This window comes from Streptomyces sp. NPDC001848, assembly GCF_042891915.1.
GTDB lineage: Bacteria > Actinomycetota > Actinomycetes > Streptomycetales > Streptomycetaceae > Streptomyces.
Genome location: NZ_JBIATP010000007.1, coordinates 355,247 through 411,364, shown reverse-complemented (window position 1 = coordinate 411,364; position 56,118 = coordinate 355,247). Strand labels below are relative to the sequence as shown.

The following is a 56,118-nucleotide window of genomic DNA, read 5'->3' as shown; positions in this document are numbered from 1 at the left end:
GCTCGAGCAGCGTCAGCAGTACGGCTGGGGGCAGCAGGCCATGCGGCTGGACCGGCTGCCGCCCACGTTCCGCGCCTTTGGCGTGCGGGTCGCGGTCATCGGCTCGGGCGTCAGCGCAGACCACCCCGATCTGCGGCAACGCGTGCGCTCCGGAGTCGATCTCGTGCACGGCACCGACAGCGGCTGGGCCCACGACACACTGGGCACCGGCACCCATGCGGCGGGCATCATCGCCGGCGCGGACACGGGCAAGGGGATCATCGGCATCGCCGTCGACGCCGAGATCGAGGTCTGCCAGGTGCTGCCCGACGGGCACTTCAGCGACCTGATCGCCGCTCTGGACCACTGCATCGAGCGCGAGGTCGACGTGGCGCATCTCGCGGTGGCCACGCCGTACCCTTCGGCGCTGGTCTCCCGCAAACTCGCCGACGCCTACGCGGCGGGCATCGCCTGCGTCGCTCCCGCGGGCGACACCGGCGGGCCGGTCGGCTTCCCGGGCTCGCTGCCCACCGTGTTCACCGTCGGTGCGCTCGGAGTCTTCGGCTCCTACCCGCAGGACACCTCACAATCGACCCATGTCGGCCCGCAGTTGACGCCAGAGGGACTGTTCGCCGCACCGTTCAGCTGCTACGGCCCCGGCTTGGACGCGGCTGCCCCCGGCGTGGCGGTCCTGTCGTGCGCCCCCCGCGGTGGATACACGGCTCTGGACGGCACCGGCACGGCCTCGGCCCATGTCGCCGGCCTGGCCGCCCTCGTTCTCGCCCATCATGAGGACTTCCATGGCCAGTTGCTGCCGCGCGGCCCCGGCCGGGTGCAGCACCTGTTCGAGATCATCGCCGGGAGCTGCCGCCAACTGGCCGCCCCCGGAACGCTGGAGGCCACCCGTGTCGGACGCGGCCTGCCCGACGCCCTGGTGGCCCTCGGCCTGGCCCCCGGAGTGCAGCTCGCTCCGGCCCTGTCGCCGTACGCCCCGTCCATGGCCGGGTGACAACACGCCGACGGATCGGCACCCGCTCACTCGGGGCGGGTGCCGATCCGTGTGCTCGACAGGGTGAACTACGGGGGCAGCGGGGATCTCCGTCCCGCCGAGGCCCCGGTACCCGGTGGGTCAGCCGCCGGTCGGCTCCTTGCCGGGGGCGGCGTGCCGGGGGCGGTACTTGCACGACACCTGGCCGACGAGCTCCCGGAAGCACACCAGGGCGGTGATCGGCGGAATGCCGACGATCACCATCGAGAGCACCGAGTGCGAGGAGTGGCTGATGCACAGGGCCACTGCCGTCGCGGAGGCGATCAGGATGACGCACCAGGACCGCCGGGCGGTGCGGTGCTGGAAGGCCGCCCGCAGGATGGACAGCGCCGCCACGAACCACGGTCCGTACACGGTCAGCGGCCACCACTGGGCGAGTGGTGCGGGCAGGACCGTGGCGGCGATCTCGCGCAGCTGGTTGTAGGAGTAGGCGGTGGACCAGCCCAGCATGGCCACCGCGCACGCGGCGATCGTGGCGACCAGGAGCGTGACGGGGCTGAGTCGCTGACCGCCGTCGAGGATGTGGGAGGCGGGCCGGGGGCGCCGCCGGTCGACCCGGTGGCGGTGCTGCCCGTCCAGCGAGGGGGGAGCGGGGTCCACGGCGGACACGGTGGAGAGCATCTGGGCCAGCTCTTCGTCGGGATCCCAGCCGTTCGGCGCGATGTCCGGGCCCGGGGCGCTCCAGACGGGATGCGTCTCGAGGGGATCGACATGATAAGAGTGCTGGCCCAGCACATCATGATCGGATCTCAGGGCGAACTGAATGTCGTAGAGGCTTGGCTCGCCTTGAAGCCTGTCCATTCTCGAAGCTCCTCCGAGCTCTGCTTCAGGATGCTCCGTCCAGAGCGCGCAGGTATTCGCTCTCCATGTCGCTGATCTTCTTGAGGAAATCTTCAAGAAGGTCCGAGCAGCCCTTGAGGCGCACGTCACCGCCCGCCGATTCGTGCCAGCCGGCGCCGCTTCCGATGGGGATCTGATCTTCCGGTTCGTTCCAAGTCACGATCACCTAACGAGCGCAACGGGGCGCCCAGGTATCCGGCATTTGGGGGAATAAATCGACGGAGAATCGTTTCGTCAGTCTGATGACAGTACCTGGCCGCAATAATTCCCGATATCCGTGCAACCTTATGTGTGTGAATAGGATTTCACGGTGCGTGAGGCGTGCGGGTGAGCCACTTCCGGGAACGCCCTCCGCCGGGTGACCGTCCGAAAGTTCACTCGCCCGCTCGCCGGTTCCGTCCCCGCCGCGGCCTGCTCAGCGTGGCAGCGTCGCCGGGCTCCCCCCGTTCGCCTCGTACCCCGCCACCGCGAGCGCCCGGTACACCGCGTAGTCCGCCGCCGGGTCGGAGGTCAGGGTCCAGGGCAGCGCCCCCACGTGGCCGTCGACGTGGACGAGCTGGGCCATCGCCTCCGCCCAGCGCTCGCTGCGGACCAGGAAGAACACCAGCAGATGGCGAACGTGCGCCAGCATCGGGTCGTCCGGTCGGGCCGAGTGCACCGCGTGCAGCGCGCCGTGGATGGCCTTCGTCACGACCTCGCTCCGGTAGAAGCTGCTGACCAGGTTCACCTCGGGGAGGTGCTCGAAGACCGCGAAGAGGGGCATGGCCGCGAGAAGCGAGCCCTGCGGGGCGCGGGCCGCGGCCGCCTCCGCGAAGGAGTACGCCAGCTCCCGCGAGCCGTGCCACTTCTCGCACCAGTAGTGCAGCGCCGCCAGGTGCGCACCCATGTGCGTAGGTGCCCGGTCCAGGATCTTCAGCCACAGCTGCTCGAACTCCGGCTGCGGGTAGGCGAGGCCGCGGGCCACGGAGAGTTCGACGATGTAGGGGACCGGGTCGCCGGGGGCCAGCAGCGCGGCTTCCCCGCACGCCGACCGGGCCTCCTCCATGATGATCCGGAACTCCTCCGTCCCCGGCGTCGACGTGCGCCAGGCCTGCTGCACCAGGAACTCCGCGTGCACGGCCGCGCCCCCGGCGTCCTTCGGATTCTCGGCCCGCCACACCCGCAGCCACTGCCCGCCCGGCGTCTCGCTCACCCCGCCGGGCCGCTGCTGCAGCTCCAGGGACGCTGCGCCCGCGAAGGCCTGCACGCGCTGCCAGCGTGTCTCGCCCTCCGCCTCCGTGCCGGCCAGGAGCTGAGCGGCCGCCTTGTAGTCCTGCGTGCGCTGCACCACGTCCAGGACGTCCAGCAGGTCCTGGTCGGGGCCGGGCATACGGACGTCCAGCTCCTCCTGGCGCAGGAACCCGTAGTTCGCCGGGTCCGCGGCGTCCGGGTCGCCCGGCGAGACCTGCTGGATGCCCGCGCGCCTGCGCATGCGGACGGGGAGCAGGACCACGCTGAACAGGGCCAGTGCCATCAGGACCCAGAGAATCACCATGGCCCAAGCGAACCAGACCGGTCCGACACTTGGCCATCCTGGTCGCCGCGCCTGTGGAAAACCCGCCGCCGCCCGGATCGGTGCCCGGCTGCGGCGGGCCTGTCCCCGCGCCGACCGGCTCGTGCCCGGCTGCGGCGGCCCTGTCCCCGCGCCGCCCGGATCGGTGCCCGGCTGCGGCGGGCCTGTCCCCGCGCCGACCGGCTCGTGCCCGGCTGCGGCGGGCCTGTCCCCGCGCCGACCGGATCGGTGCCCGGCTGCGGCGGGCCTGTCCCCGCGCCGCCCGGATCGGTGCCCGGCTGCGGCGGGCCTGTCCCCGCGCCGCCCGGATCGGTGCCCGGCTGCGGCGGCCCTGTCCCCGCGCCGCCCGGATCGGTGCCCGGCTGCGGCGGCCCTGTCCCCGCGCCGACCGGCCCTGTCCCCGGCTGAGGCGGCGCCATTCCCGGCTGATGCGGCGCCGCCCCCGGCTGCGGCCGCCCTGGTCCGGGGCGCCCGGCCCTGCGATCCGTCGTCCCGGTTCCGGGCGCACTACCCTCGGATCCCATGAGCGACAGGCACATCAGTCAGCACTTCGAGACCCTCGCGATCCACGCGGGGAACACCGCCGACCCCCTCACGGGCGCGGTCGTCCCGCCGATCTACCAGGTCTCCACCTACAAGCAGGACGGCGTCGGCGGGCTGCGCGGCGGCTACGAGTACAGCCGCAGCGCCAACCCCACCCGCACCGCCCTGGAGGAGAACCTCGCCGCCCTGGAGGGCGGCCGGCGAGGCCTCGCGTTCGCGTCCGGACTGGCGGCCGAGGACTGCCTGCTGCGTACGCTGCTCGTCCCCGGCGACCACGTGGTGATCCCGAACGACGCCTACGGCGGTACGTTCCGCCTGTTCGCCAAGGTCGTCTCGCGGTGGGGCGTGGAATGGTCGGTGGCCGACACCAGCGACCCGGCCGCCGTGCGGGCCGCCCTCACCCCGAGGACGAAGGCCGTGTGGGTGGAGACCCCCTCCAACCCGCTGCTCGGCATCACGGACATCGCCGCCGTCGCTCAGATCGCCCGTGACGCGGGCGCCCGGCTCGTCGTCGACAACACGTTCGCCACCCCCTATCTCCAGCAGCCGCTCGCGCTCGGCGCGGACGTCGTGGTGCACTCCCTGACCAAGTACATGGGCGGCCACTCCGACGTCGTGGGCGGGGCGCTGATCGTGAACGACCAGGAGCTGGGCGAGCAGCTGGCGTACCACCAGAACGCGATGGGCGCCGTCGCCGGGCCGTTCGACTCCTGGCTGGTGTTGCGCGGCACGAAGACGCTGGCCGTGCGCATGGACCGGCACAGCGAGAACGCCACCAAGGTCGCCGACATGCTCAGCCGGCACCCGCGCGTGACGCGCGTCCTGTACCCGGGCCTGCCGGAGCACCCCGGTCACGAGGTCGCCGCGAAGCAGATGAAGGCGTTCGGCGGCATGGTGTCCTTCCGGGTGGGGGGCGGCGAGGAGGCGGCCGTCGAGGTCTGCAACCGCGCGCAGGTGTTCACGCTCGGCGAGTCGCTGGGCGGTGTCGAGTCCCTGATCGAGCACCCGGGTCGCATGACGCACGCGTCCGCGGCCGGCTCGGCCCTCGAGGTCCCCGCCGACCTGGTCCGTCTCTCCGTGGGCATCGAGAACGTCGAGGACCTCCTGGAGGACCTGAAGCAGGCCCTCGGCTGAGGCACGGCCTCACCAGTCGCTGATCGGTGGGGTCGTCGTCGACGGCGGCTCCACCCACGGGTGCGCGACCCACGCCCAGACGGTGAAGGCGAGCGCCGCGGCCACCAGGGCCAGCCACAGCAGACGGAGGGCCACCGTGCGGCGGCGCAGCATGCGGCTGCCGCGCCGCACCACGTCCGCGTACAGCTCCGGCGGTACCGGGGGCGGTGTCCGCTCCAGCATCCGCCGCACGGTCGCCTCCCGTTCGGACACGTTCACCGGGCACCTCCTCCGGCGCACGGCCCCCCCGGGAGGGCGGTCCGGCGGTGCGCGGCGGGCCGGGGGCCGCGCCCGCCCGCGTACGGCGCGGTCACGACGGCGCCGGCTTCGGTGCGGGCACCGCAGGTGCCGTCCTGCGCGGGGGATGCAGCAGCGTTGCCATCGCCCGGGCACAGATCGCCCGTACCCGCTCGACGGGCAGGCCGAGCAGAGCCGCCGTCTGTTCCTCGGCGACCCCCTCGTACATTCTCAGGACGAGAACCAGCCGTTCCTGGGGCGACAGGTTCACCAGCAGGCTGCCCGGGGCCGCCCGGTGCCGGCCGAACGCCCCGTACCGGTGCCACGCCTCGCGCGCGAAGCGGATGGCCAGGTGCTGGCGGGCCCGGGCGTAGGGGTCCTCGCCGCGCAGTCGGTCCCAGGAGGCGTACGTCTGGGCGAGGGCCAGCGTCAGCAGGCGCCGCGCGCCCGGGTTGTCGTCGGGGGCCTCCGCGGTGAGCAGGGTCGCGGCGTGCAGCAGCCGCCCGGCGGCGCCCGCGACGAATGCCTCGAACTCGCGGGCCCGGCGCGCGCCGTGGGACGCATGCCGTTCTCGCACCGCGCCTCCCGCCTGACGGTGACCGTGAGGGGACGGGACCCGGCGCGTGCGTACGGCGTCAAGGGCGTGCGGCACACCGGACGGCGTACGGACGACAGGGACCCGCTCTCATGGGAACCGGCGGCGCCCCCGGGGTCAAGAGCCGGGAGGCACCCGTACGCGCGTGTGTCGGCGTCACGGCGTACGCGTGCGAGGCTCAGGACGCCGGCTGGGACTCCGGTCCGGCGACGCCCTGCGTGGCCTGCCGGGTGGACAGCGCCACATTGAAGCGGGTGAGGAGCGTGGTGAACGTCTCCCGCTCCTCCGGCGCCCAGTCGTGCGTCAGTTCGGCCATCAGCCGGCGTCTGGAGGAACGTACCTCCTCGAGCCGGGACAGCCCGCGCGGGGACAGCTGGAGCACCACCGCGCGTCCGTCCTCCGGATGCGAGGTGCGCTTGACGAGACCGGTGTCGACCAGTGGGGCGACCTGCCGGGTGACCGTCGAGGAGTCGATGCCCATGCTCGCGGCGAGCGCCTTGACGCCCATCGGGCCTTCCTTGTCGAGGCGGTTGAGCAGCAGGTACGCGGCACGGTCCATGGAGTTGCGCACCTGCCCGACCCCGCCGAGCCGCGTCTGCTCGGCACGGCGCGCGAACACCGCGACCTCGTGCTGCAGCGTGTCCAGAAGACCGGTGTCACCGACAGCGCTCATCTCGGTCATGTCCATCGACATCTCAGGTGTTGTGGGCATCGCCGGGGGCTCACTTCGTGCGTGGGGAGCTGGGTTGGGGGACAGGGTACGCGGCCGGGGCGCGGGGTGTACCAGGGCTGTGCAAACCCGTTTCGCGCCTTGGTCACACCCGCTGTGGACGGGCGTGAACTGCGAGACTGGTGGTCATGAACTACAGCACGGCCGACTCCCTGCCGACGGTGACGCCGGACGACGTCCGGGGCGCCCAGAAGATGCTCTCGGGTGTCGCACGTGTCACCGCCCTGGAGGGCAGCAGGCACCTGTCCCAGCTGGTCGGCGCCCCGGTGCACCTGAAGTGCGAGAACCTCCAGCGCACCGGGTCGTTCAAGCTGCGCGGCGCGTACGTCCGCATCGCGGGGCTGCTGCCCGAGGAGCGTGCCGCGGGCGTCGTCGCCGCGAGCGCGGGCAACCACGCGCAGGGCGTGGCCCTCGCCTCCGCGCTGCTCGGCGTGCACTCCACCGTGTTCATGCCGAAGGGCGCCCCGCTGCCGAAGATCAGCGCGACCCGCGAGTACGGCGCGGACGTGCGGCTGCACGGCCAGGTGGTGGACGAGACGCTGGCCGCCGCGCAGGAGTACGCGGCCGAGACGGGTGCGGTGTTCATCCACCCGTTCGACCACCCGGACATCATCGCGGGACAGGGCACGGTGGGCCTGGAGATCCTGGAGCAGTGCCCCGATGTGCGCACGATCGTCGTCGGCACCGGCGGTGGCGGGCTGGTCGCGGGCATCGCGACCGTGGTGAAGGCGCTGCGCCCGGACGTACGGGTGGTGGGGGTGCAGGCGGAGGGCGCGGCCGCGTATCCGCCTTCGCTGGCGGCGGGACGGCCGGTGGCGGTCGAGAGCGCGGCGACCATGGCCGACGGCATCCGGGTGGGGCGGCCCGGTGACGTGCCGTTCCGTATCGTCCGCGAACTGGTCGACGAGGTCCGTACCGTGTCCGAGGACGCGCTGTCCGCCGCGGTGCTGCTCTGCATGGAGCGGGCCAAGCTGGTCGTCGAGCCGGCCGGCGCGAGCCCCGTCGCGGCCCTGTTGAGCGATCCGGGCGCCTTCGCAGGCCCGGTGGTCGCGGTGCTGTCCGGCGGCAACGTCGACCCGGTGCTGCTGCAGCGCATCCTGCGGCACGGCATGGCCGCGCAGGGCCGCTACCTGGCCGTACGGCTGCGGCTGACCGACCGCCCGGGCGCCCTGGCCACGCTCCTCGGGGTGCTGTCGCTGGTGGACGCCAACGTCCTCGACGTGAGCCACGTGCGGACCGACCCCCGGCTCGGCCTCACGGAGGCGGAGGTCGAGCTGCACCTGGAGACGAAGGGCCCGGAGCACTGCGCGGAGGTCGGGCACGCGCTGCGGGAGGCGGGTTACACCGTCATCGGTTGAGGCCGGACGGGGTGCCGACAGCAGTCGGCGTAAATCCATTGAGAAACGCGATACATCGCGTTATGGTGTGTGTCTCGTCACCCGGTGCCGCGTACCCGTGTCTCGTCACGTTGTGACGGGCACTCGCCGGCATCGCGTTTTGCGCGTACTTTGCCACACCCCTGTCCCCGGCGGCTTGCCATTTTTTCCGACGACGACGTGGAGAACTCATATGCCAGGCGCCATCCATGCCGAAGGCCTGGTGAAGACCTTCGGCGACGTAAGGGCTCTGGACGGCGTCGACCTCGACGTCCCCCAGGGCACCGTGCTCGGCCTCCTCGGGCCGAACGGAGCGGGCAAGACCACCACGGTCCGCTGTCTGACGACCCTGCTGCGCCCGGACAGCGGCAGGGCGCTCGTCGCGGGCATCGACGTGCTGAAGGACCCGGACGCGGTGCGCCGCTCGGTCGGCCTGTCCGGGCAGTTCGCCGCCGTCGATGAGTACCTGACCGGCCGCGAGAACCTCCAGATGGTGGGCCGGCTCTATCAGATGCGTGGCAAGGCGGCCAAGGAGCGTGCGGCCGAGCTGCTGGAGCAGTTCCACCTCACGGACGCCGCCGACCGCCCCACCAAGACCTACTCCGGGGGTATGCGCCGCCGCCTCGACCTCGCCGCCGCGCTGGTGGTCCGGCCGCCCGTGATGTTCATGGACGAGCCGACGACCGGCCTCGACCCGCGCAACCGCCAGCAGCTGTGGGAGGTCATCAAACAACTCGTCTCCGACGGTACGACCCTGCTGCTGACCACCCAGTACCTCGAGGAGGCCGACCACCTGGCGCACGACATCGCCGTCGTCGACCACGGCCGCGTCATCGCCCGTGGCACCTCCGACCAGCTCAAGGCACGCACGGGCGGTGAGCGCGTGGAGGTCGTGGTGCACGAGCGCGAGCGCATCGCGACCGCAGCCGAGGTGCTGAGCCGCTTCGGCAAGGGCGACACCACCGTCGAGGACCACACCCGCAAGCTCACGGTCCCGGTCACCGGAGGCGCCAAGCTCCTCGCCGAGATCATCCGCGAGCTGGACAGCCGTGGCGTCGAGATGGACGACATAGGACTGCGCCGCCCGACCCTCGACGACGTCTTCCTGTCCCTGACGGGCCACGCCGCCGAGGAGAAGCCCGAGGAGAACGGCGCGGCCGAGGACCCCAAGGCCCGCAAGCGCACGAAGGAGACCGCCAAGTGAGTGCCGCAACCGACGCCGTGCCCGTCGCGGCGCCCGCCAACCCCGTCGTCCAGTCCGTCCGCGACTCACTGGTCGTCGCCCAGCGGAATCTGATTCGTATGGCCCGGATTCCCGAGATGCTGATCTTCGGGCTGATCCAGCCCATCATGTTCGTGGTGCTGTTCACCTACGTGTTCGGCGGCTCGATCCAGGTCGGCTCGTCCAGCACCACCCAGGCCTACCGCGAGTTCCTGATGGCCGGCATCTTCGCCCAGACCGTCACGTTCGCCACGGCGGGCGCGGGCGCGGGTATCGCCGACGACATGCACAAGGGACTCATCGACCGCTTCCGTTCCCTGCCGATGGCACGGGGTGCGGTGCTGACCGGCCGCACCATCGCCGATCTGGTGCAGACGGCGCTCACCCTCGTCGTCCTGGCGGTCGTCGCTCTGATCGTCGGCTGGCGCACACACGAGAACTTCGGCAAGGTGCTCGCCGGATTCGGCCTGCTCCTCCTGCTCGGTTACGCGTTCTCGTGGATCGGCGCGCTCATCGGCCTGTCCGTGCGCACTCCTGAAGCGGCGACCTCGGGCGGCCTGATCTGGCTGTTTCCGCTGACATTCATCTCGAACGCATTCGTGGACGCGAACAAGCTGCCGTCGTTCCTGCGGCACATCGCGGAGTGGAACCCGTTCAGCGCGACCGTGCAGGCGTGCCGCGAGCTGTTCGGCAACCTTCCCCCGGGCTTCCGGACGCCCGACGCCTGGCCCATGCAGCACCCCGTGTGGGCCTCGCTGATCTGGTCGGTCGTGATCATCCTGATCTTCCGCACGCTCGCGGTCCGTAAGTACCGACGGGCGGCCGGTTGATGGCGCCGCTGAACTTGCTCGCCGAGGCCGGCCAGGTTGCAGGTGAGCAAGGGTCGTTCTGTCGTCAATATGCGGACTTTGACAGGGAATTGAGCAACTGCGTCCCCTGCTACGGTGGACCGATGGCATCGGTCAAGCAGTTCCAAGTTACTTTCGATTGCGCAGAACCTGAGCGCGTCGCTCGTTTTTGGTGCGATGTCTTGGGGTACGTCGTACCGCCGCCACCGGAGGGTTTTGCCACTTGGGACGATTTCAATCGCTCGCTGCCGCCTGAGCGTCAGGGTTCAGCGTTTGTGTGCATGGATCCCTCGGGTGTGGGCCCGCGAATGTACTTCCAGCGCGTTCCCGAGGGCAAGGTCGTCAAGAATCGGCTGCATCTTGACGTTCGGGTCGGCACCGGGCTTGTTGGTGAAGAGCGCCTGGCCACGCTTGAGGCCGAGTGCGCACGACTGGTCGCACTCGGCGCGGCGCGCGTGCGACTACTGCCTGCCGATGACGAAAACGAGTCGTGCATCGTGATGCAGGACATTGAGGGCAACGAGTTCTGCCTCGACTGAGCATCCGGCGACGGAGCGGTCCCCGCCGGCGTCCGCTGTGTAGTCATCCGGAAGTCAAAGGAGTTCCCTGGGGCGGGGGACCGGCTGTACCTGCCGATCGCGGACTGAGCCAAATGCGCGGCGGTCCGCGCTGCCGAACGGCCTGAAGCCGGCCGGGAGCACGGACCGCCTGGTCGTTCCGGGCACAGAGTGGCCGGTGGCATGACAGGAACCGGCGACATGAGAAGGCACCGGGGCACGGCAAGGCGCCCGGGGCACGGCAAGGCGCCCGGGGCACGGCAAGGCGCCCGGGGCACGGCAAGGCATCCGGAGCACGACGAGGCCCCGGGGCGCGCCCGAAGCGCCCGGGGCCGCGAAGTGTCGGGGAGGCTCAGCCCTGGTAGGGCTCGGCCTTGAGGATCCTCACCATGGCCTTCTTGCCGTTCGGCAGCTCGTACTCGGCGTCCTCGCCGACCTTCTTGCCGTTCACGCCCGTGCCCAGCGGGGACTGCGGCGAGTAGGTCTCGATGTCGCCGCTCGCGTACTCGCGCGAGGCCAGCAGGAAGGTCAGGGTGTCGTCCTCGTCACCGTCGAAGGCGATCGTGACGACCATGCCCGGTGCCACCACGCCCTCGGCCGCCGGAGCCTCGCCGACCTTGGCGTTCTCCAGGAGCTGGGTCAGCTGGCGCACACGGAGCTCCTGCTTGCCCTGCTCCTCCTTGGCCGCGTGGTACCCGCCGTTCTCACGCAGGTCGCCCTCCTCGCGCGCGGCCGCGATCTTGGCGGCGATCTCCGTGCGCGCAGGACCAGAAAGGTACTCCAGCTCGGCCTTGAGCTGGTTGTACGCCTCCTGGGTCAGCCAGGTGACGTTCTCGCTGGTCTGGGTCACAGGTGCTCCTCGTCGGTACTGGGAATACAAAGCATCGCCCTACCCAGAAGCATGTTCCTCCACGGGTGGGCGAAACCACGAGCCTAACAATTCACCGGCGAAAGGGGGAGGACATAAGCCGTCGGAATTACGTCGATGCAGGTCAGACCCTGCGCGACACGAGTCACATCAGTCCGCGTGACAGCCCAGCAGCTCCGCCGTCGTCCCCGGCGCTGTGGTGCGCAGCGTGACGACCTTGTCGATGCGCGTGGCGTGTCCGCCGAACCGGAAGTCCGCCCGGCCGACCTCGGTGCCGTCCGCCGACTGGGACCGCAGGGTGCAGTAGCCGGTGGCGTCCGCGTCCTTGCGTACCTCGAGGTGAGCCTTGACCGCGTGCTGCGAGGTCTCGAAGGTGATGACCTGGCCGCTGATCTTGTTCTGACCGACGTAGTGGTACGCGAACCAGCCGACGAGCATGAGCAGCGCCGCTCCCAGCACACTGCCGACGATCTTGAGTGTGCGGTCGGCGCGCTCGTCCGAGGAGCGCCCGTAGCGGTCCTGGGGCAGTCGCGTGCTCACCGTACTCATGATCGTCCTCTCGGCCGGCCCGGGACGGATGTCCCGAAAAGGACGCCCGGGGACCGGACCCGGAATTTTTCACCCTCCGATTCGGTCACTATAGAAGCCGCCCATCGCGCCGCATCACACCGGGCGCCGACCTGCCGACTGACCGAGGATCGAGTCTTGACTGACCAACTGCGACTGATGGCCGTGCACGCCCACCCCGACGACGAGTCGAGCAAGGGCGCGGCCACCATGGCGAAGTACGTGTCCGAGGGGGTGGACGTGCTCGTGGTGACCTGCACGGGCGGGGAGCGCGGCTCCATCCTCAACCCGAAGCTTCAGGGCGACAAGTACATCGAGGAGCACATCCACGAGGTACGCAAGAAGGAGATGGACGAGGCTCGCGAGATCCTCGGCGTCAAGCAGGAGTGGCTCGGCTTCGTCGACTCCGGTCTCCCCGAGGGCGACCCGCTGCCCCCGCTGCCGGAGGGCTGCTTCGCCTTGGAGGACGTCGACAAGGCGGCCGGTGAGCTGGTCCGCAAGATCCGCGCGTTCCGTCCGCAGGTGATCACCACCTACGACGAGAACGGCGGCTACCCGCACCCCGACCACATCATGACCCACAAGATCTCGATGGTGGCGTTCGAGGGCGCGGCGGACACCGAGAAGTACCCGGAGGCGGAGTTCGGCCCCGCCTGGCAGCCGCTGAAGCTGTACTACAACCAGGGCTTCAACCGCCCCCGCACCGAGGCCCTGCACAAGGCGATGCTGGAGCGCGGGCTGGAGTCGCCGTACGGGGAGTGGCTCAAGCGGTGGGACGAGTTCAACCGCGCCGAGCGCACCCTGACCACCCACATCCCGTGCGCCGACTTCTTCGAGATCCGCGACAAGGCGCTAATCGCGCACCGCACGCAGATCGACCCCGACGGCGGCTGGTTCCGCGTGCCGATGGAGCTCCAGAAGGAGGTCTGGCCGACCGAGGAGTACGAGCTGGCGAAGTCGCTCGTGGACACCTCGCTCCCGGAGGACGACCTCTTTGCGGGCGTCCGCGAGTCCTGAGGGACAATGCCTGACATGAGCGCAAGCGTGAGCCTGGCCGTGACGCACCTGGTGCCGCTGGCCGAGGTCGACGAGAACAAGGTCACCCCCGGTGTCCTCGGCTTCATCGTCTTCGCGGTGATGGCACTGGCCGTGTGGGGACTGATGAAGTCCATGAACAAGCACATGGGCAAGGTGTCCTTCGAGGAGGACGCCGACGCCTCGGGCGAGAAGGCCGGGAAGAAGGGCTCCGGCCCGGCGACGGCCAAGGGCGCGCCCAAGGCCCAGCAGGGCTGAGGCCCGGCCCCTCCGTCACCGCCCGCAGGGGCAGCCTGTGCCCTGGCGCCGGGCGAGCGCTTCGCACGCGCGCGCCAGGAGCACGGCCGCTGCGGCGTGCCGCTGAGTCGGCCCTCCGGCCCTCTCACCGGCACTGCCCGGCACCGGGCAGCCGGCGCGACGCCGCCAGGAACACGCACGCCCCCGTCGGCGCCCCCTCCATCGCCGCGCAGTCCACCGCCTGGGCCAGGGCCGCGCCGGGCGCCGACGCGGTTATGTCGAAGCACGCGTCCAGAACCGTCACCGCCGTCGTCGCCGAAGCCGTGAGCCGCGCGTAGACGTGCCCACGGAAGCCGAGCCCTGCCGTGGCCGCGCAGCCCGCCGCCGGCAGGACCCACCCGCGCGAGCGGGCCCCGGAGGGGGCGCGCCCGGTCGGTCTGCGGTTCCACGCCGTGCCCGATGCCGTGGGAGAGTGGAACGGTGAACCGACTGGCCCATGAGACGTCCCCGTATCTGCTCCAGCACGCCGACAATCCCGTCGACTGGTGGCCCTGGTCGGAGGAGGCCTTCGACGAGGCCCGCCGGCGGAACGTGCCCGTCCTGCTGAGTGTCGGATACAGCAGCTGTCACTGGTGCCACGTCATGGCACACGAGTCGTTCGAGGACCAGCGGACCGCCGACTTCCTCAACGAGCACTTCGTCAGCGTCAAGGTCGACCGTGAAGAGCGCCCCGACGTCGACGCCGTCTACATGGAGGCCGTCCAGGCCGCGACCGGCCACGGCGGCTGGCCCATGACCGTCTTTCTCACCCCGGACGCCGAGCCCTTCTACTTCGGCACCTACTTCCCGCCCGCCCCCCGCCACGGCATGCCCTCCTTCCTGCAGGTCCTCGAAGGTGTCCGGCAGGCCTGGGTCGATCGCCGGAGCGAGGTGACCGAGGTCGCCGGGAAGATCGCGCGGGACCTCGCCCAGCGGGAGATCAGCTACGGCGACACTCGGGCGCCCGGCGAGGAGGAGCTCGCCCAGGCGCTCCTCGGACTCACCCGTGAGTACGACCCGCAGCGCGGCGGCTTCGGCGGGGGGCCCAAGTTCCCGCCGTCCATGGTGATCGAGTTCCTGCTGCGCCACCACGCCCGCACCGGCTCCGAGGGCGCCCTGCAGATGGCGCAGGACACCTGTGAGCGTATGGCCCGCGGCGGTATCTACGACCAGCTCGGCGGCGGCTTCGCCCGCTACTCCGTCGACCGGGACTGGGTGGTGCCGCACTTCGAGAAGATGCTCTACGACAACGCCCTGCTGTGCCGCGTCTACGCGCACCTGTGGCGGGCCACCGGCTCGGACCTCGCCCGCCGGGTCGCCCTGGAGACCGCCGACTTCATGGTGCGGGAACTGCGCACCGCCGAGGGCGGGTTCGCCTCCGCGCTGGACGCCGACAGCGACGACGGGACTGGCCGGCACGTCGAGGGCGCGTACTACGTGTGGACCCCGGAGCAGTTCCGCGAGGTGCTCGGGGACGACGACGCCGAACTCGCCGCCCGGTACTTCGGGGTGACCGAGGAGGGCACCTTCGAGCGCGGTTCCTCCGTTCTCCAACTCCCGCAGCAGGAGGGGCTGTTCGACGCCCAGCGGATCGAGTCGATCCGGCGGCGCCTCTTCGGGAGGCGGGCCGAGCGCCCCGCCCCGGGCCGTGACGACAAGGTGGTCGCCGCCTGGAACGGCCTCGCGATCGCCGCGCTCGCCGAGACCGGCGCGTACTTCGACCGCCCCGACCTCGTGGACGCCGCGCTCGGCGCCGCCGACCTGCTCGTACGGCTGCACCTGGACGAGCACGCCCGGCTGGCCCGTACATCGAAGGACGGCCGGGTGGGCGCGAACGCCGGCGTGCTGGAGGACTACGCGGACGTCGCCGAGGGCTTCCTGGCGCTCGCCTCCGTCACCGGTGAGGGTGTGTGGCTGGAGTTCGCCGGGTTCCTGCTCGACCACGTGCTCGCGCGGTTCACCGACGACAGCGGCACGCTTTACGACACCGCCGCGGACGCCGAGAAACTCATCCGCCGCCCCCAGGACCCCACCGACAACGCCACCCCGTCGGGCTGGACCGCCGCCGCGGGCGCGCTGTTGTCGTACGCCGCTCAGACCGGTTCGGAACCCCACCGTGCCGCTGCCGAGCGGGCGTTGGGTGTGGTCAAGGCGCTCGGGCCGCGGGTGCCGCGGTTCATCGGATGGGGGCTCGCGGTCGCCGAGGCGCTCCTCGACGGGCCGCGCGAGGTCGCGATCGTCGGTCCGGCGCTCGACGACCCCGCCACAAGGGCCCTGCACCGCACGGCGCTTCTGGGCACGGCACCCGGCGCCGTCGTGGCCCTCGGCACTCCGGAGAGTGATGAGCTGCCGCTCCTGGTTGACCGGATTCTGGTCGATGACGAACCGACCGCGTATGTCTGCCGTAACTTCACGTGCGACGTCCCGACCACCGACCCCGAACGGCTCCGCACGGCGCTGAGCGGCTGAAACGCCTCATGGAACGTTTGGTTCCGGATAGTCGGATTGAGCAGGTGTTCGGATAGATCCCCGTAAGGAACGGGCCGTTCCGAAACAAGCTATTTATCTGAAGAGCTCCCGGGCTTCACAGTTCCCTCCTAGTCTCTCCACGGTGACGCGACAGACGTAACTTGCTGTCGCGACAGGGGGTTTGGGGATCTGGGGGGATCTTTTTGCTGACGTCTGTCTTTATTGCCGTCGTCTCGCTGGCCTTGTTCTGGATGGCGGCCTTCACTCTGTGGTGGCAGATGCACGCGTGGCGTACGCCCGAGGTGCTTGCCTCCACCCGGTTCAGCAGTCCGGACGGCGCCGAGCACGTGTCGTTCTCGCTGCTGCTGCCCGCGAGACATGAACAGGCCGTGCTGGACCACACGATCCAGCGGCTGCTGGAGTCCACGCACACCGACTTCGAGATCATCGTCATCGTGGGACACGACGACCCGGAGACCACCGAGGTCGCCCGCAGGGCCGCGGCCCGGGACGCACGGGTCCGCGTCGTCGTCGACCACCACGAGAAGAAGAACAAGCCGAAGGCCATGAACACGGCGCTGCCACACTGCCGCGGCGACGTCGTCGGGGTCTTCGACGCCGAGGACCAGGTCCACCCGGCGCTGCTCGCCCATGTCGACCACGCGTTCCGCACCACCGGCGCGGACGTCGTCCAGGGCGGGGTGCAGCTGATCAACTTCCACTCCAGCTGGTACAGCCTGCGCAACTGCCTGGAGTACTTCTTCTGGTTCCGCTCCCGGCTGCACCTGCACGCGCAGAAGGGGTTCATCCCGCTCGGCGGCAACACCGTCTTCGTACGGACCGACGTGCTGAGGGAAGCCGACGGCTGGGACCCCAACTGCCTCGCCGAGGACTGCGACCTGGGCGTCAGGCTCTCCAGCGTCGGCAAGAAGGTCGTCGTCGCCTACGACTCCGACATGGTGACCCGGGAGGAGACCCCCGGCTCACTGATGTCGCTGCTCAAGCAGCGCACCCGCTGGAACCAGGGCTTCCTGCAGGTCTACCGCAAGAAGGACTGGAAGCAACTGCCCGGTTTCGGACAGCGGCTGCTCGCCCGCTACACCCTGATGACACCGTTCCTGCAGGCGTTCGCCGGCGTCATCATCCCGCTCAACGCGGGCGTGGCCCTCTTCCTGGACGTCCCGGTGGGCGTCGCCTTCCTCACCTTCCTGCCGCTCGTGACCGCCGCGGTCACCTTCGTCTTCGAGGTCGTGGGCCTGCACGACTTCGGCAAGCAGTACGGGCTGCGCGTGCGCTTCGTCCACTACGTGAAGCTCATCGTGGGCGGCCCCTTCTACCAGGTGCTCCTCGCCGGCGCCGCGATCCGTGCCGTCTGGCGCGAGCAGCGCGGCCGCAACGACTGGGAGCTGACCAGCCATGTCGGCGCCCACCTGACCACGGCGGGCGTGATCCGCGAGTCCCGAGAGGACGTTGCTGCGTGACCTCCACTCTGCCCGCGGTGACCGGCACGAAGGTCCCCGCGCAGGGCACACGTGTCCCCGTATCCGTCCCCGTGTCCCCTCCGGCGTTCCGTTTCCGCAGCTCCCGCCCCGATCTGATCCTCTGCGGAGTGCTCCTCGCGGCGATCCTCACGGTGCAGGGCTGGAACATCGCCGGCTACCCGACCCTCAGCGACGACGAGGGCACCTACCTCGCCCAGGCGTGGGCGGTGCAGAACGGCCACGGGCTCGCCCACTACACGTACTGGTACGACCACCCGCCCCTCGGCTGGATCCAGATAGCCCTGCTCACCTGGATCCCCGCCCACCTGGACGCCGGCCTGATGACGGTCGGCTCGATGAGGGGCGCGATGCTGCTGGTCAGCGCGGTGAGCGCGGTCCTGGTGTACGTCCTCGCCCGCCGCCTGAAGCTGCCGATGTGGGCCGCCGGCCTCGCCATGGCCCTCTTCGGGCTTTCCCCGCTGTCGGTGGTCCTGCAGCGGGAGATCTTCCTCGACAACATCGCGGTCATGTGGACGCTCCTCGCGTTCACCCTGGCCGCCTCCCCGAGCCGTCACCTCTGGCACCACTTCGGCGCGGGCCTCGCCGCCGCCGCAGGCGTCCTGACCAAGGAGACGATGCTCGTCGTCCTGCCCGCGGTCTTCCTCACCATGTGGCGCCACAGCCACCGCGACACCCGCAAGTTCGCGCTCACCGGCGCCATCACGGCATGCGCGCTGATCGGGCTGTCGTACCCCCTGTTCGCCCTGTTGAAGGGCGAGTTGCTGCCGGGTGCCGGTCATGTCTCCCTGTGGGACGGCATCCGCTACCAGATGAGCCGGGCGGGTTCCGGATTCATCCTCGACCCCGGCTCCGGCTCCTACGGAGTCCTGCACTCCTGGCTCTACTACGACCGCGTCCTGCCGCTCGGCGGCCTGGCCGGGGCGCTGCTCATCCTGCTCACCTGGCGCTGGTCGGTCACCGCGCGGGCGCTCGCCGGTCCCGCGCTCGCCGTCGCGATCCTCACCCTGGTCGCCATGCGGCCGAGCGGCTACCTGCCCGCGATGTACGTCATCCAGGCGCTGCCGTTCCTGGCGCTGGTCCTGGCGGGAGCCGCCGCGAGCATCGTCCACCTGGTGCTGCGCCGGTGGCGCGGCGGGACCGAGAAGCCGTACGTCACCTGGGCGCGGTACGCCGTGGCGGCGCTGCTCGTGGCCGCCGCCGGGGCGTACCTCGTGCCCCGCTGGTACGACGGGGACCGCACCGCCGTCACCGCGGACGCCAACGCCCCCTACCGGGCCGCCTCGCACTGGCTGAGCACCGAGGTGAGCGACCCGGAGGACACCCGGGTCCTCGTCGACGACGCCCTCTGGCTCGACCTCGTGCACGCCGGGTACCGGCCCGGACTCGGCGTCATCTGGTTCTACAAGGCCGACCTCGACCCGGCGGTGACCAAGACGATGCCGCACGGCTGGCGCGACCTCGACTACGTGGTCGCCTCCCCGACGGTGCGGCGCGACGCGGTCAACCTGCCGGGCGTCAAGGCAGCGATCCAGCACTCCACGCCCGTCGCCGGCTTCGGCACCGGGCCGGACCGGATCGAGATCCGCCGGATCGACCGGTCCGCGGGAGGCGACCGATGAGCCACGAATCCACGGTCCCCGGCGAACTCGGCGATCCGGCCGTACGGGCCGCCGAGCCGCCCGAGCCGGGCGCCGTCACCATCGTCGTCCCGACCTTCAACGAGTCCGGGAACATCCGTGAACTGCTGCACCGGATCACCGAGTCGGTGCCGTCCCGCCTGCCCTGCGAAGTCGTCTTCGTCGACGACTCCGCCGACGACACCCCCGAGGTGATCTTCCGCGAGGCGCAGGACTGCCCGTTCCCGGTCACCGTGCTGCACCGGGAGGAGCCGGTCGGCGGGCTCGGCGGGGCCGTCGTCGAGGGCATGAAGGCGGCCGGTTCCGACTGGATCGTCGTCATGGACGGCGATCTCCAGCACCCGCCGTCCCTGGTCCCGGAACTGGTCGCCACCGGTGAGCGTGCGAACGCCGGCCTCGTCGTCGCCTCCCGCTACATCAAGGGCGGCAGCCGCGCCGGACTCGCGGGCGGCTACCGGATCGCCGTCTCCCGGGGCGCGACCTGGCTGACCAAGACCCTCTTCCCGCGCCGGCTGCGCGGTATCAGCGACCCGATGAGCGGCTTCTTCGCGATCCGCCGCAGCGCGCTCACCGCGGAGGTCCTCCAGCCGCTCGGCTACAAGATCCTCCTCGAACTCGCGGTGCGCAGCAGGCCGCGTGAGGTCACCGAGGTGCCGTTCGTCTTCCAGGAACGGTTCGCGGGTCAGTCCAAGTCGACCGCGCAGGAGGGTATGCGCTTCCTGCGCCACCTGGTCGGGCTGCGCACAGCCTCGGCGCTCGCACGCATGGTCGCCTTCGGGCTGATCGGCGCCTCCGGCTTCGTACCGAACCTGGTCGGCCTGTGGGCCCTCACCAAGCTCGGCCTGCACTACGTACCGGCGGAGATCCTCGCCAACCAGCTGGGTGTCGCCTGGAACTTCCTGCTCATCGAGCAACTGCTGTTCCGCGAGCGGCGTCGGCACCGCCGCTGGTGGGACCGGGTGGGCAGGTTCGCGCTGCTCGCCAACGCCGACCTGGTGCTGCGCATCCCGCTGATCGCGCTGCTGGTGGACCGGTTCGGCATGGGCGCCCTGCCCGCCACCGCGCTCGCTCTGGTCCTGACCTTCGTCCTGCGCTTCGTGGGGACCGAAGCGCTGGTCTATCTGCCGCGCCGGGGCCGGGTGCGGCCCGGGGGCGGGAGCCGCACAGCAAGGGGAACGATGTGAAGACCTTCCGCAGACTCCGCATATCCCGCAGACCCCGCGTGTCCGGCAGACGCAGAACCGCCCTGCTCGCCGTGACCGGCCTGACCGCGGGACTGCTCCTGACCTCGCCGCAGCCCGCCTCCGCCGCCAACCTCGTCAAGAACCCCGGCTTCGAGACCGCCGGCACCGACGGGATGCCGTACTGCTGGGAGAAGTCCGGCTGGGGCGACAACGACTTCACCTTCACCACCACCAGCGACGCCCACTCGGGCACCCAGGCCATGAAGGTCGAGCTGACCCGCCGCGTGAGCGGCGACCGCAAGGCGCTCATCACCGAGTCCGCGAGCTGTGCTCCAGTGGTGACGCCCGGGAAGCAGTACGACCTGTCGCTCTGGTACAAGTCGACGACCCCCGACACCTCGGTCACCCTGTTCCGGCACGACACGACCGCCGGCTGGCAGTACTGGACCGACCTCAAGACGCTCGACATGAGCTCCGCCTGGGCGCAGGCGAGCGTGCGCACTCCGGCGGTCCCGGACGGCACCGACATGATCACCTGGGGTGTGTCGGTGTACGGCACCGGCTCCGTCACCACCGACGACTACACGATGGAGCAGGTCGCGGACCCACTGCCGCCCCCGCAGTGCACCGGCACGGCGGACCAGTGCGCCAACGGCAGTTGGACGGTCCTGCCCACCCAGAACCCGGTCCGCTCCATGCACTCCGTCGTGCTCAACAACGGCAAGGTCCTGCTGATCGCCGGCTCCGGCAACAGCGAGGAGAACTTCGCGGCGGGCTCGTTCACCAGCGCGGTCTACGACCCGTCGAACGGTTCGTACGAGGTGATCCCGACCCCGAAGGACATGTTCTGCGCCGGGCACATCCAGCTCCAGGACGGGCGCGTGCTGGTGCTCAGCGGCAACAAGGCGTATCCGGTGCCGGGCGGGCACGGCTACGAGGGCTTCAAGGACTCGTACATCTTCGACCCGAAGACGGAGACGTACTCCAAGACGAACGACCTCAACGACGGCCACTGGTACCCGTCGGCGACCGAGCTCGGCAACGGTGACGTGATCTCCTTCGGCGGGCTGCGCGAGGACTCCACGGGCTCGGTGACCACCGAGTACTGGTCGGACAAGGACCAGCAGTGGCTGCCGCTGTGGAAGGTCAACCAGACCTGGTCGTACTGGGGCCTGTACCCGTCGATGATCCTGATGCAGGACGGCCGCCTCTTCTACTCGGGCAGCCATGTCTTCGGCAACAACATCCCCGGCACCGGTTCCGCGATCTACGACTACAACGCCAACACGATCACGCAGATCCCGGGCCTGCAGAACAAGGACGAGCGCGACCAGTCGGCGAGCGTGCTGCTGCCCCCGGCACAGGACCAGAAGGTCCTCACCATCGGCGGCGGCAACATCGACTCCAACCCGGACGCCAACCGCCTCACCGACATCATCGACCTCAAGCAGCCCAACCCGTCCTACACCGCCGGGCCGCCGCTGCCGCAGGGCACGGTCGACCTCGGAGACGGCAAGGTCGCCGAGACCGGCAACCAGGGCAAGATGTACGTCTCGGCGGTCCTGATGCCCGACGGCAAGGTGCTGGAGACGGGCGGCGCCCTGCACAACCGGGCCAACCCGGTCTACGAGTCGTCGATCTTCGACCCGAACACCTCCACCTTCGACCCGGTGGCCGCCGACCCCGAGTCCCGCGGTTACCACTCCTCCGCGTTCCTGCTGCCGGACGGCCGCATCATGGCGACCGGCGACAACCCGGGAAACGGCACCTGGAACCACAACGTGTCGATCTACTCCCCGCCGTACCTGTTCAAGGGGCCCCGCCCGACGATCACCTCGGTGATCACCAACGAGTGGACGTACGGCACCACACAGCGCATCACCGTCGACCGGCCCATCGCCAAGGCGGAGCTGATCCGCCCCGCGGCGGTCACCCACTCCTCCGACCCCAACCAGCGGTTCGTGGACCTGCCGCTGTCCGTGGACGGCAACAACGTCGACCTGAACGTGACCAGCAACCCCGACCTGGCCCCGCCCGGCTGGTACATGCTCTTCGCGGTCGACGCGAACGGCGTTCCCTCTCTCGCGCAGTGGATCCATCTCCAGGGCCCGGCGGCCCTGTCCGCGGACACGGCCTCCGCGCACGTCCACTCCTTCGCCGACTCCCTGGAGGGCAGGACGACGAGTGCGGGTCCGAAGCGCACGTCGCAGAAGGTCAGCCCGACGATCTCCGGCTGCGACCGCCACTACGGCTCGGTCAACGTCTGCGTACCGACGGTCTTCCCGCCCCAGGTGAAGAAGACGACGGCCGCCCGCTGCGCCTGGCTGAAGGCGAACGACTACGGCCGCCTGAGGGTCAACGGCAAGGACGACCCACTGGGCCTCGACCCGAACGGGGACGGGATGGCGTGCTCCAAGGGTGACCTGAAGAGGCGTTAGCCGCGGCTCGACGCCTGCGCGAGGGCGCGCTCCACGATCGCCTCCAGCTGGTCGTGGTGCGCGCCCTTCCAGTAGGCGCGGCCGCAGTCGAGGCAGCGGGCGAAGACGTCGTACGTCCGCCGGGTGCCGTGTTGGAGCTGGTGCGCGACCTCGTCCTTGGTGGCCTCCCGCAGCAGGCCGTTGCAGGCCGTGCAGCGCGTCCAGGGCCGCAGCTCGGGCGCGAACCGGTCGAGCACGTCGCGGAGTTGGTCGTCCGGGCGGGTGCTGTAGACGAACGCGCCGGCCCACAGCTCGCGGCGGCGCAGCAGTCCCCGGTCGCGGCTGAGCATCACCCGGCGCTCGGCGGCCGACTGGGCGGCGAGCGCCGCGTCCCCGATGTCCGTGGACTCGTACGCCGCGTCCACGCCGAGCAGCCGCAGTCGGCGGGCCAGGGTGCCGAGGTGGACGTCGAGGAGGAAGCGGAGCGGGGCGCCGGGCACCCGCTGGGGGCGCTCGACGGGGCGCACCTCGATGGTCTCCCCGGCGGTCGGCACATGGGACGCAGCCACGGCGCGGCCGTCCACGACGAGCGCCCCGACCTCGGTCAGCGGCACACCCAGCGACTCGACGACATGACCGAGCGTGGACGCTCCGTCGGTGACGACCTCCGTGGGGCGCCCGCGCCGCGCATGCGGAACGAAGAGTCCCAGCTCGGGGGCGAACTCGATGTGGATCTCGGGTCCGTTCACGTGCTCAGGATGGCACGCGGCCTGCTCAGGAGCCCTCGGGTTTCCGCTCGAGTCCGTGCTCCAGGACGTCCAGCGCCCGGTCGACGAGGTCGGCGAGGTCCTCCCGGTGACCGTTCTCGGCCCAGTACAGCGAGGTCTCCATCAGGCCGCCGATGAGGGACATCGCGAAGACCCGCACCTCCAGTCCCTCCGGGTCCCGCCCGGTGCGCTCCGCGATGACCCGGCACAGCAGGCGGCCGGTGACCGACATGCTCTCCCTCATCCGGGAGCGCACCGCGGGCACCTCGACCATCAGTTTCGTGCGCAGCCGGGTCACCCGGGGCTCCTCGGCACCCTGCAGACCGATGGCCTTGCGCATCACGTAGCGCAGGGAGTCCAGCCACGACTCGTCCGCGGGGCGGACCAGCAGCTCCTGCTCCAGCAGCGGGTCGTACTCGTCCGTGAGGACGATGTCCTCCTTGGTCGGGAAGTACCGGAAGACGGTCGACGGCGACACCTCCGCACGGTCGGCGATCTGCTCGATCGTCGTGGCGTCGTACCCCTGCTCCTCGATCAGCACGTACGTGGCCGCGCGGATCGCCTCCCGGGTCTTGATCTTCTTGCGTTCACGGAGGCCCAGCCGGGGGCGGTCGGCGGGGGAGGCGGGGGAGCTGCGGGTACGTGCGGCGGTCATGACGGTCATTGTCGGGCACCCGCCCGGTGGCTACCAGTGACTGACAGCAGCCGTTTAATGGAAGAAACTGTAAAAAACGTATCACTGTCAGTATCGGCCGTCGGCGCGCAAAAATGGCCACGGCTCCCGGAGCCGTGGCCACGAAGGAGGAACAGGAGGGCGCCTAGGTGTGCTGATACGCGACGAGCGAGATGCACACGTAGTGCACCACGAACGCCGCCAGCGTGAAGGAGTGGAAGACCTCGTGGAAGCCGAACCAGCGCGGTGACGGGTTCGGTCGCTTGATGCCGTAGATCACGCCACCCGCGCTGTAGAGCAGTCCGCCCACGACGACGAGCACCAGCACCGCGATCCCGCCCGTCCGCATGAAGTCGGGCAGGAAGAACACGGCCGCCCAGCCCATCGCGATGTAGCAGGGCGTGTAGAGCCAGCGTGGGGCGCCGACCCAGAAGACCCGGAAGGCTATGCCTGCGATCGCAGCGCCCCAGATCCCCCACAGCAGCCACCGTCCCTTCGCCCCCGGCAGGAGCAGCAGGGTCAGCGGTGTGTACGTGCCCGCGATGATCAGGAAGATGTTCGCGTGGTCGAGCCTGCGCAGCACGCCGTCCATGCGCGGGCTCCAGTTGCCGCGGTGGTAGAGCGCGCTGACGCCGAAGAGCAGACAGGCGGTCAGGACGTAGATGCCGCAGGCGATGCGGCCTCTCGTGGAATCCGCGAGGGCCGTGAGAACGAGGCCCGCGATGAGTACGGCCGGGAACATCCCCAGGTGCAGCCAGCCGCGGAGCTTCGGCTTGACCGGGTGGGGCAGGGAGAGCGCCACGGGACCGCGGCCTGCTGCCGGCGAGTCCGTGGGCGCGTCGGGGACGGACGCAGTCATGCGCCGCATGGTACCTACGGAACCGTAAGTTGCGGATCAAACTGCGATCGATGCGACCGGTATCACCTCGCCTATCCGGTTTGTACCGGTACGGCCGCGCCGCAAAAAAACCTTCTGTCGAAGTCTACGTGCACGCAAAGAAACGCGGAGACGTGTGGCGATCCCCACTCCGCTCAGGTGTGACGTCCTCTGGACAGATGCGCAATCTCGTCGGATGATCAAATGAGTGCGGTCGGCACCGGATGAGCGGCTACGAAGCATCCGGGTCGCGGCCCCCACGGGGCAACCAACAAAAAATCCCTCATCTAGGAGCAATCGTGGCGCGCGACATCGCGGCTCCCTCAACCGTCCCCACCCAGCACAAGGACCTGATCTCGTGGGTCAACGAGATCGCCGAACTGACGCAGCCGGACAGCGTGGTCTGGTGTGACGGATCCGAGGCCGAATACGAGCGCTTGTGCGATGAGCTCGTCCGCAAGGGCACCTTCAAGAAGCTCGACCCGATCAAGCGCCCGAACTCCTACTACGCGGCCTCCGACCCGACGGACGTCGCCCGGGTCGAGGACCGGACGTTCATCTGCTCCGAGAAGGAGGAGGACGCGGGTCCGACGAACCACTGGAAGGCGCCCGCGGAGATGCGGGAGATCTTTCAGGGCGAGAACGGCCTGTTCCGCGGCTCCATGCGCGGCCGGACGATGTACGTCGTGCCCTTCTGCATGGGCCCGCTCGGCTCGCCGCTCTCCGCGATCGGCGTGGAGATCACCGACTCCGCCTACGTCGCTGTCTCGATGCGCACCATGACGCGCATGGGCCAGGCGGTCCTCGACGAGCTCGGCCCCGAGGGCTTCTTCGTCAAGGCCGTCCACTCCCTGGGCGCCCCGCTGGAACCCGGCCAGGAGGACGTGCCCTGGCCCTGCAACTCGACCAAGTACATCTCGCACTTCCCGGAGTCCCGGGAGATCTGGTCCTACGGCTCCGGCTACGGCGGCAACGCGCTGCTCGGCAAGAAGTGCTACGCGCTGCGTATCGCGTCGGTCATGGCGCGTGACGAGGGCTGGCTGGCCGAGCACATGCTGATCCTCAAGCTCACCCCGCCGCAGGGCGAGTCCAAGTACGTCGCCGCCGCCTTCCCGAGCGCCTGCGGCAAGACGAACCTCGCCATGCTGGAGCCGACGATCTCCGGCTGGACGGTCGAGACGATCGGCGACGACATCGCGTGGATGCGTTTCGGTGAGGACGGCCGCCTGTACGCCATCAACCCCGAGGCCGGCTTCTTCGGCGTCGCGCCCGGCACCGGAGAGCACACCAACGCCAACGCGATGAAGACGCTGTGGGGCAACGCGGTCTTCACCAACGTCGCCCTCACCGACGACAACGACATCTGGTGGGAGGGCATGACCGAGGAGTCGCCCGCCCACCTGACCGACTGGAAGGGCAACGACTGGACGCCGGAGTCCGAGACCCCGGCCGCCCACCCCAACGCCCGCTTCACGGTGCCGGCCTCCCAGTGCCCGATCATCGCGCCCGAGTGGGAGGACCCCAAGGGTGTACCGATCTCGGCGATCCTGTTCGGTGGCCGCCGCGCCACCGCGGTCCCGCTGGTGACGGAGTCGTTCGACTGGAACCACGGCGTGTTCCTCGGCGCCAACGTCGCCTCCGAGAAGACCGCCGCGGCCGAGGGCAAGGTCGGCGAGCTGCGCCGCGACCCCTTCGCGATGCTGCCCTTCTGCGGCTACAACATGGGCGACTACATGGCCCACTGGATCGACGTGGCCAAGGACAAGGACCAGTCCAAGCTGCCGAAGATCTACTACGTCAACTGGTTCCGCAAGAACGACGAGGGCAAGTTCGTCTGGCCGGGGTTCGGCGAGAACAGCCGCGTCCTGAAGTGGATCGTCGAGCGCCTGGAGGGCAAGGCGGAGGGCGTCGAGACACCGATCGGCATCCTTCCGGCCAAGGGGGCCCTGGACACGAACGGCCTCGAACTGTCCGAGTCCGACCTGGACTTCCTGCTCACGGTCGACAAGGAGGTCTGGCGCGAGGAGGCCGCCCTGGTCCCCGAGCACCTCAACACCTTCGGTGACCACACCCCGAAGGAGCTGTGGGACGAGTACCGCGCGTTGGTGCAGCGCCTGGGCTGACGGCCCCGTACCACTCCGCGGCCGGTCCGACTTGCCCTGACCTGCGACGTCGCCAAGACCGGCCGCGGTGACAGCACCGCGTTCCAACGGGCCGGGGCCCGCCCCGTACAACGGCGTACGGGGCGGGCCCCGGCCCGTCGTGTCCCCGCACGAACACGCCATGTGTCACGCCCTTCTGAACACCCACAGTCGCAGGAGCGCGAAACGCGCCGCTGTCGCGGCGGCGTTGGCCACGATCAGTGCGCCGACCTCGGCGATGTGCGGCGCGTCCGGCAGGGCACGATGCACCAGGGCGAGGGCGCCGCTGCTCAGAACGAGACCGGCGAAGAAGGCGGCCAGACCCTGGAGTTGGTGCCGGACGGCCCCGTCCGCTCCCTGCACCCCGAAGGTGAACCGGCGGTTGGCGGCGGTGTTGGCCACTGCCGTGACCAGCAGCGCGACCAGGTTGGCGGGCTGGGCGTCGAGCACCGGCCGAAGCGCCGCGTACAGGCCCAGATAGGCGGCGGTGGACAGCACGCCGATGACCGCGAACACCGGCAGCTGCCGACCGACCCCTGCCTCGGTCACGCCGACGGCGGACGTGTCGGCTTCTGCCACCACGGGGGGCGCGATGGCGTCCCGGACGGGCTCAATCGATCTGGGCATCGGTTACGGCACCCGGGTTTCGAAGACGTGTGTCTGGACGCGTTGAAACACCCGACATTGTACGGTACGTGAGAAATTAAGACGTTTTATTACGTCTGCCCGTTCCGGGAATGGACTGGGATCTTCTCATGATGGATGCGCTCCACGACCCGACCGCCCAGATCGAGTCATCGGTTGAGTTGTCGGTCGTGATCCCGATGTTCAACGAGGAAGAGGCGCTGCCGGCGCTCGTGGAGCGGCTGCGGCCAGTGCTGGACGGGACCGGGGAGGCATACGAGGTCATCGCGGTGGACGACGGCTCCACGGACCGGACGGCGGAAGACCTGGTGGTCCTGCGGGCGACCTGGCCGCAGTTGAAGGTGGTGAGACTGCGCCGCAACTGCGGGCACCAGGCCGCGCTGACCGCCGGCCTGCACTACGCCCGTGGCCGCTACGCCGCGAGCCTCGACGCCGATCTCCAGGATCCCCCGGAGAAGATCCCCGAAATGCTCGCCCTGGCCCGCACCCGGCACCTGGACGTCGTCTACGGCGTACGCGCCGACCGCTCCACGGACACCGGTTTCAAACGCCGCACCGCAGGCGCCTATTACCGGCTCGTGCGTCGCGTCATCGGCAGCCATGTCCCCACCCAGGCAGGCGACTTCCGCCTCCTGTCGCGCAACGCCCTCGACGCCTTGAAGGCCCTGCCCGACCAGCCGCAGGTGTACCGGCTGCTCATCCCCTGGCTCGGCTTTCCCAGCGGGGAGGTCGCCTACCACCGCGACCAACGCGTGGCCGGTCAGACCAAGTACCCGCTGCGCAAGATGGTCCTGCTGGCGGTCGACAGCATCATCGGCTTCTCTGTGGCACCCTTGCGGCTGGCCACCTGGCTGGGCATCCTCGCCTTCTTGGTCTGCCTCGGCATGGCTCCGTACACGCTGGCCGCGTACGCGTCGGGCGACACCACCCCCGGCTGGACCTCCCTGATCACCACCGTCCTCTTCATCGGCGCCGTCCAGCTCATCTGCCTGGGCCTGCTCGGTGAATACATCGGCCGCATCTACACCGCCGTCCAGCAACGCCCGACCTACTACGTCGCCGACGACACCGACACGGGACAGGCCTCCAGCAGGGACATCGCCTGGCCGGGCCCGCGGCGCGGAGAGGGAAGCCCACAGGACTTCCTCGACAGCCAGGGCATCCTGTAGGACGCAGACCCCCGTGACGGCCCGACGCGCTGTGCCGGTGCGCCGGGCCGTTATGGGGGCCAGGTTGTTCTGCCCGGCTACCGGCTCCCACGTCCGGAGCGGCTGCTACGTCCGGGCCGGCTCGGTCGTGTTCCTGGCGACGGCCGACTGGCTGGGCACGGCCGGTGCTTCCGGCCCGCGGCGCAGCTCCTGGGCGGTCGTCCTGAGCACGGCGATCAGCGCCAGCAGCATCAGGGCACTGTGCGCGGGCATTGACAGATACGGAGACACGCCCGGGGCAATGCACTTCAGGTAGCTGCCGAACGAGGCGAGTTGCACCAGCACGGGCACGTACCAAAGCTGACGAGGCAGTCGGAACGCGGCCATCACGCTGAGCACGTCCGCGACGTAGAAGTACCGTTCGTGCATCGAGGGCAGCAGGAACGGCACCACGATCGCGCAGGAGGTGGCCAGCAGTACGACCTGGGTCTCGGTGAGTTCCGGCACGCCGCGGCCGGCCGCCGGGACGCCGCGTCGGCCGTGCCGCAGGGACCACACAGCCAGCCCGATCAGGAGCGACAGGAGCGTCCCCGCGACCAGGACACCCGCTCTGCGTACGGCGTCGGTGTCGCCGGGCACCGACACGAACTGGTAGACGGACGGCCCGAACAGGGAGAGGTCGTGGTACGTGTCCGCCTGCTGCGCGTAGACGGTCAGCAGCTGCACCGGGTCGGCGCCGAATGCGAGGGCCGGGACGTCGAGTGCGAGGTACGCCGCGGGAACGGCGAGCAGGCTCCGCCACGGCACCCGCCCCACGAGCACCAGGAGGATCAGAAGAGGAAAGAGGAAAACGGCCTGGAACTTGAATGCCAGGGCGATACCGAAGAACGTGCACGCCCACCACGGCCGGTGGCGCAGTACGTGGTGGACCCCCCCGGCCAGGAAGGCCGCGTAGATGGCGTCGCACTGTCCCCACCATCCGCTGTTGGTGACGACGGTGGGCAGGAAGAGCACCACCGCGGCAGCACCGAGTGCCGGCCAGGAGCGGGCGGGCCGGAGCAGGGACACGATCCGGAAGGTGTAGTACGCCAACGCCAGGTCGAACAGGATCGAGATCCACTTGATGCCCACCAGCGCCGGCAGCGGCAGGTAGGTCAGCGCGGCCAGCAGGTAGAGGTAGGGGACGTTGTAGTTGGAGAAGCTCGGGTCGGCGAGGGCGCGGAACCCGCCGAAGGTCGAGAGGTGCCAGTACCAGGGCTCGAGGAATGTCAGGTAGTCCCCCGACTCGCCGGGCAGCAGCAGGATACGGACCGAGAGGGCGGCCACCACGGTGGCGTAGGCGGCCAGCGTCATCGCCGTCAGTTCGGCCCCGCGCCGACGTGGTCCCTCGGCGGCTGTGTCGGGCATTCCGGACTCCGTTCAGGTCGCGCTCGATCGCGCCGGACGGACGGCATCCGGCCCCGACGTCCCGATCCGGACGAGAGCACCGACGGCCGCCCCGGCAGCTCGCCGAGCAGTATGTCCGAAACATCCGACTCCTACGGCGAACGCCACGAGTGGGTGAAGGAGTTCGACTCGACGACGAATGGCGCCGGTGAATCGAGGTCCTCCCGGGTCGCGCAAAAAGCGGGATTCGTCGGCAATTCGCCTATGGTGCTGCCATGCGCGGAATTCTCCTGGCTGGGGGCACCGGTTCGCGACTGTGGCCGTTGACCCGCTCGGTTTCGAAGCAACTGCTGCCGGTCTTCGACAAACCCATGGTTTATTACCCGCTTTCCACCTTGGTGATGTCCGGTGTCCGGGAAATTCTGATCATCACCACACCCGAGGATCAGGACCAGTTCCGCCGACTGCTCGGCGACGGCAGTCAACTGGGCCTGCGACTGGAATACATGGCACAAGAACGCCCGGAGGGCATCGCTCAGGCTTTCGTCCTGAGCGCCGACTTCATCGGCGACGAGTCGGTCGCGCTGATCCTGGGCGACAACATCTTCCACGGGAGCGGTCTCGGCACCCGGCTGGCCCAGCACGATGATCCGAAGGGCGGCAGGGTGTTCGCCTACCAGGTCGCCAACCCCTCGGCCTACGGCGTGGTGGAGTTCGACGAGCTGGGCCGGGCGCTGTCCATCGAAGAGAAACCGGTCCGGCCGAAGTCCCGGTATGCCGTGCCGGGACTGTATTTCTACGACAACCACGTCGTGGACATCGCCCGCGGCCTGCAACCGAGCCCGCGTGGCGAGTTGGAGATCACCGACCTCAACCGCGTCTACCTGGATGTCGGGCAACTGCATGTCACGCGGCTCGACCGGGGCACCACCTGGCTGGACACGGGCACCTTCACCGCCATGGTTCAGGCATCAGAATTCGTCCGCGTGATCGAGGAGCGCCAGGGCCTCAAGGTGGGCTGTATCGAGGAGGCGGTCTGGCGGGCGGGCCTCATCGACGACGACCGGCTCCGCGAACTGGCTCAGCCGCTACTCAAGAGCGGGTACGGCCACTATCTACTGGGGCTGCTGGAAGAGCCGCGTCACCTCCTCCTGTCGCAGAGAGGCCCCGGACCGCGCCGCGAGGGTCTGCTGTCCACGAGGCCTGGGCTCGGCCGGCACTGAAGTCGCGGAGGACGGCGAGAAGACACGGACTTGGCAAAGCGGCAGCAAGAACTGCGTGGCGGAAGGGAACGGGCGCGTGAAACCACTGGGCATCGAAGGGGCCTGGGTGGACACACCAAGGGTGTTCACAGACAGCAGGGGCAGATTCCACGAATGGTTCAGGAAGGAAAGGTTCCAGGATGTCACCGGCCAGGGACTCCAACTGGAGCAGGCGAACTGCTCCCGCTCCGTGCGCGGCACCCTCCGCGGTATCCACTTCGCGTCGGTCCCGCCGGGCCAGGCCAAATACGTGACCTGTGTCAGCGGCGCCGTCCTCGACGTGGTGGTCGACATCCGCACGGGCTCCCCGACGTTCGGTGCATGGGAGGCGGTGCGGCTGGACGACACCACACACCGCTGTGTCTACCTCTCGGAAGGGCTGGGTCACGCCTTCATGGCGATGGAGGACAACTCCACCGTCATCTACCTGTGCTCGCAGGGCTACGCGCCGCAGCGTGAGTACGGGATCAACCCGCTCGATCCTGCGTTGGCCATCGACTGGCCCGAGGACCTCACACCGCACCTGTCCGACAAGGACGCCGCGGCTCCCACGCTGGAGGAAGCCGAGCGACAGGGATTGCTGCCCTCCTTCGAGCAGTGCGGTGCTTATCGCAGCAGGCTCTTGAGCAACGCGTGAGTGGGTCCAGGTCGGCGCCGCCCCGCCCTTCGAAGGCGGGGCTCCGCGCGCACGCCCGGACGATCAGGCTCCAGCCGGAGACGTCGCCCGAGTCGGCGTTCTTGCCGTGGTCAGCTTGGTCACCTCGTCCGTCAGGTGCTCGGCGATGTACTGCTCGAAGGCGGCCCGGTCGCGGGCGTACATGGCGGGGGCGTTGACGCGCCGATAACCGTCGTCCCATGCCGCGGTGCCGCCGACGGGGTGGAGGTGCTCGACGATCACCTGCGGAAGGTAGGTGATGCATCCGGCTGCCTGGCCAAGAGCCATCCAGTAGTTGTCCAGGTACAGGTGTGTGAGCACCGTGGGCGCGATGTGTCCCAGCCGCCGCACGATGTCGGTGGTGACGGCGAACTGGGTGCACAGGACGGCGCCCTGGATGAGGTCATTGCCGTAGACGACGCCGGGGAGTGCCCCGAGCGCGTCGAGGTAGGCGGCATCCCAGCCGTGCGTGCGCGGCCGGTTGTCGTCGCCCATGAAGCCGATCGCATCGGGCACGGCCGACTCCGGCGCGGCGAGCAGCAGGCGCGCCCCACGGTTGAGCGCGGAGATCATGGTGCCACACGGCTGCGTCACCAGCTGGACTCGGAAACCGGCACCGATGGCGTCGTCGACGGCGTCCTGGTACGCCCGGTACTCCGGGTCGTCCTCGTCGACGACGAACAGCAGCCAGGTGGCGGCGGTACAGGTGTCACGGAACGTGGCAGCCATCTGCGGAACGGTGTGCGAGCGGCCGCGGCTCGGGACGATGACGGTGAGGCTACGCATCGGCGGCCACCGTGGCTGGATTGCGGGAGTTCAGCAAGGCGTCGGCATGCGGCCGCGCCTGTTCGTGGGAAGGCGGGATATTCGTCACGAAAGGCTCTCGATTCAGAACAAGGACTCTTTGCTGATGTTCAGGCGGCGCCGGTAGTCACCCGAAAGCGGGGCAAGTGACCCCAGAGGTGCAGCGGGATCGTAGGCCGTTCGCGCGCGATCTGGGCGATGCTCGCTGCCCGGTGCCGAACGGAGGCGAAGGCGGCTGGCTGCCTCCCGCCCGTCGAAGGCCCAGCCGGGTAGGCCAGGACCGGGTGAGCCCTGCCACCTCGACGTCGGGAGTGCACCTTAGTCGGGCGAAACGGGCACAGTGGATTCATCGCGCTGTGGCGTGTTGTGGGTCCGGGACCAAGGTGCCGTGGACCTGCCAGGCCCGGCACGCGACTCCCGCCGGGAAACGGCTCCGTGTGGGGGTGCGGCCACACCGCTGATCGGTGATGACGCGTGCGCCGCGGCCCTTCATGACCCACGTTCGGCGCTCGGTGCCACGGCGGAATCGGCACCTGTCTTTGCCCTGGTGACGCGGGGTCGGGCGCCCTTTGGCGCCGCTTGGGTGATGTTCACCCAAGACACGGAGCAGATCGTAATTATTCGGTCGCGGTGAGTTAACGATTGGCTCGTCCGTAGCCGAGGGCGACGCGACGCGCAGGCGAATGCAGTTCGAGGGCGTGCGCTTGCGGTGTGGTCAATCCCAGTTCGAGGAAGGTTCTCTGGTGAGCCGTAGAACGATTCGAAGTTCACGCGTCAGGTCCGCCACGATGGTGTCGGCCGGCGCGCTGGCTGTGGCGCTCAATGTCGCTCCGAGCACGATGGCCATCGCCGATGCGATTCACAGGTCCGGCGGCGACGGCGCCGCGGCGCTGCCCGGCCCGAACGGCGCCGTGAGTGCCGGCCTCGGCGGTGACCGTGGATCCCGGGGCGAAAAGGGTGAAAAGGGTGAAAGGGGTCACCAGGGTGCCCAGGGCCCGCAGGGCCCGCCCGGCGCGCAGGCCAGGATCGAGACGTACGTCGTCACCGGCGCGGTTGTCACGAACGGGACGTCGACTGCCACCTGCGCCACCGGCGACGAGGTCACCGGCGGTGGATTCGTCCTCTTCGGAACCCCCGCCAGCATCGGCTCCAGCGTTCCCTTCATCATCGGCGAAAACCTCGAGGGTTGGCAGGCTTCCACGGGCCTCACCGGCACCGGCGCCGTTCAGGCCTACGCGGTCTGCACCCCCGACTCGGCGTAAACCCCTCGTGAGCGGCAACCTTGTATCGGAAGTCCGCTCGACTCGGGAACCAGTGACGGTGCCCGCGAGACGTCGGTCTCGTGGGCACCGTCCGCATTCCGTCCGGATTCGCCGTCCCATGAGCGGCAAAGCCGGTAAATGGTTGGGGGTAATGTGCGCCCAGCAACCCTCGGCGCTGAACGCCAGGTGGCCGAAAGAACTTGGAGAAGTATGCGCATTCTCGTGACCGGCGGCGCTGGATTCATCGGTTCGGAATATGTGCGACGGCGCTTGAAATCGGACCCGGCTGCGCGGATCACCGTCCTCGACAAACTCACCTACTCGGGTGTCGAGGCCAATGTGGCCCCGGTGGCGGACCATCGGGGCTACAGCTTCGTCCGGGGCGACATCTGTGACCCGGAGGTGGTCGACCAGGTGATGGCCGGGCAGGACGCCGTGGTGCATTTCGCGGCCGAGTCACACGTGGACCGGTCGATCGACGGAGCCGCCCCCTTCGTCCGCACCAATGTGATGGGCACGCAGGTGCTCCTGGACGCGGCCCTCCGCCATGGAGTCGGTCGATTCGTCCACGTGTCCACCGACGAGGTGTACGGCTCGATCAGCGAGGGGTCCTGGACGGAGACGTGGCCGCTGGCGCCGAACTCCCCGTACTCCGCGTCCAAGGCGGGCTCCGATCTGCTGGCGCTCGCCTATCACCGCACCCACGGCCTGGACGTCGTGGTCACCCGGTGCTCCAACAACTACGGGCCGTACCAGTTCCCCGAGAAGGTCATCCCGCTCTTCATCACCAACCTGCTCGAGGGGAAGACCGTTCCCCTGTACGGCGACGGACGCCACATCCGGGACTGGGTGCACGTCTCCGACCACTGCCGGGGCATCGACCTGGTCCTGGACGCCGGTGGGGCCGGCGAGGTCTATCACATCGGCGGCGGCACCGAACTGAGCAACCACAAGCTCACCGGCCTGCTGCTGGACGCGCTCGGCGCGGGCTGGGACCGGGTCGAATACATGGCCGACCGCAAAGGCCACGACCTGCGCTACTCCCTGGACGACAGCAAGATCCGTGAGCACCTCGGCTACGCCCCCCAGGTGTCCTTCACGGAGGGCCTGACGGCCACGGTCGCCTGGTACCGCGCACACCGCTCCTGGTGGGAGCCGCTCAAGCAGAGGGCCGCGCTGCGATGACCACCAGCTGGCTGGTGACCGGGGCACGCGGGCTCCTCGGCCGGGACGTACTGGCCGAGCTCGCCGCCGACCCGGACGCCGCGGTGACGGGCTTGAGCCGTGACCAGCTCGACATCACCGATCCGGCAGCCGTGCGAGCCGCTGTCGCCGGTCACCGAGTGGTCGTCAACTGCGCCGCCTGGACGGACGTCGACGGCGCCGAGCGGTCCGAAGAAGCGGCCACAGCGGTGAACGGCACAGGAGTCCGGCACCTCGCGCGCGCCTGCGCGGACAGCGGCGCACTGCTGCTGCACATCTCCACCGATTACGTGTTCCCGGGCGACGCCCGCCAGCCCTACCCCGAAGACGCCGTGACCGGCCCCGTCAACGCCTACGGGCGAAGCAAACTGGCGGGGGAGCGGGCGGTCCTGGAGCTGCTGCCGCACACCGGCTACATCGTGCGCACCGCCTGGCTCTACGGTGCGCACGGTCCCAACTTCGTGGCCACCATGCTCGAACTCGCCGCCCGGCGCGAGACGCTGGACGTGGTGGCGGACCAGTATGGTCAGCCGACCTGGTCCCGTGCCCTCGCCCGGCAACTGGCCGCCCTCGGTCGTGCCGCGCCGGCCGGACGGGCACCGGCAGGCGTGTACCACGGCACGGCAGCGGGCCACACGACGTGGTACGGCCTCGCGCGGGAGACCTTCCGGCTCAGCGGACTCGATCCGGAGCGGATCCGCCCGGTCAGCTCGGAGAAGTTCCCGCGTCCTGCCCCTCGTCCGGCGTTCGGCGTGCTCGGCCACGGCAAGTGGCAGCGTGCCGGCCTCAGATCCCTCCCACGGTGGGACGACCAGCTGACCTCGGCCCTTGCGACGCCCGCCTTCGCCGCTCTCGCCGCGGCGGCGCGAACGAGCGACGAGCGTCCCTGAACGCGGAAGGCGCCCCGTGAGACCAGCGGGTCCCACGGGGCGCCTTCCGTTCTCGGCTCAGACCAACAGTCGTCCGCCGCACCGCGCGGCGCCCTCCTTCATCGCGATGAGGTTGGCGACCACATACGAGATGTCGTTCTTGGCGTGCCACTCGGTCGGGAAGTAGGTGACCAGCCGCGACGACTGGAAGCGGGCCTCGATCTCCGGCACCGCGGCGCGGAACCGGTTGTCGGAGTAGTACGAGAACGAGTCCTCGTTGTAGAACGCGACGTGTGTGGGGTCCTCGTACGCACCGCGGCCGTCGGAGCTGGGCGTCATGGTGAGGAGCATGCCGCCGGGTGCCAGCAGCCGGTACAGCTCGTTCATCAACGGTACCTTCGCGGGCACGTGCTCGAGGAACTCCACCGCACGGATCAGACCGACGGAGCCGTCGGGCAGGTCCAGCTTCTCGGGGAGCGTCGCGACGATGTCGACGCCCTTCCCCGGCCGCTGGTCCACACCCAGGTAGCCGGGCGGCTTCCGGTCGGCCGCGCCGAGGTCCAGCGCGAGCAGTCCCCGCCGCATGGTCCAGGCGAGCGCGTTGGCCTCGATGTACCTGTCGTACAGGGCGACCGTCTCCCGCTGGATGCGTGCGTTGATCTCCGGGTCGTGTTGGGTGTTCGCCGAGTGGATCCTCTGCAGGTACAGGCACCTCGGGATGTGGTGGAAGTCGCCTACATGGAACAGGCGGCACATCAGGTCCTGGTCGTCCAGGATCGTGCGGGTGTCGTCGTACCCGCCGGCCTTCTCGTAGCTCTCCCTGCGGAAGGCCCGTACGTGGTTGGGCGCGTACCAGATGTAGGCGACGTTGTGCGGTGTCGGGGGCAGGCACTTGACCTGGAGCAGTTCGCGCCCGTCGACGTTCACCTCCGCGTACTGCCAGCCGTACGCCTCATCCCAGCGCGAGTCGTTACGCTTACCGTCCTCGGTGATCTGCGCGGTGTCGCTGTAGACGAAGACGGCCTCGGGATGCGTATCGAACGCCTCGCCGAGCTCCGCCAGGCATGCCTTGGCCAAGAGGTCGTCGTGGTCGAGCTCCACGAGGATCTCACCCCGGGCGAGTTCACAGGCCCTGCGCTTGGCCGCCCCCACGCCGTGGAGCTTGTCCGCGATCTCCACACGGACCCGTTCGTCCGGCCGCTCCGGCTGCCACCGGGCGCCGTTGTTGAGCAGAACGATCCACTCCCAGTCCGGGCAGGTCTGGGCCTGCAGCGACGCCAGGCACTCGTCGAGAAAACGAGGCTGGTGGCTGGGGGTGAAGACGGAGAACCTGGGTGTCGCGGGGGGCGTCATCGAGTGCTCCCTGCACGGCTCGACGTCGGGGAGGGACTCACGGCCGCACGGAACCGCTCCGGTACCTGAGCAAGAAGCCCGGGTTCCGCCGCGACGGCACGGCGGAACGCGTCCCTGGCCTCGTCGTCGTGGCCCTTCTTCGCCAAGAGGCGGCCGAGTTGCAGATGGACGCCGGCCGCCTTCGGGTCGGTGGCGGCGGCACGCCTCAGGAGTTCCACAGCCCGGTCGGGGTCGCTCGACTTCAGCAGAAGCGCCTCGCTGAAGAGAGCCGACGTGAACGAGGGATCGATCTCCAGCGCCTTGTCGTAGGCCACCCGGGCCTCGGCGCTCTGGCCGGTCTGCTGCGCGGTGAGGCCCAGGCCGTACCAGGCGGACTTGTTGTGAGGGTCCAGTTCCAGCAGTCGCCGGTAGCTATGGGCAGCTGCTTGGAAATCCTGGTGCGCCTGCTGCTGAAGAGCGCTCCGCAACATCTCGTTCGCCTGCTCGGTCCTCCGCGTCACCGAGGTGCCCTTGGATTCCGTCGACGCGCTCGGCTGGGACTGAATCGCCCAGATGGTCAATCCGGTAGCGGTCGCTGCCAACGCGGCGAGCCCTGCCCACAATCCTCTGCGTTTCACTTTGTCACATCTCGCGGAATAGTGATGGACGGATGGGGGTGGCTGATCTCAGGTGACCGCCACTGGAAAAGACTGTGGTGATGTCGGCGATCGGATCCCGAACCACCCTTATTTCCGCCGACGTTACGAGGACGACCGGACGGGGCTACCACTCGGCAGGCACTTTTGGCCTATGACCACCCGAATGTACGCAGGCCCGCATCGCCGTCGCTCGAATCGATGAGAGCCACTGTCCGGTCGAGCCTCTTTGTGTGGATGTGAGTGGCTGGATAGCTTCGTATATCGGTCATTGTTGCTGTGGAGTTGGGTGGTCTCCGTGAAGCAAACGGTCTGTCTGAACATGATCGTCAAGGATGAAGCGCCGGTGATCCGGCGTTGTCTTGAGTCCGTGCGTCCTTTGATCGACACATGGGTCATCGTGGACACGGGATCGACCGACGGTACGCAGGACGTCATCCGCGATGTGTTCAGCGATCTGCCGGGTGCCCTGTACGAGCGGCCCTGGAAGGGGTACGACGGGAGCCGCACCGAGGCGATCGAACTCGCCCGCGGAAACGCGGACTACCTCCTCTTCATCGACGCCGACGACGTGATGGAGACGGAGCCCGGCTTCCGTATGCCCGAGCTGACCCTCGACGCGTACCAGGTCGGAATTCGCATCGGGCACGCCATCCACTGGCGCCCCGTCATGGTCTCCACACGGCTGCCGTGGCGGTATGTCGGCGTCCTGCACGAGTACCTGGACTGCGGCTCGCGGTACTCCCTCGGGACACTGGAAGGCATCACCATGTTCAACCTGGACAACGGGGGACGCCTCAGGAACGAAGGAGTGCGGGCGAAATACCTGCGCGATGTGGAGACCCTCCAGCAAGGTCTGGCCAAGGAGCCCGACAACGCGCGGTACGTCTTCTATCTCGCCCAGAGCTTGCGCGCCGTCGGCGAGTTCGAGAAGGCCCTCGAAGCCTATGACCGCAGGGTGGCCATGGGTGGCTGGTACGAAGAGGTCTTCTGCTCCCGGCTCTATGCCGCCCGGCTCGCGGAGAAGTTCGAGCATCCCCAGGCCGAAGTGGTGCACCGCTACCTCGGTGCCTACGAGACCTGTCCTTCACGTGCCGAACCCCTTGGTGAACTCGCGCGCATGTACCGCCTCAACGGCGAGCGCTGGCCTTTGGCTTACATGTTTGCGCGGCATGCGGCACGGCTTCCCTATCCGAAGGGCAGGATGCTCGTCGAGTTGCCCTGGTACGAGTGGGCCGTTCTCGACGAACTGGCGGTGTCGGCATACTGGGTCGGGCAGTACGAGGAATCGAAGAGCTGCTGCGAGAGCCTGTTGAAGAGCGGCAAGTTGCCCGACGAGCACCGCGCGCGTGTGATCGAGAACCTCGAGCTGGCGCAACTCAAGCTGGGCTCCAGGCAACTCGCAGGAGTCTGACGCGGTGGCCCCCCGGCCCGCGCGGCGCGCGCTGTGATCAGCCCAGCGCGGCGACGTAGCGGGCCGGTGCGTCGGGAGCGGTGACATTCCGTGCGGCCAGAACGACCAGGCAGTGGTAGGCGAGATCGGTCGAGCCGTAGACATGATGGGCGATCAGTGCCAGCTGTTTGAGCTGCTCGTCGGTCATGGACTCGCAGTGCCCGAAGTCGCGCACGTAGACCACGTCGGCTTCGAGGAGCTGACGCCGGGGCCTGCGGAAGTCTCCTCCGAAGACCGCGGGGGCGATCGGCCAGAGCTTGACCGCTGCGAAGGCGTGCGGAATGAAGCCCTGTTGACGCAGTTCTCGGTCCACGTCACCGAAGACGGGCTGGTTCTCGTACAGCGGCACGAAGGAGACCTCTGTGTGGATCGCCACGGCCTGAGCCAGCTTTCGCCGGGCGCCCCGGAACACCATGAGTTCGGCCCCCTGGACGTCGATCTTCAGAAGGTCGAGGACATCGACCGATTCGACGTCGTCCAGTCGCCGGGTGCCGACCGGCACCTCCTCCCGGATCTCACCCCATTCGGTGAAGCCGTTGAAGAGCCTGAGCCTGTTCGCATCAGGGCGAAACAGGCTTGTCATACCCGAGGCGACAGCGACGCGGAGGGTGTGGGTACCACCGTCACCGAGGGCGTCAGGCAGGTAGGTCTCATGCGGACCCTTGCGTCGTTGCAGCTCACGCAGGGCATCAGGCTGAGGCTCGAACCCCGTCACCCTGCACAGGCCTGCCTGCAGCATGTCCCTGTACGGCGGGTCTCCGTCGATGGGGTTCGCCCCCACATCGACAATGTGGGTTTGACGGACGGGCTGCACCAGTGAAAGCACTGGTGAAGTGGCGATGGCCGATTCGGTGACACTCACAGGCGTTCTCCGAGCATGTCCAGCGGATGGTCGCACCGGAGCAGTTTCCGGCGGCGAGAGCCGATCAATGTTCCGGCGCGCCGACAAGCACGCAGACCGTCCGTTGTCGTCGTTCAGCTCGATGAGAGGGACTGTCCGGCCGAGCCTCTTTGTGTGGATGTGAGTGGCTGGATAGCTTCGTATATCGGTCATTGTTGTTGTGGAGTTGGGCGGTTTCCGTGAAGCAAACGGTCTGTCTGAACATGATCGTCAAGGATGAAGCGCCGGTGATCCGGCGTTGTCTTGAGTCCGTGCGTCCTTTGATCGACACATGGGTCATCGTGGACACGGGATCGACCGACGGTACGCAGGACGTCATCCGCGATGTGTTCAGCGATCTGCCGGGTGCCCTGTACGAGCGGTCCTGGAAGGGGTACGACGGGAGCCGCACCGAGGCGATCGAACTCGCCCGAGCGAGCGCGGACTACCTCCTCTTCATGGATGCCGACGACGTGTTGGAGGTGGAGCCCGGCTTCGTCCTGCCGGAGCTCGTTTTCGACGCCTACATGATCGCAATTCACCATGGGCCCGTCATCTTCAAGCGGCCGGCTCTTGCTTCCACTCGGCTGCCGTGGCGGTACACCGGCGTGCTGCACGAATATCTCCATCTGGACTTCCAGTTCACCTTGACGAATCTCGAAGGCGCCCACATCCGTACGGTGGACGACGGGGCGCGCCACAGGAAGGAAGGCGTGCGGAAGAAGTACCTGCGGGATGCGGAAACCCTCCAGCAAGCTCTGGTCAAGGAGCCGGACAACGAGCGATACGTCATGTACCTCGGCCAGAGCTGGGCCGCCGCCGATGAGTGGGAGAAGGCTCTCGAAGCGTATGACCGCCGGGCGGTCATGGGCGGCTGGGACGAGGAGGTCTATTGGGCCCGCTTCACCGCCGCGCGCATCGCGGAGAAGCTCGAGCGGCCGCTGGACGAGGTGATGGATCGCTACCTGCGCGCGTACGAAAGCCGCCCCTCGCGCGCCGAGGCCCTCGGTGAGCTCGCGCGCCATTGCCGTATGAAAGGTCGGCGTTGGCCGCTCGCTTACATGTTTGCGCGGCAGGCGTCGGAGATTCCGTATCCGACGGACGTCATGTACGTCGAGTCCGAGTGGTACGAATGGCGCGTGCTCGACGAACTGGCGGTGTCCGCCTTCGCGGTCGGAGAGTTCGAGGAGTCGAAGAGCTGCAGCAAGCGCCTCTTGGAGTGCGGCAAGCTGCCCGAGAGGCATCGCGCGCGTGTGATGCAGAATCTCGAACTGGCGCAACTCAAGCTGGGTTCGGGGGAACACGTAGGAGCCTGACCCGAAGACCGGCACTGTTGACCCGAACTGTTGTGGCACCCGGTCCGCGCGTCTCCGTAGTCCACGCGGACCGGGGCCGTACGAGGGAGCCGCATCGCTCGCGGCTCAGGTGGGTCAGCCCGCGGTGATCGGTTCGCGGGGCTCGGCCAGTGCGGCGCTGTGCGCGTCCATGCGTTCCGCCGACAGGATGGCCGCCGCCGTGTCCGCGCGGGAGGCCGCAACCACCAGGGCGCGGCCGGCAAGGGCGTGGGCGCGCCGGTGCAGCGCCGTGACATTCGCGTCCGACCCGCGCTCGGGTGCCGTCGCGCGTACCGGCGGCCCACCGCGGCGCAGTCGCGCCACCTGACCGGCGAGCCGCTCGGCGGCAGCATCCAGCTCCACGGAGGGCGCCAGGGCGCGCAGCGCGTCCGTCACCGCGAGTAGTGCCGCCAGATGGCCCGCGAGCTGGATGTCCAGCTCCTCCTCGCGCGAGCGGTGCGGGAAGTCGGCGCCTGTGGCGTCGGCCATCGCGTGGACCGACTTGGTGCGGATCGGTTCGTACATGGGACGGCCTCCTGTGCTCTGACAGGAAGCCATCTTAGCTTAGAACTCGTCTAAAGTTGGCTGGATCGCAGAACGGGGTCGATGTTCACGCACGGTGGGCGCACGTAAGCCTCACGGCTGGCTGTAGCCGTCCAGGAAGTTCCCGATGCGGGTGATCGCTGACGTCAGGTCCGCCACCGTCGGCAGGGTCACCACGCGGAAGTGGTCCGGCTCCGTCCAGTTGAAGCCCGTGCCCTGGACGACCATGATCTTCTCGCGTCGCAGCAGGTCCAGGACCATCTGCCGGTCGTCCTTGATCTTGAAGACCTTCGGGTCGAGGCGTGGGAAGAGGTACAGCGCGCCCTTCGGCTTCACGCAGGTCACGCCCGGGATCTGGGTCAGCAGGTCGTACGCTGCGTCCCGCTGTTCCTTCAGGCGCCCGCCCGGCAGTACCAGGTCGTTGATCGTCTGTCGGCCGCTGAGCGCCGCCACAACGCCGTGCTGGCCCGGCATGTTGGCGCACAGGCGCATGTTCGCCAGGATCGTCAGGCCCTCGATGTACGACTCCGCGTGCGCCCGGGGGCCCGAGATCGACATCCAGCCGACCCGGTATCCGGCCACCCGGTACGCCTTCGACATGCCGTTGAACGTGAGGGTCAGCAGGTCCGGGGCCACCGCGGCGGTGGGGATGTGCCGCGCGCCGTCGTAGAGGATCTTGTCGTAGATCTCGTCGGAGCAGACGAGGAGGTTGTGGCGGCGGGCGATGTCCGTCAGGCCGCGGATCACCGCCTCGTCGTACACCGCGCCCGTCGGGTTGTTCGGGTTGATGATGACGATCGCCTTGGTGCGGTCGGTGACCTTCCGCTCCACGTCCGCGAGGTCCGGCATCCAGTCCGACTGCTCGTCGCAGCGGTAGTGGACGGCCGTGCCGCCCGACAGGGACACCGCCGCGGTCCACAGGGGGTAGTCGGGTGCCGGTACGAGCACCTCGTCGCCGTCGTCCAGCAGGCCCTGCATGGCCATCACGATCAGCTCGGAGACGCCGTTGCCGATGAAGACGTGCTCGACGTCCGTCTCGATGCCGAGGGTCTGGTTGTGCATCACGACCGCCCGGCGCGCGGTCAGTAGGCCCTTGGCGTCCCCGTAGCCGTGTGCCGCCGAGACGTTGCGGAGGATGTCCTCAAGGATCTCGGGCGGGCAGTCGAAACCGAAGGCGGCCGGATTGCCGGTGTTGAGCTTGAGGATGCGGTGACCCGCTGCCTCCAGCCGCATCGCCTCCTCGAGAACCGGACCCCGGATCTCGTAGCAGACGTTGGCGAGCTTCGTGGACTGGATCACCTGCATGTCCGTGAGCTTACGGCCGCGTAATGCCGCACGCGGCGTGTTTTCCACCACGTGAGACGAGGGGGATCGGCTGGTTGTCGCCGCGACTGCACCAGGAATCCCTTCCACCTCTACAATGCGCCCACATGTCATGGCAGCATCAGTCCGGCGATGGCGCGTACGGCCCCAATGACGGGGCATACGGGGCGAACGCCGCGAACGGGGCGGTGGCCGGGTACTCCGGCGGTGAGTCGCATGCGGACGGCGGTGAGGACCGGAATCAGCCGAACGTGTATCACCCACATGCCGTAGCGGCGCCGGACTATGAGGGTTACGCCGATCCGGCGGCCGCCCATGGCTGGCAGAACGCCTACGACGACACACGCGAGCTGCCCGCGGCTGTCGACGGTGTCCCTGGTCCCGAAGTCCCCGGGGAGGCCCGCGCTTCGCGGCGCCGGGCCCGCCCCCGCTCGCGTTCCCGCCTGCCCCGCCGCGCTGCCGTGGCCGTGGGCGCCCTCGGTGCCGTGGGCGTCGCCGTCGCACTCGCCGGCGGTTTCGGTTCCGCTTCCTCCGGCGCACCCACGGACGCCGGGCAGTCGGCCCGCCCGAAGGCGGCACCGTCCGCGCCGCCCACAGAGGCGACCGGTGCCTCCTCCGCCGCCGTGACCGAGCCGTCCCGCGCCGCCGCACCCGTGGCCGCCGCCACCGAGGCGTCCGGCACTCCCGGCGCCGCACGGGCCGCCGCCCCGGTGCGGGCCACTTCCCGGGCGCCGATATCCGCCGTCCCCAGTGCCGGGGCGCCCTCCGCCTCTCCCAGCGACACCGCGGGCACCACCGTGCCCGGCAACTCGGGCGGCACCAAGCCCGGCCGCGGACGGGGCGCCACCAAGGGGCCGAAGTAGGGCAGTCGCGTGGAGTCCGCGGCCGAAAACCGTTCCTTGTACCCGCACGCCCCTCGGATCACAATGCGCATGACAAATTTCGAGGGCGGTCGGAAGACCTCCGCCGTCCACGTCAGCGCCACCTCATCGAGAGGGGACCCCCCACATGAGAAAGCCTCTCGCCGCCGCGCTCCTCGCTCTGGCGATGGCCGGAGCCGGCGCGGCGCCGGCGGTCGCGGCGTCCGCGACCGCCAGGACGGCGACGGTCAAGGCCGCCCCGGCGGCCACCGCCGCGGCCGCCGGAACGGCGACGAAGGACAGGACGGCCACGATCCAGGCCGTCGACTTCGCCGGCACCGTCTCGCTCAGCAACTGCTCCGGCTCCGTCATCCGCTTCCCGAACTCCGCGGACAGCGACCCGGCGCTCGTCCTGACCAACGGCCACTGCCTGGAGACCGGCTTCCCCGAACCAGGGGAGGTCATCACCGGCCAGTCCTCCAGCCGCTCCTTCGGTCTGCTGAACTCCTCCGGCAGCAGGATCGCCACGCTCCGCGCCAACCAGGTCGTCTACTCGACCATGACGGACACCGACGTCACGATCTACCGCCTCACCACCACGTACGCGCAGATCAAGAGCTCCTACGGCATCAGCGCGCTGACCGTGAGCGACACCCACCCCGTCGCCGCCACCGCCATCAAGGTCGTCTCCGGCTACTGGAAGCGCATCTACACCTGCTCCATCGACGGGTTCGTATACCGGCTGAAGGAGGGCGACTGGACCTGGAAGGACTCGGTCCGTTACACCTCCGCCTGCAACACGATCGGCGGCACCTCCGGGTCGCCCGTCATCGACAATGCCACCGGCAAGGTCGTCGCTGTCAACAACACCGGCAACGAGGACGGCGAGCGCTGCACGGAGAACAACCCGTGCGAGGTCGACGCGAGCGGCAACGTCACCGTCCGCCAGGGCATCAACTACGCCGAGGAGACCTACCAGATCCCGGCCTGCTTCGGCACCGGCAACAAGCTGAATCTGAACGCGAGCGGCTGCGTCCTGCCCAAGCCGTAGGAGGAACAGTGCGGCGGGCGGTCCACCGTCACAAGCGAGTTCTGCGGATCGCCCGCCCTGCACGCCGATACGTCCGCCGTCCGCCCTCGGTCGTGGTCGCAAGGAGTCAGTTCTGCGCGAACAACTCTTCTGCGTGGGTGATCGTGAGTGCCCGGTCGAACCAGGCGCCGAGCGTGTCGAGGGCGGTGCAGGTGGTGATGCGCTCGCGGGCGGCTTCGGGGATGTCGATGCCTCGGAGGTCGAGGATGCGGAGGATGTCCTCGGCCTTGCCCTCGGCCTTGCCCTCAGCCTTCCCTTCGGCCTTCCCCTGGGCCATGCCCTTCAGGCGGGTCTCCTCGATGAGGGTGCCGCTGCCGGGGAAGCGGCTGGTGCGGGTGGTCATCAGTTGCCTCAGAAGTGCGTCGGCCGAGGATTCAGCAAGGCGGCAGTCGGTCAGTTCTGCGCGAACAACTCTTCTGCGTGGGTGATCGTGAGTGCCCGGTCGAACCAGGCGCCGAGGGTCTCGAGGTCGGTGCAGGTGGTGATGCGCTCGCGGGCGGCTTCGGGGATGTCGATGCCTCGGAGGTCGAGGATGCGGAGGATGTCCTCGGCCTTGCCCTCGGCCATGCCCTTCAGGCGGGTCTCCTCGATGAGGGTGCCGCTGCCGGGGAAGCGGCTGGTGCGGGTGGTCATCAGTTGCCTCCAGAGTTCGCGGGTCTGGGCGTCGCCCAGGCCGATCTCGGTGTATTCAGCCCAGTCCGCTGCGGTCTCGCCTCCGGTGTTGGCGAGCGCCGTCGCCAGCGCGTCCAGTATCGCAGGGAGGGCGGGATCCTTGGCGTGGGTCAGCGCGGAGAAGACGGAGACGGGGAGGTCTCGTGCCGCCTCGTCCGGGTCGGTGATCGTGGGGAGGTTGCCGGGGCCGAGGACCAACGGGAAGACCGAGATGCTGGTGTGGGTCGGCGGGCCGATGCGGATGGGTTCTGCCGCCCAGGACGCGGTGGTCTTGTCCTGGCACACGACGAGCAGGATCGGCGGCACCTCGTACTTGGCGTACAGATGGGCCAGGTAGTACGTCCAGCTGTTCAGCTTGTCCGGGTCCCGTCTGCCCTGCGACTCCACGGCGAGCAGGTAGCTTCCGTCGTGGGCCGTGTCGAGGCGCAGCAGGGTGTCCACACGGCGTTCCAGCGGCTTGATCTCCGTGAGATCGGTGTCCAGGAGCTGGATCGCCGTGGGTTCGGGGAAGGGGATGCCGGCCTTCGGAAGGGCCCGCGCGAACAGGCCTGGGTCTTCCCTGAAGATCTGATGCAACGCCTCGTGTGCTGAGCTGGTCATGTGACGGAAGGTAGCGACGGCGATGCGTTCTGGTGGCCGGACGGGGGTGAGTTCAGTCGTTCGGGTGACTTGCCGCCGGTTTATGCCGGCGGCGGGTGCGGTGTGGACTGTGGGGGCGGGCCGCGTAGGGCGGACGTCAGGCTGCGAGCCGGCGTGCGCGCGGCGTTGGGTGGGCGGTGGTCATACCGGGTTCCTGCGGACCGCCCGCCCCGCCAGCACGTCCGTCCTGCGTCCGTCCTCGATCACGAAACGGCCGTCGATGAGGACGTACGGGATGCCCGTCGGCAGCGTGCGCGGGCGCTCGAAGGTGGAGCCTGCCGCGACCGTGACCGGGTCGAAGAGCACCAGGTCGGCGCGGTAGCCCTCGCGTACCAGGCCCCGGTCCGGCAGGCGGAGGCGGGCCGCCGGGCGGCCGGTCAGATGCGCCACGCACCCCTCCAGGGACAGCACCCCCAACTCCCGTACGTACCTGCCCAGGTAGTGCGGGAAGGTGCCGTACGCCCTCGGGTGCGGCTTGGCGCCCTGGAGGATGCCGTCCGAGCCACCGGTGTGGACGCGGTGCCGCATGATCGCCCGTACGTTCTCCTCGTGGCCCACGTGCTGGAGGATCGTCGAGCCGAGCCGGTCCTCGGTCAGCAGGCGGCGGGCGACCGTCCATGGGGTCTCGCCGCGTCGGTCCGCCGACTCCTTGATTGTCCTGCCGACGTACGCCGCGTGCGCCGGGTCGGTCACGCCCGAGATCTCGATGGTGTCCCACTCGACGGGCACGCCGTGGCAGCCGTCGGCGCCGAACACCTCCAGGTGGTGCCGGATCCGCTCGGCCGTGGTGGTGTCGGTGAGCCGCTTGAGGATCTCCTCGGGGCCGCCCTCGCTCGCCCAGCTCGGCAACAGCGCCGCCAGCGTCGTGGAGCCGGGGGTGTAGGGGTAGGTGTCGAGCGTGATGTCGGCGCCCGCCGCGAGGGCCTCGTCGAGCAGGGACAGCAGTTCGGGGGCGCGGCCCTTGTTCACGCCGAAGTTCATGGTGGCGTGGGCGAGGTGGAGGGGGCAGCCAGCTTCCCGGGCCAGGCTCACCATCTCCTCGTAGGCCTCCAGGGCGCCCGCCCCGTAACTGCGGTGGTGCGGGCAGTAGTAGCCGCCGTAGGAGGCCACCACCCGGCACAGTTCGGTGAGTTCGGCGTCCTTCGCGTACATGCCGGGCGTGTAGGTGAGCCCGGACGACATGCCGACCGCGCCCTGTTCCATGCCTTCGGCGACCAGGCGCCGCATCCGCTCCAGCTCCTCGGGCGTCGCCTCCCGGTCCTCCCAGCCGACGGCCAGCATCCGGACCGTGCCCTGGGGGATGAGGTACGCCGCGTTGACCGCGATGCCCTCGTCCAAGCGGTCCAGGTACTCGCCCACGGACCGCCAGGTGAAGTCGATGTCGTCGCCGTAGCCGTTCCAGCCGGTGATCGCGCGGCGCACCTCTTCCAGCGTGCGGTCGTCGACCGGGGCGTACGACAGCCCGTCCTGCCCGATGACCTCCAGCGTCACGCCCTGCGCGGCCTTGGCGCTGTGGTCCGGGTCGCGCAGCAGGGCGAGGTCGCTGTGCGCGTGCATGTCGATGAAGCCGGGGGAGAGGGCCAGGCCCTCGGCGTCCAGCTCCCGTACGGCCCGCGGGCGCTGGCAGCCCGCCGACGCGGCCTCCTTGACGATCGAGACGATCCTGCCGCCCTCGATCGCCACATCGGCACGGTAGGAGGGGCCACCGGTGCCGTCGACGACGTCGGCGTCCCGGATGACCAGGTCGGCGAGGTCGGTGAAATCCACGGGGTCCATACCGTCCAAGGGTTCTCCCGGAAAGCGTGCGATGTGGTCGGCCTAGAAGAACGTGCGGACGTAGTCGACGACCGTGCCGTCCGCCTCCGTCACCGGGATCAGCTGCCACTTGTCGAACGACGTGCACGGGTGCGACAGGCCGAGGCCGATCCAGTCCCCGACCTCGACGTCCGCCTCGGGCGTGGTGCGCAGCCAGACGTGCTGATCGGACAGGGCGGTCACCGATACGCCGGTGGCCGGCCGTTCCGCACCGTCCCGGCGCACCACCTGGGCGAAGGGCAGGTCCAGGTCGTAGGCCGCGTCCCGCTTGCCCGCGTTGGCGAAGGCCTGCTCGGCGGAGGGCCGGGACACCACCTGGGCCCACAGCCGGAACGCGGGTTCCAGCGCGCCCTCCTGCGGGATCCGGGTGAACGGGGTGATCCTGCGGTAGTGGCCGTCGTCGTGCGAGACGTAGGCGCCCGAGCGGAGCAACTTCAGGACGGTCGAGGAGAGTTCGGGGATCTCCGCGAAGACCTCCGCTACCGCGTCGAACCAGGCGCTGCCACCCGCGCTCACCACGATCTCGTCGCATCCGGAGAAGTGCCCGGCCATGTCGAGCTCGAAGGCCAGCGCGACCAGCCGGCGCAGCCACGCGCGCACCCGGTCGGGGTCCGGCTGCGGCACCTCGCCCTCGTACCCGGCGACCCCCACGAGCCGCAGCGTCGTGGTGGCGGTCACCGCGTCCGCGACCGCCGCGCACTCCGCCTCCGTCCGCACACCGGTGCGGGCCCCCTCGCCGGCGGCCAGTTCCACGACCACGTCCACCGGGCGGGTGGTTCCGGTCAGGGCCGCGTCCATGAGTTCGACGCCGCGTACGGAGTCGACGTAGCAGATGAACCGGAACTCCGGGTCCGTGGCGAGTTGGCCGGCGACCCAGCGCAGGGCCGCCGGGTCGACGAGTTCGTTGGCGAGGAACACCCGTTGGATGCCGAACTCCCGTGCCACCCGCACCTGGTGGGGGACCGCGAGCGTGATGCCCCACGCGCCGTGTTCGAGCTGGCGGTGGAAGAGCTGCGGCGCCATCGACGTCTTGCCGTGCGGGGCGAAGGCAAGGCCGTGGCGGGCCGCGTACGTCTCCATGAGCGTCAGGTTGTGTTCCAGGCGCTCGGCGGACAGGGCCAGCACGGGCGTCGTGAACCCACCGGTGAACAGGTTGCGGCGCTGGGCGGCCAGCTCGCCGACGGTCAGGCCGTCGGCGTCCGGGGGGAGGCCCTTGAAGCGGTGGTCGACGCGTTCCTCGGCCAGGCGGGCGAGCGCCTCGGTGCCCATGGAGCCTCCTGATCTGGTCTGTTGCAATATATGCAACGCCCATTGCGTATGTTGCTTACGGCTGTCTAACATCTCGGCCGACGCCGGGTCAACGGACGCCGAACCGAACCCGCATCCCACCGAGGAGCTACGACCATCGTGACCACCACCGGACCCCGCAAGGCCCCCGACGTCGTGGACGTCGTCGCGCTCGGCGAGTCCATGGTCACGTTTCTGCCCACAGCGCCGGTTCGGCTCGCCGACGTTCCGTCCTTCGACAGAGCCATCGGCGGCGCCGAGTCCAACGTGGCCTGCATGCTCGCGACCGCCGGGCACTCCGTGCGCTGGGTGAGCCGGGTCGGGGCGGACGGCTTCGGTGACCACCTCGTGGCGACGATCGGGGCGTACGGCGTCGACGTGTCGTCCGTACGGCGGGACACGGCGCGCCCCACCGGCATCTACTTCCGCACGGCCGGGGACCGGGCGTCCGGCACCCACGAGGTGGCGTACTACCGGGCCGGCTCGGCGGCCTCCGCGATGGCGGTGGACACCGTCGACCTGGACGCCGTACGCGCCGGCCGCGTGCTGCACCTGTCCGGGATCACGGCCGCGCTCTCCGGGTCCTGCCTGGACCTGATGCGTGAGCTGACCGCGCCCCGCCCCGGCCGCCCGGTGGTCTCCTTCGACGTCAACCACCGTCCGGGGCTGTGGCGCGACGCGGCGGGAGCCCGGGTGCTGCTGGAGCTGGCGCGCGGCGCCGACATCGTGTTCGTGGGGGAGGACGAGGCAGGCGAGGCGTGGGGACTGCGCGGCGCCAGAGCCGTCCGGGAGGCGCTGCCCGAGCCGGAGATCGTGGTCGTCAAGCAGGGTGGCACCGGAGCGACCGCGTTCGGCGCCGACACCGACAAAGACCCCGTCTTCGTACCCGCGCTGAACGTCGCTGTGGTGGCCGCCGTCGGCGCCGGGGACGCCTTCGCCGCCGGATTCCTCTCCGGCACCCTGCGTGGGCTGCCCCTGCGCGACCGGCTGCGCCACGGCCACCTGATGGCCGCCGCCGCGCTCACCGTCCCCGGCGACCTCGCCACACCCCCCGCCCGCGACCACGCCGACCGCCTGGCCGCCCTCGACGGCACCGCGTGGGGGACACTTCGACTCGGCCCCGGCTGGACCGAAGCCGCCCCCCGGGCCGAGGAGGAGGTACCTACGCCATGAGCCAGACCGTCGACCGGGCGCTGAGCATCCTGCCGCTGCTCGCCGAGGGACCCGCCGATCTGGGGCAGGTCGCCGAACGGCTCGGCGTGCACAAGTCCACCGCGCTCCGTCTGCTGCGCACCCTCGACGAGCACGGCCTGGTCTACCGCCAGTCCGACCAGCGCTACCGCCTCGGCGCCCGTCTCTTCGCCCTCGCCCAGGAGGCGATGGAGAACCTCGACATCCGCGAGATCGCCCACCCCCATCTCGTCCGCCTCAACGAGGAGTGCGGCCACACCGTCCACCTCGCCGTCCACGAGGAGAACGAGGTGCTCTACATCGACAAGGTGGACAGCCGCTACCCGGTGCGCATGTACTCCCGGATCGGCAAGCCGGTGGCCATCACCGTCGCCGCCGTCGCCAAGCTCCTCCTTGCCGACCTGCCCGACGCCGAGCGCCGCGCCGTCGCCGAGAAGCTGGACTACCCCCTGTACACGCCCCGTTCGACCCCCAACGCCGCCGCTTTCCTGCGCGAGTTGGAGAAGGTCCGCGAACAGGGCTGGGCCACCGACCTCGGTGGTCACGAGGAGTCCATCAACTGCGTGGCCGCCCCCATCCGAGGCGCCGACGGCCGGGTCGCCGCGGCCATGTCGGTCTCCGCGCCCAACGTCGTCGTCACCGCCGACGAACTCCTCACCCTGCTCCCGCTGGTGCGCCGTACCGCGGACGCCATCAGCCGGGAGTACTCCGGCAGGACACCGGCGAAGGACGCCGAATGACGCGTAAGGACGCCGAATGACGAGTAAGGACGCCGAATGACGGACAAGATCGCTCTCACCCCGAAGACCCACACCACCCCGCCCGCGAAGTTCTCGCACGGCGTGAAGAAGGGGAACATCCTCCAGGTCGCCGGCCAGGTCGGCTTCCTGCCCGCCGAGGAGGGCAAGCCGCCCACGCCTGCGGGTCCCACCCTGCGCGAGCAGACCCTCCAGACCCTCGCCAACGTCAAGGCGATCCTTCAGGAGGGCGGCGCGAGCTGGGACGACGTGATGATGATCCGCGTCTACCTGACGGACGTGGACCACTTCGCGGAGATGAACGAGATCTACAACGCATATTTCGAGGAGCAGGGCCTCACCCAGCCGCCCGCCGCCCGAACCACCGTCTACGTGGGTCTTCCGGCCGGCCTGCTGATCGAGATCGACGCGCTGGCCGTCCTCGGCTGACGCACGCCCCCCGCGCCTCCTCCCGCACTCCCGCACTCCGTACGCCGTCGCGGCGCCCGACACCCCTGGGGCGCCGTGCCGTGATCCCCCCTGCCCCGAAACCCCATGGAATTACGAGAAGCAAGAGGACCCCCTGTCATGCCCATGCCCTTGCCGCCGCTCGCGGCGTCTCCCACCCCACCGCCCCCACCCCACACCGGCGGACTGCTCGCCCTCGTCCACGGCACCGCCGGCCTGCTCACCGTTGCCGCGCTCGGCATCGCACTGCTGCTCACCCTGATCATCAAGGTAAGACTCCAGCCCTTCGTGGCGCTGCTCGCGGTCTCCGTAGCCGTCGGCCTCGGCGCGGGTCTGTCGGTCACCGAACTCTTCGGCACGGTCCAGCGCTCGGACGCCGTCTCCCTCATCGAGTCCGGCATGGGCGGCACCCTCGGCCACGTCGCCATCATCATCGGCCTCGGCACGATGCTCGGCGCGGTCCTCGAGGTCTCCGGCGGTGCCGAGGTGCTGGCGTCCAGGCTGCTGGGCTTGTTCGGCGAGCGGCGTGCCCCGCTGGCCATGGGCCTGACCGGCCTGATTTTCGGTATCCCGGTCTTCTTCGACGTCGGCATCTTCGTCCTCGCGCCGATCGTGTACGCGGCGGCGAAGCGGGGCGGCAAGTCGATCCTGCTCTACTGCCTGCCGCTGCTCGCGGGTCTGTCCATGACCCACGCGTTCCTGCCGCCGCACCCGGGCCCGGTCGCCGCCGCCGGTCTGCTCAAGGTCGACCTCGGCATGGTCATCCTGATGGGCATCGTCTGCGGCGTCCCCGCCGTGTTGGCCGCGTGGGCGTGGTCCGCGTGGATCGGCAAGCGGATCTTCGTCCCGGTACCGCAGGACATGGTCGAGGCGGCGGAGGAGGCGAAGGCGGCGCTCGTGGAGGAGCAGCGGGATGGGGGTACCCCCTACTCGAGCGAAGTCGAGAGCTTGGGGGACGGCGTGACGCCGCCGGAGAAGCCGGTGTCGCTCTCCACCGTCTTCACGATCATCGGCACGCCCCTGGTCCTGATCCTCCTGGCCACCTTCTCCTCGATCGCCTTCGCCCCCTCGACGGGCCGCTCGGTCATCGAGTTCTTCGGCCATCCCTTCGTGGCACTGACGATCGCGCTGCTGCTGGCGTACTACCTGCTGGGCATCCGCCGCGGCTGGTCCCGCAAGTCCCTGGAGACGGTCTCGACCGCCTCGCTCAAGCCGGTCGGCAACATCCTGCTGGTGGTCGGCGCGGGCGGGGTCTTCGGCGCGGTCCTCAAGGGCAGCGGGGTCGCACAGGCGCTCTCCGACACGTTCCACGACGTGGGGCTGCCGGTGATCGTACTGGCGTACCTGATCTCCCTGGTCCTGCGCGTCGCCCAGGGTTCGGCGACGGTCGCGATCGTCACGACGGCGGGCATCGTCGCCCCGCTCCTCACGGAGGGTCACCACTCCCAGGCGTTCACGGCTCTGGTCATCATGGCCATCTCGGCCGGCTCGATCTTCGCCTCACACGTCAACGACGGGGGCTTCTGGATGGTCGCCAAGTACTTCGGGATCAGCGAACGGGACACGCTGCGGACGTGGACCGTGCTGGAGAGCGTGCTGTCGGTGGCCGGGTTCGCGGTGGCGGCCGTGGTGAGCGTCTTCGTGTAGCCGTCCGGTGACGACCCGAGGCCAGGACGTTAAGACATCGGACTGGATTCGTATAACGATGCAGGGGCTGGCTGTGTCCGGCACAGGATCTTCGACCATACTGCCCGCTGTGGAGCAGCGCATTGGTTCGAGCAGCCAGCCCCTGGACGGCGCCGGGGTCGACCCGGCCTTCATCCCCGGGCTCACCTCACCCGTGTCCGTGGAGCAGAAGGACTCCGTGGAGCCGGACGACTCCGTACAGCCGGACGACTCCGTAGAGCCGGACGACGCGGTTCCGGACGAGGAGGCCGCTGCCGGGGGACCGCAGGAACCGGAGGAACCGGAGCAGGAGCCCGCCGCCGAGGAGTCCCCCGCGGAGGCGCAAGAGGCCCCCGACGGCCCGGTCTTCGAGGCCGCGGACCGCCGCGCGCGGATCGTCGCCGACCACAGCGGTGTACGGCTCCGCCTGGACGACCAGGAGTGCGAGTTCGGCTGGGACGAGATCGGCGCCGTGGAGACGGAGACCGCGCGCTTCGGGAAGCGGTTCACGGTGACCGTGCACACGACGGAACGCCGCTGGTACCCCATCGAGATCGAGGCCGATTCCCGCGCCCGGTTCAAGGAGTGGGAGGCCCGGCTGGACGAGGTGCTGGACGCCTACTTCGAGGACGGCGAGGAGGAATCCGCCGCCCCCGAGAAGGACGACGACTGACCGTGGGATACGGCCCTCCCGGATACGGCCCTCCCGGACACGTCCCTCCTGGATACGGCCCCCCGCCGCCACCGAACGGACCGCCGGGCTTCGGTCCGCCGCCACCGGTCCACACCCCGTATCCGCCGTACCCTCCCTCGGCACCCCAGGTGCCACCTGGACCGGACTTCCTGGCCGCCGACCGTCACAACTCGGTGGTGGTCGACGCCTCGGGGGTCGCCTTCGAGATGCGTGGTCTGACGGCGGACTTCCCCTGGCCGGTGGTCCGCAGCGTCCACTACCGTTCCGGCCCCGACGAGAAGGTGCTGATGGTGGCGGTCGTGCACGTCGACGGCCGCGTGTTCGAGTGCGTGGTCGACGCGAAGCGCCGCGAGAAGCTGCAGGAGTGGTTCGCCGAACTGGCGGCGGTACTCGGGCACTACCGCCCCATGGGCTGACTCCCCATGGGCTGACTCCCCATAAGCCGCCTGTTCGTCCATGTGGTGCTGATGCTCGCGATGCTGACGCTCACCGGCATCTGGATGGACACGGCGACAATTCAGGGAGGAGCGGCAGTTCTGGCCCAGTCGTTTCGCCCTGGTGCCGTCCATCTACCAACTGGGTGGTCTTTCCGGACAGATCGCCTGGATTCTCGCCCAACTCGGGGCCGCGATGGCGACCTTGCGGCTGGCAACTGGCCCGCGGTTGACGGTCCCGCTTCACAGATCGAGGCCGTCGAGGAACGCCAGCGTCGCAGGACCGGGATTGAAGTCGCTCCATACCAGGTGCTCGACCCGCACCGGCCCGTCGGTGACCGGAACGGTGACCAGGTCCGGCAGATCGCGGGTGAATGCCATGGGCAGGAGAGCGACCGCGAGGCCCTGTCGGACGATGCGCGTCATGAGGTCCGCCGCGGTGACCTCGAAGGCGACCTCACGCCCGAGGCCGGCGGCGGCGAAGGCCTGGTCGCTCTGGGCGCGTCCCGGGGTGCCGGCGGGAAAGTCGACGAAGGTCTCCTCGGCCAACCGCGCCAGGTCGACCTCGTCGGCGGCGGCGAGCGGGTGCGTGGTGCCGACGACGGCCACGAGACGGTCGCGGGCCAGCTCTCGCGCCCGTACGCCACGCGGGCGGTCGGTCTCGGGCAACCCCAGGAAGGCGATGTCGAGACTGCCCT

Annotated in this window: 55 protein-coding genes and 1 pseudogene (2 of these 56 only partly in view); 31 read left to right on the top strand and 25 right to left on the bottom strand. The window is 69.4% G+C overall.

The features are described 5' to 3' along the window. Window positions 1–988 carry the 3' portion of a S8 family serine peptidase gene (locus tag ACFYZJ_RS17340; RefSeq protein ID WP_388568519.1) on the top strand. It extends 746 nt beyond the left edge of the window, so 988 of the gene's 1,734 nt are visible here — the last part of the coding sequence; the start codon falls outside the window, past its left edge; it ends in the stop codon at window positions 986–988. A gap of 120 nt (window positions 989–1,108) precedes the next feature. Here ACFYZJ_RS17340 and ACFYZJ_RS17335 read toward each other — a convergent pair whose 3' ends face one another. From ACFYZJ_RS17335 to ACFYZJ_RS17325, 3 genes are all read right to left on the bottom strand, one after another. Then, window positions 1,109–1,828 (bottom strand): DUF2637 domain-containing protein, encoded by a 720-nt coding sequence (locus tag ACFYZJ_RS17335; protein ID WP_388568517.1) that lies wholly within the window; start codon window positions 1,826–1,828, stop codon window positions 1,109–1,111. Window positions 1,829–1,853: 25 nt separating this feature from the next. Further along, window positions 1,854–2,033 carry a hypothetical protein gene (locus ACFYZJ_RS17330; RefSeq protein WP_388568515.1) on the bottom strand — a complete coding sequence of 60 codons (180 nt, stop codon included), beginning with the start codon at window positions 2,031–2,033 and terminating at the stop codon, window positions 1,854–1,856. A 249-nt stretch (window positions 2,034–2,282) separates the two neighbouring features. Next, a complete protein-coding gene (locus ACFYZJ_RS17325; RefSeq protein ID WP_388568513.1) occupies window positions 2,283–3,401 on the bottom strand; it encodes a hypothetical protein in 1,119 nt (372 codons plus the stop codon). Between the two features lie 540 nt (window positions 3,402–3,941). Here ACFYZJ_RS17325 and ACFYZJ_RS17320 point away from each other — a divergent pair. After that, entirely contained in the window at window positions 3,942–5,096 is a 1,155-nt protein-coding gene (locus ACFYZJ_RS17320) for a cystathionine gamma-synthase (RefSeq protein ID WP_388568510.1), read from the top strand. A 9-nt stretch (window positions 5,097–5,105) separates the two neighbouring features. On the opposite strand, the gene ACFYZJ_RS17315 is transcribed toward ACFYZJ_RS17320, so the two are convergent. The 3 genes from ACFYZJ_RS17315 to ACFYZJ_RS17305 form a co-directional block, all read right to left on the bottom strand. Continuing rightward, window positions 5,106–5,354, bottom strand: coding sequence for a hypothetical protein (locus ACFYZJ_RS17315; RefSeq protein WP_388568507.1), 249 nt, complete (start codon window positions 5,352–5,354; stop codon window positions 5,106–5,108). A gap of 91 nt (window positions 5,355–5,445) precedes the next feature. Beyond that, window positions 5,446–5,949: a sigma factor-like helix-turn-helix DNA-binding protein gene (locus tag ACFYZJ_RS17310; RefSeq protein WP_388568505.1), complete on the bottom strand. Its 504-nt coding sequence runs from the start codon at window positions 5,947–5,949 to the stop codon at window positions 5,446–5,448. 196 nt (window positions 5,950–6,145) lie between these two features. Beyond that, on the bottom strand, window positions 6,146–6,661 hold the full coding sequence (locus ACFYZJ_RS17305; protein ID WP_388568614.1) for a MarR family winged helix-turn-helix transcriptional regulator: 516 nt from the start codon (window positions 6,659–6,661) through the stop codon (window positions 6,146–6,148). 164 nt (window positions 6,662–6,825) lie between these two features. Here ACFYZJ_RS17305 and ilvA point away from each other — a divergent pair, with 164 nt between their 5' ends. From ilvA to ACFYZJ_RS17285, 4 genes are all read left to right on the top strand, one after another. Next, window positions 6,826–8,055 (top strand): threonine ammonia-lyase, encoded by a 1,230-nt coding sequence (gene ilvA / locus ACFYZJ_RS17300; RefSeq protein ID WP_388568502.1) that lies wholly within the window; start codon window positions 6,826–6,828, stop codon window positions 8,053–8,055. Window positions 8,056–8,266: 211 nt separating this feature from the next. Next, the gene (locus ACFYZJ_RS17295) at window positions 8,267–9,277 is read left to right on the top strand and encodes an ATP-binding cassette domain-containing protein (RefSeq protein WP_388568499.1); all 1,011 of its coding nucleotides are present in this window, start codon (window positions 8,267–8,269) and stop codon (window positions 9,275–9,277) included. Continuing rightward, window positions 9,274–10,125: an ABC transporter permease gene (locus tag ACFYZJ_RS17290; RefSeq protein WP_388568496.1), complete on the top strand. Its 852-nt coding sequence runs from the start codon at window positions 9,274–9,276 to the stop codon at window positions 10,123–10,125. The genes ACFYZJ_RS17295 and ACFYZJ_RS17290 overlap by 4 nt, the downstream gene beginning before the upstream one ends. 122 nt (window positions 10,126–10,247) lie before the next feature. Next, window positions 10,248–10,682 (top strand): VOC family protein, encoded by a 435-nt coding sequence (locus ACFYZJ_RS17285; protein WP_388568494.1) that lies wholly within the window; start codon window positions 10,248–10,250, stop codon window positions 10,680–10,682. A 370-nt stretch (window positions 10,683–11,052) separates the two neighbouring features. Here the strand turns inward: ACFYZJ_RS17285 and greA are convergent, their stop codons facing one another. Beyond that, complete coding sequence (gene greA / locus ACFYZJ_RS17280) at window positions 11,053–11,550, bottom strand: transcription elongation factor GreA (protein ID WP_388568491.1); 498 nt, start codon at window positions 11,548–11,550, stop codon at window positions 11,053–11,055. 168 nt (window positions 11,551–11,718) lie between these two features. Next, on the bottom strand, window positions 11,719–12,117 hold the full coding sequence (locus ACFYZJ_RS17275; protein ID WP_388568489.1) for a DUF4307 domain-containing protein: 399 nt from the start codon (window positions 12,115–12,117) through the stop codon (window positions 11,719–11,721). Between the two features lie 156 nt (window positions 12,118–12,273). On the opposite strand from ACFYZJ_RS17275, the gene mca reads away from it, so the two are divergent. Further along, window positions 12,274–13,152, top strand: a complete 879-nt coding sequence (mca, locus tag ACFYZJ_RS17270; protein ID WP_388568487.1) for a mycothiol conjugate amidase Mca — start codon at window positions 12,274–12,276, stop codon at window positions 13,150–13,152. 6 nt (window positions 13,153–13,158) lie between these two features. Next, on the top strand, window positions 13,159–13,428 hold the full coding sequence (locus ACFYZJ_RS17265; RefSeq protein WP_388568485.1) for a hypothetical protein: 270 nt from the start codon (window positions 13,159–13,161) through the stop codon (window positions 13,426–13,428). Window positions 13,429–13,552: 124 nt separating this feature from the next. On the opposite strand, the gene ACFYZJ_RS17260 is transcribed toward ACFYZJ_RS17265, so the two are convergent. After that, window positions 13,553–13,711: a hypothetical protein gene (locus tag ACFYZJ_RS17260; protein ID WP_388568483.1), complete on the bottom strand. Its 159-nt coding sequence runs from the start codon at window positions 13,709–13,711 to the stop codon at window positions 13,553–13,555. A gap of 176 nt (window positions 13,712–13,887) precedes the next feature. Here ACFYZJ_RS17260 and ACFYZJ_RS17255 point away from each other — a divergent pair, with 176 nt between their 5' ends. The 5 genes from ACFYZJ_RS17255 to ACFYZJ_RS17235 all read left to right on the top strand — a co-directional run bounded on the left by ACFYZJ_RS17255 (window position 13,888) and on the right by ACFYZJ_RS17235 (window position 22,676). Then, the gene (locus ACFYZJ_RS17255) at window positions 13,888–15,915 is read left to right on the top strand and encodes a thioredoxin domain-containing protein (protein ID WP_388568481.1); all 2,028 of its coding nucleotides are present in this window, start codon (window positions 13,888–13,890) and stop codon (window positions 15,913–15,915) included. A 203-nt stretch (window positions 15,916–16,118) separates the two neighbouring features. Beyond that, a complete protein-coding gene (locus ACFYZJ_RS17250) occupies window positions 16,119–17,396 on the top strand; it encodes a glycosyltransferase (protein ID WP_388568479.1) in 1,278 nt (425 codons plus the stop codon). Beyond that, on the top strand, window positions 17,393–19,036 hold the full coding sequence (locus tag ACFYZJ_RS17245; protein WP_388568475.1) for an ArnT family glycosyltransferase: 1,644 nt from the start codon (window positions 17,393–17,395) through the stop codon (window positions 19,034–19,036). Before ACFYZJ_RS17250 ends, ACFYZJ_RS17245 begins: the two co-directional genes overlap by 4 nt. Beyond that, window positions 19,033–20,238: a glycosyltransferase gene (locus ACFYZJ_RS17240; RefSeq protein WP_388568473.1), complete on the top strand. Its 1,206-nt coding sequence runs from the start codon at window positions 19,033–19,035 to the stop codon at window positions 20,236–20,238. Before ACFYZJ_RS17245 ends, ACFYZJ_RS17240 begins: the two co-directional genes overlap by 4 nt. Before the next feature lie 38 nt (window positions 20,239–20,276). After that, window positions 20,277–22,676 carry a galactose oxidase-like domain-containing protein gene (locus ACFYZJ_RS17235; RefSeq protein WP_388568470.1) on the top strand — a complete coding sequence of 800 codons (2,400 nt, stop codon included), beginning with the start codon at window positions 20,277–20,279 and terminating at the stop codon, window positions 22,674–22,676. Here ACFYZJ_RS17235 and ACFYZJ_RS17230 read toward each other — a convergent pair. From ACFYZJ_RS17230 to ACFYZJ_RS17220, 3 genes are all read right to left on the bottom strand, one after another. Continuing rightward, entirely contained in the window at window positions 22,673–23,404 is a 732-nt protein-coding gene (locus ACFYZJ_RS17230; protein ID WP_388568467.1) for a Mut7-C RNAse domain-containing protein, read from the bottom strand. The genes ACFYZJ_RS17235 and ACFYZJ_RS17230 overlap by 4 nt on opposite strands. 25 nt (window positions 23,405–23,429) lie before the next feature. Next, window positions 23,430–24,086, bottom strand: a complete 657-nt coding sequence (locus ACFYZJ_RS17225) for a TetR/AcrR family transcriptional regulator (RefSeq protein WP_388568464.1) — start codon at window positions 24,084–24,086, stop codon at window positions 23,430–23,432. Window positions 24,087–24,240: 154 nt separating this feature from the next. After that, window positions 24,241–24,954, bottom strand: a complete 714-nt coding sequence (locus ACFYZJ_RS17220) for a hemolysin III family protein (RefSeq protein WP_388568462.1) — start codon at window positions 24,952–24,954, stop codon at window positions 24,241–24,243. Window positions 24,955–25,271: 317 nt separating this feature from the next. Here ACFYZJ_RS17220 and ACFYZJ_RS17215 point away from each other — a divergent pair, with 317 nt between their 5' ends. Further along, entirely contained in the window at window positions 25,272–27,095 is a 1,824-nt protein-coding gene (locus ACFYZJ_RS17215) for a phosphoenolpyruvate carboxykinase (GTP) (RefSeq protein ID WP_388568460.1), read from the top strand. 165 nt (window positions 27,096–27,260) lie between these two features. Here ACFYZJ_RS17215 and ACFYZJ_RS17210 read toward each other — a convergent pair whose 3' ends face one another. Continuing rightward, window positions 27,261–27,740 (bottom strand): GtrA family protein, encoded by a 480-nt coding sequence (locus tag ACFYZJ_RS17210; RefSeq protein ID WP_388568457.1) that lies wholly within the window; start codon window positions 27,738–27,740, stop codon window positions 27,261–27,263. Window positions 27,741–27,871: 131 nt separating this feature from the next. Here ACFYZJ_RS17210 and ACFYZJ_RS17205 point away from each other — a divergent pair, with 131 nt between their 5' ends. After that, window positions 27,872–28,927 (top strand): glycosyltransferase family 2 protein, encoded by a 1,056-nt coding sequence (locus tag ACFYZJ_RS17205; protein WP_388568611.1) that lies wholly within the window; start codon window positions 27,872–27,874, stop codon window positions 28,925–28,927. A gap of 105 nt (window positions 28,928–29,032) precedes the next feature. Here the strand turns inward: ACFYZJ_RS17205 and ACFYZJ_RS17200 are convergent, their stop codons facing one another. Further along, the gene (locus tag ACFYZJ_RS17200; protein ID WP_388568455.1) at window positions 29,033–30,313 is read right to left on the bottom strand and encodes a glycosyltransferase 87 family protein; all 1,281 of its coding nucleotides are present in this window, start codon (window positions 30,311–30,313) and stop codon (window positions 29,033–29,035) included. 254 nt (window positions 30,314–30,567) lie between these two features. Between ACFYZJ_RS17200 and rfbA the strand changes: the two genes are divergently transcribed. Both rfbA and ACFYZJ_RS17190 read left to right on the top strand, forming a co-directional pair. Beyond that, entirely contained in the window at window positions 30,568–31,515 is a 948-nt protein-coding gene (gene rfbA / locus ACFYZJ_RS17195) for a glucose-1-phosphate thymidylyltransferase RfbA (protein ID WP_388568453.1), read from the top strand. A gap of 76 nt (window positions 31,516–31,591) precedes the next feature. Continuing rightward, the gene (locus ACFYZJ_RS17190) at window positions 31,592–32,191 is read left to right on the top strand and encodes a dTDP-4-dehydrorhamnose 3,5-epimerase family protein (protein ID WP_388568451.1); all 600 of its coding nucleotides are present in this window, start codon (window positions 31,592–31,594) and stop codon (window positions 32,189–32,191) included. 63 nt (window positions 32,192–32,254) lie between these two features. Here ACFYZJ_RS17190 and ACFYZJ_RS17185 read toward each other — a convergent pair whose 3' ends face one another. Beyond that, window positions 32,255–32,995: a hypothetical protein gene (locus ACFYZJ_RS17185; protein WP_388568449.1), complete on the bottom strand. Its 741-nt coding sequence runs from the start codon at window positions 32,993–32,995 to the stop codon at window positions 32,255–32,257. Window positions 32,996–33,696: 701 nt separating this feature from the next. Between ACFYZJ_RS17185 and ACFYZJ_RS17180 the strand changes: the two genes are divergently transcribed. From ACFYZJ_RS17180 to rfbD, 3 genes are all read left to right on the top strand, one after another. Further along, a complete protein-coding gene (locus tag ACFYZJ_RS17180; protein ID WP_388568446.1) occupies window positions 33,697–34,275 on the top strand; it encodes a hypothetical protein in 579 nt (192 codons plus the stop codon). A 210-nt stretch (window positions 34,276–34,485) separates the two neighbouring features. Then, window positions 34,486–35,460: a dTDP-glucose 4,6-dehydratase gene (gene rfbB, locus ACFYZJ_RS17175; protein WP_388568444.1), complete on the top strand. Its 975-nt coding sequence runs from the start codon at window positions 34,486–34,488 to the stop codon at window positions 35,458–35,460. Further along, the gene (gene rfbD, locus ACFYZJ_RS17170; RefSeq protein ID WP_388568442.1) at window positions 35,457–36,368 is read left to right on the top strand and encodes a dTDP-4-dehydrorhamnose reductase; all 912 of its coding nucleotides are present in this window, start codon (window positions 35,457–35,459) and stop codon (window positions 36,366–36,368) included. The genes rfbB and rfbD overlap by 4 nt, the downstream gene beginning before the upstream one ends. A gap of 57 nt (window positions 36,369–36,425) precedes the next feature. On the opposite strand, the gene ACFYZJ_RS17165 is transcribed toward rfbD, so the two are convergent. Together ACFYZJ_RS17165 and ACFYZJ_RS17160 are read right to left on the bottom strand one after the other, a co-directional pair. Then, window positions 36,426–37,700: a glycosyltransferase gene (locus ACFYZJ_RS17165; RefSeq protein ID WP_388568440.1), complete on the bottom strand. Its 1,275-nt coding sequence runs from the start codon at window positions 37,698–37,700 to the stop codon at window positions 36,426–36,428. Then, a complete protein-coding gene (locus ACFYZJ_RS17160) occupies window positions 37,697–38,200 on the bottom strand; it encodes a tetratricopeptide repeat protein (RefSeq protein WP_388568437.1) in 504 nt (167 codons plus the stop codon). The genes ACFYZJ_RS17165 and ACFYZJ_RS17160 overlap by 4 nt, the downstream gene beginning before the upstream one ends. Window positions 38,201–38,657: 457 nt before the next feature. Here ACFYZJ_RS17160 and ACFYZJ_RS17155 point away from each other — a divergent pair, with 457 nt between their 5' ends. After that, window positions 38,658–39,749 (top strand): glycosyltransferase, encoded by a 1,092-nt coding sequence (locus tag ACFYZJ_RS17155; RefSeq protein WP_388568435.1) that lies wholly within the window; start codon window positions 38,658–38,660, stop codon window positions 39,747–39,749. A 37-nt stretch (window positions 39,750–39,786) separates the two neighbouring features. Here the strand turns inward: ACFYZJ_RS17155 and ACFYZJ_RS17150 are convergent, their stop codons facing one another. Next, window positions 39,787–40,650, bottom strand: coding sequence for an FkbM family methyltransferase (locus tag ACFYZJ_RS17150; protein ID WP_388568432.1), 864 nt, complete (start codon window positions 40,648–40,650; stop codon window positions 39,787–39,789). Window positions 40,651–40,868: 218 nt separating this feature from the next. Here ACFYZJ_RS17150 and ACFYZJ_RS17145 point away from each other — a divergent pair, with 218 nt between their 5' ends. Next, the gene (locus tag ACFYZJ_RS17145) at window positions 40,869–41,984 is read left to right on the top strand and encodes a glycosyltransferase (protein ID WP_388568429.1); all 1,116 of its coding nucleotides are present in this window, start codon (window positions 40,869–40,871) and stop codon (window positions 41,982–41,984) included. Between the two features lie 114 nt (window positions 41,985–42,098). Here ACFYZJ_RS17145 and ACFYZJ_RS17140 read toward each other — a convergent pair whose 3' ends face one another. Continuing rightward, window positions 42,099–42,527, bottom strand: coding sequence for a hypothetical protein (locus tag ACFYZJ_RS17140; RefSeq protein WP_388568426.1), 429 nt, complete (start codon window positions 42,525–42,527; stop codon window positions 42,099–42,101). A 111-nt stretch (window positions 42,528–42,638) separates the two neighbouring features. Then, window positions 42,639–43,850: a pyridoxal phosphate-dependent aminotransferase gene (locus ACFYZJ_RS17135; RefSeq protein ID WP_388568423.1), complete on the bottom strand. Its 1,212-nt coding sequence runs from the start codon at window positions 43,848–43,850 to the stop codon at window positions 42,639–42,641. 125 nt (window positions 43,851–43,975) lie between these two features. Between ACFYZJ_RS17135 and ACFYZJ_RS17130 the strand changes: the two genes are divergently transcribed. Both ACFYZJ_RS17130 and ACFYZJ_RS17125 read left to right on the top strand, forming a co-directional pair. Then, window positions 43,976–44,731: a hypothetical protein gene (locus tag ACFYZJ_RS17130; protein ID WP_388568420.1), complete on the top strand. Its 756-nt coding sequence runs from the start codon at window positions 43,976–43,978 to the stop codon at window positions 44,729–44,731. Window positions 44,732–44,876: 145 nt separating this feature from the next. After that, window positions 44,877–45,779: a serine protease gene (locus ACFYZJ_RS17125; RefSeq protein WP_388568417.1), complete on the top strand. Its 903-nt coding sequence runs from the start codon at window positions 44,877–44,879 to the stop codon at window positions 45,777–45,779. Window positions 45,780–45,885: 106 nt separating this feature from the next. On the opposite strand, the gene ACFYZJ_RS17120 is transcribed toward ACFYZJ_RS17125, so the two are convergent. From ACFYZJ_RS17120 to ACFYZJ_RS17105, 4 genes are all read right to left on the bottom strand, one after another. Further along, entirely contained in the window at window positions 45,886–46,161 is a 276-nt protein-coding gene (locus tag ACFYZJ_RS17120; RefSeq protein ID WP_388568414.1) for a hypothetical protein, read from the bottom strand. A gap of 50 nt (window positions 46,162–46,211) precedes the next feature. After that, the gene (locus tag ACFYZJ_RS17115) at window positions 46,212–47,090 is read right to left on the bottom strand and encodes a hypothetical protein (RefSeq protein WP_388568411.1); all 879 of its coding nucleotides are present in this window, start codon (window positions 47,088–47,090) and stop codon (window positions 46,212–46,214) included. 180 nt (window positions 47,091–47,270) lie between these two features. After that, on the bottom strand, window positions 47,271–48,905 hold the full coding sequence (locus ACFYZJ_RS17110; RefSeq protein WP_388568409.1) for an amidohydrolase family protein: 1,635 nt from the start codon (window positions 48,903–48,905) through the stop codon (window positions 47,271–47,273). A 42-nt stretch (window positions 48,906–48,947) separates the two neighbouring features. Next, on the bottom strand, window positions 48,948–50,213 hold the full coding sequence (locus ACFYZJ_RS17105) for an amino acid deaminase (protein ID WP_388568406.1): 1,266 nt from the start codon (window positions 50,211–50,213) through the stop codon (window positions 48,948–48,950). A 138-nt stretch (window positions 50,214–50,351) separates the two neighbouring features. On the opposite strand from ACFYZJ_RS17105, the gene ACFYZJ_RS17100 reads away from it, so the two are divergent. The 7 genes and pseudogenes from ACFYZJ_RS17100 to ACFYZJ_RS17070 all read left to right on the top strand — a co-directional run. Then, a complete protein-coding gene (locus ACFYZJ_RS17100) occupies window positions 50,352–51,404 on the top strand; it encodes a sugar kinase (RefSeq protein WP_388568404.1) in 1,053 nt (350 codons plus the stop codon). Then, the gene (locus tag ACFYZJ_RS17095) at window positions 51,401–52,162 is read left to right on the top strand and encodes an IclR family transcriptional regulator (RefSeq protein WP_388568402.1); all 762 of its coding nucleotides are present in this window, start codon (window positions 51,401–51,403) and stop codon (window positions 52,160–52,162) included. Before ACFYZJ_RS17100 ends, ACFYZJ_RS17095 begins: the two co-directional genes overlap by 4 nt. Before the next feature lie 36 nt (window positions 52,163–52,198). Then, window positions 52,199–52,609, top strand: coding sequence for a RidA family protein (locus ACFYZJ_RS17090; protein ID WP_388568400.1), 411 nt, complete (start codon window positions 52,199–52,201; stop codon window positions 52,607–52,609). Window positions 52,610–52,747: 138 nt separating this feature from the next. Beyond that, window positions 52,748–54,274, top strand: a complete 1,527-nt coding sequence (locus tag ACFYZJ_RS17085; protein ID WP_388568398.1) for a GntP family permease — start codon at window positions 52,748–52,750, stop codon at window positions 54,272–54,274. Window positions 54,275–54,383: 109 nt separating this feature from the next. Continuing rightward, the gene (locus tag ACFYZJ_RS17080; RefSeq protein WP_388568396.1) at window positions 54,384–54,965 is read left to right on the top strand and encodes a hypothetical protein; all 582 of its coding nucleotides are present in this window, start codon (window positions 54,384–54,386) and stop codon (window positions 54,963–54,965) included. 149 nt (window positions 54,966–55,114) lie between these two features. Continuing rightward, window positions 55,115–55,402: a hypothetical protein gene (locus ACFYZJ_RS17075; RefSeq protein WP_388568395.1), complete on the top strand. Its 288-nt coding sequence runs from the start codon at window positions 55,115–55,117 to the stop codon at window positions 55,400–55,402. A gap of 112 nt (window positions 55,403–55,514) precedes the next feature. Next, window positions 55,515–55,616 (top strand): annotated as a pseudogene (locus tag ACFYZJ_RS17070) (DUF6185 family protein); the annotation flags it as partial. Window positions 55,617–55,663: 47 nt separating this feature from the next. On the opposite strand, the gene ACFYZJ_RS17065 reads toward ACFYZJ_RS17070, so the two are convergent. Next, window positions 55,664–56,118: the 3' portion of a LysR family transcriptional regulator gene (locus tag ACFYZJ_RS17065; protein ID WP_388568392.1), read on the bottom strand. It continues 412 nt past the right edge of the window; the window shows 455 of its 867 coding nt (coding positions 413–867); the start codon falls outside the window, past its right edge — the gene reads right to left on this strand; its stop codon occupies window positions 55,664–55,666.

Coding starts and splice junctions, on each gene's coding strand:
- ACFYZJ_RS17335 (WP_388568517.1), bottom strand. CDS start 1,828: ATGGACAGGCTTCAAGGCGAGCCAAGCCTCTACGACATTCAGTTCGCC.
- ACFYZJ_RS17325 (WP_388568513.1), bottom strand. CDS start 3,401: ATGGTGATTCTCTGGGTCCTGATGGCACTGGCCCTGTTCAGCGTGGTC.
- ACFYZJ_RS17320 (WP_388568510.1), top strand. CDS start 3,942: ATGAGCGACAGGCACATCAGTCAGCACTTCGAGACCCTCGCGATCCAC.
- ACFYZJ_RS17305 (WP_388568614.1), bottom strand. CDS start 6,661: ATGTCGATGGACATGACCGAGATGAGCGCTGTCGGTGACACCGGTCTT.
- ilvA (WP_388568502.1), top strand. CDS start 6,826: ATGAACTACAGCACGGCCGACTCCCTGCCGACGGTGACGCCGGACGAC.
- ACFYZJ_RS17295 (WP_388568499.1), top strand. CDS start 8,267: ATGCCAGGCGCCATCCATGCCGAAGGCCTGGTGAAGACCTTCGGCGAC.
- ACFYZJ_RS17285 (WP_388568494.1), top strand. CDS start 10,248: ATGGCATCGGTCAAGCAGTTCCAAGTTACTTTCGATTGCGCAGAACCT.
- ACFYZJ_RS17275 (WP_388568489.1), bottom strand. CDS start 12,117: ATGAGTACGGTGAGCACGCGACTGCCCCAGGACCGCTACGGGCGCTCC.
- ACFYZJ_RS17265 (WP_388568485.1), top strand. CDS start 13,159: ATGCCTGACATGAGCGCAAGCGTGAGCCTGGCCGTGACGCACCTGGTG.
- ACFYZJ_RS17240 (WP_388568473.1), top strand. CDS start 19,033: ATGAGCCACGAATCCACGGTCCCCGGCGAACTCGGCGATCCGGCCGTA.
- ACFYZJ_RS17225 (WP_388568464.1), bottom strand. CDS start 24,086: ATGACCGTCATGACCGCCGCACGTACCCGCAGCTCCCCCGCCTCCCCC.
- ACFYZJ_RS17220 (WP_388568462.1), bottom strand. CDS start 24,954: ATGACTGCGTCCGTCCCCGACGCGCCCACGGACTCGCCGGCAGCAGGC.
- ACFYZJ_RS17210 (WP_388568457.1), bottom strand. CDS start 27,740: ATGCCCAGATCGATTGAGCCCGTCCGGGACGCCATCGCGCCCCCCGTG.
- ACFYZJ_RS17205 (WP_388568611.1), top strand. CDS start 27,872: ATGGATGCGCTCCACGACCCGACCGCCCAGATCGAGTCATCGGTTGAG.
- ACFYZJ_RS17200 (WP_388568455.1), bottom strand. CDS start 30,313: ATGCCCGACACAGCCGCCGAGGGACCACGTCGGCGCGGGGCCGAACTG.
- rfbA (WP_388568453.1), top strand. CDS start 30,568: ATGCGCGGAATTCTCCTGGCTGGGGGCACCGGTTCGCGACTGTGGCCG.
- ACFYZJ_RS17185 (WP_388568449.1), bottom strand. CDS start 32,995: ATGCGTAGCCTCACCGTCATCGTCCCGAGCCGCGGCCGCTCGCACACC.
- ACFYZJ_RS17180 (WP_388568446.1), top strand. CDS start 33,697: ATGCAGTTCGAGGGCGTGCGCTTGCGGTGTGGTCAATCCCAGTTCGAG.
- rfbB (WP_388568444.1), top strand. CDS start 34,486: ATGCGCATTCTCGTGACCGGCGGCGCTGGATTCATCGGTTCGGAATAT.
- rfbD (WP_388568442.1), top strand. CDS start 35,457: ATGACCACCAGCTGGCTGGTGACCGGGGCACGCGGGCTCCTCGGCCGG.
- ACFYZJ_RS17165 (WP_388568440.1), bottom strand. CDS start 37,700: ATGACGCCCCCCGCGACACCCAGGTTCTCCGTCTTCACCCCCAGCCAC.
- ACFYZJ_RS17155 (WP_388568435.1), top strand. CDS start 38,658: ATGATCGTCAAGGATGAAGCGCCGGTGATCCGGCGTTGTCTTGAGTCC.
- ACFYZJ_RS17140 (WP_388568426.1), bottom strand. CDS start 42,527: ATGTACGAACCGATCCGCACCAAGTCGGTCCACGCGATGGCCGACGCC.
- ACFYZJ_RS17135 (WP_388568423.1), bottom strand. CDS start 43,850: ATGCAGGTGATCCAGTCCACGAAGCTCGCCAACGTCTGCTACGAGATC.
- ACFYZJ_RS17130 (WP_388568420.1), top strand. CDS start 43,976: ATGTCATGGCAGCATCAGTCCGGCGATGGCGCGTACGGCCCCAATGAC.
- ACFYZJ_RS17125 (WP_388568417.1), top strand. CDS start 44,877: ATGAGAAAGCCTCTCGCCGCCGCGCTCCTCGCTCTGGCGATGGCCGGA.
- ACFYZJ_RS17120 (WP_388568414.1), bottom strand. CDS start 46,161: ATGACCACCCGCACCAGCCGCTTCCCCGGCAGCGGCACCCTCATCGAG.
- ACFYZJ_RS17115 (WP_388568411.1), bottom strand. CDS start 47,090: ATGACCAGCTCAGCACACGAGGCGTTGCATCAGATCTTCAGGGAAGAC.
- ACFYZJ_RS17110 (WP_388568409.1), bottom strand. CDS start 48,905: ATGGACCCCGTGGATTTCACCGACCTCGCCGACCTGGTCATCCGGGAC.
- ACFYZJ_RS17105 (WP_388568406.1), bottom strand. CDS start 50,213: ATGGGCACCGAGGCGCTCGCCCGCCTGGCCGAGGAACGCGTCGACCAC.
- ACFYZJ_RS17095 (WP_388568402.1), top strand. CDS start 51,401: ATGAGCCAGACCGTCGACCGGGCGCTGAGCATCCTGCCGCTGCTCGCC.
- ACFYZJ_RS17090 (WP_388568400.1), top strand. CDS start 52,199: ATGACGGACAAGATCGCTCTCACCCCGAAGACCCACACCACCCCGCCC.
- ACFYZJ_RS17085 (WP_388568398.1), top strand. CDS start 52,748: ATGCCCATGCCCTTGCCGCCGCTCGCGGCGTCTCCCACCCCACCGCCC.